Origin of the sequence: Frankia sp. Allo2, assembly GCF_000733325.1 — a bacterium.
GTDB lineage: Bacteria > Actinomycetota > Actinomycetes > Frankiales > Frankiaceae > Frankia > Frankia casuarinae.
Genome location: NZ_JPHT01000035.1, coordinates 1 through 44,233 on the forward strand (window position 1 = coordinate 1; position 44,233 = coordinate 44,233).

Below are 44,233 nucleotides of genomic sequence, written 5' to 3' on the forward strand. Positions count from 1 at the left end.
GTCGGACAGCCTTGCCGCTCAGAACCGAGCCGCCCTGGCGCGTAGCTATGCCACGTGGCGCCTGACCTGACCACGACCTGTATGGCCATGATGATCCCGTGATCTCGGGTTCGAGGTCAGTGCATCTGAGCCCCAGCCGGCGGGGTTGACTCCAAACCCTCCGTCGGCTGGCCCTTGGGACCCCGGCGAAGCCCCGAGCATGCGGGCCTCGCTGGGGTCCCCTGCCACATCTGGGGTCATCGCAACTTTTCTCTACCCCGTCAAGATCGTCGCCCGGGTGGCGCTCGGCGAGGCCACCCTGCCGGTGACGATCGATGCCGGGAACCTGCCCGGCTACATCGGCCGGCCGCGGCACACCCCGGAGTCGGCGGAGCGCACCGCCCTCCCGGGAGTGGCGACGGGCCTGGCGGTGACCGGCGCCGGCGGTGACGTCCTGTTCGTCGAGGCGTCGCTGGCCGACCCGGAGACCGGCGGGGNCGGGNTCACCCNGACCGGGNAGCTCGGCGNCGTGATGAAGGAGTCGGCGCAGATCGCGCTGTCCTACCTGCGCTCGCGCGGGGTGGAGCTGGAACTTCCCGTCGGCGATCTGGCCGACCGCGGTGTCCACGTGCACATCCCCGCGGGTGCGGTGCCGAAGGACGGGCCGAGCGCCGGGGTAACGATGACGACGGCCCTGGCGTCGCTGCTGTCCGGTCGGCCGGTCCGGGCGGATGTGGCGATGACCGGCGAGGTGTCGCTGACCGGGCGCGTGCTGCCGATCGGCGGGGTGAAGCAGAAGCTGCTCGCCGCGCACCGCGCCGGCATCACCACGGTGCTGCTGCCGGCGCGTAACGGCCCGGACCTGGACGACGTCCCGGCGCCGGTGCGCGACGCGCTCACCGTCCACCTGGTGACCGACGTCCGGGAGGTGCTGGACCTGGCCCTGGAGCCCGCCTTCGCCACCGGGCGCGCCGACCGGCCGGGCCACGGCGGGCGCTCCTCCACCCCGCTGGCCGCCTGAGGGTCACCCGCCGGCCCTGAGGGTCACCCGCCGGCCCTGAGGGTCACCCGCCGGCCCTGAGGGTCACCCGCCGGCCCTGAGGGTCACCGGCCGTCCGAAGGCCGACCAGGGGCGGCCCAGGGGCCGGGGAGGAGGGTGAGCGAGAGCCAGCGACACGCCGGGGACAAGGTAAACACCATGTGACGAGGGACGCGGAAGACGCAGATGGCGGCTACGGTCGGGGCGTGGATCGTGGTCGCTGTCTTCGGCAGGAGCGCATCGCACAGCAGCGCATCCTGGGGCTCAGTCGGCAAGGGGTGCGCCAGCGACCGCGGGACAATCGCGGGCCCGCCCATCCGCCGAACCGGCCACCCGGCCGGCGCAGGCGCACCCGCTAGATCGTTCTGCCCTCGGCAGCCGCATCGACAAGCGGCTGCGCCTCCCGCGCCGATCCGGACAACCCATGCCGATCCGGACAACCCATACCGATCCGACGCCGCGGCGGGCGGCGTGCCCGTCAACCCGCCGTCGGCCCACTTCCTCCCTCCCCCNGCCCGACTGCGCGCTTCGATCCCGGTCGGTCCCAGGCCGCGGGAGTCGATCACCTTCCCGCCCATTAAAGTGACCCGAACCCATGGGCGGCATGGCGGAGGGACGCAGTCAGCGTGGATGCCCTCAGGCGGGGTTGGGTCGGTCTTGCGCTGTTCTTCGCTGCCCTGGTCCTGATGCCGATCCTGGTGTTCGGCTATCACAGCCAGGAACCCCGGTCCGGTCCGACCCCGGCGGCATCCCCCGCACCCGACGGTCGTCCATCCCGGTCCGGCCCGGGCGCCATGCCCACGCCGTCGTCGACGATGTCCGTCGCACCGTTCACCTTCGCCGGCATCCACCAGGGCGAGACCATCTCCGGCTTCCGCATCATCCGGGTGGAAACGACGGGCTACGCCGGCCCCCTGACGTACGTGCTGAACGGACCGACCGGGCCGTACCGGCGGGATCTCCCNGGCCCGCCGTACCTGTTCACGCCGCATCCCGGCGGATGGCAGACCTCCGAGGTCCCGGACGGGCTGTACACCCTGACCGCGATCCTGGTCGGAGCCGGGAACACTCAGATCTCCATCAGCTTCACCGTCAGTAACGGAGCAGGGACTATAGGATGATCTCGACGGAGCGGGCACTCAGCCATACGACGAGAACCCGAGGGTGCACGTGACGACGGCGACCGCAGACCATAGTGTCAGCGGGATGGATCGACTAGTGTGGATCGACTGCGAGATGACCGGCCTGGACGCCGCGTCGGATCTACTCCTGGAAGTGGCCTGCTTGGTCACGGACAGTGAGCTCAACATCCTCGACGAGGGCATCGACCTGGTCATCTCGGCGCCGGAGGAGGCGCTGCAGACCATGGAGCCGGTCGTCCGCGAGATGCACGAGGCCTCGGGCCTGACCGCCGCCGTCCGGGCGTCCACCTTGTCCCTCGACGACGCGGAGCGCCAGCTCCTCGACTACGTCCGCACCCGGATTCCCGAGGTGCGCAAGGCCCCGTTGTGCGGCAACTCGATCGCCACGGACCGCACCTTCCTCGCACGCTATCTGCCGTCGCTGGACGCTCNCCTGCACTNCCGCATGATCGACGTTTCGTCGATCAAGGAGCTCGCCCGCCGCTGGTACGTGCGGGCCTACTACGCGGCTCCGGTCAAACGCGGCGGCCACCGGGCCCTGGCGGACATCCAGGAGAGCATCGAGGAGCTGCGCTACTACCGACGGGCCGTGTTCGTTCCCCAGCCGGGGCCGGGCACCGAGCAGGCCCGCGCGATCGCCGCCGAGATCCGCGACCAGGCCGATGCGTCGCTGGCCTCCCTGACCGCCGGAGGCTCCGAGCACCCGCAACCGGACGACCCGGCCGGTTCACCCGCGCGGCTGGACGGGAGACCTTCCACCGCCCGCCTGAACGGGCAGTGATCTCGCAGAGCGCGGCGGGCATGACCGGGGTAACCCCCTTGCCCATCCAGTGGCGCGGACCGGTACGATAGCTTCGCTTGGTCAGGCGGCGTGGGTGGAACGTCCCGGATTCGGAATATCCCGGATTCGCACCGGTCGGAGGATCTCCGGTCCGGCCGGGTCTCCTCCTTCGGCATGGCAGCCAGGTTCTGGTGGGTGTAGCTCAGCTGGTAGAGCACCGGGTTGTGGTCCCGGTGGCCGCGGGTTCAAGTCCCGTCACCCACCCCAGAGCAATATCCCGCCGACCAGGCCCCGCGGGTTGGCGGACAGAGGCCCACCGTGGCAACCGTGCGGCCCCGCCGGGCTCACTCGATGTCGAACAGCCCCTGACGAACCGCGTACATCACGGCCTCCATCCGCGAGTGCAGCTGCAGTTTGTCCAGGATGTTACGAACGTGGTTCTTGACCGTGTTCTCACTGATGAACAGCTTGCGGGCAATCTCGCGGTTCGCGCGCCCCTCAGCGACCAGCTTCAGTACCTCGAGTTCTCGCGCGGTCAGGTGCGGGGCGTGCGCCCGAGGACGGTCCTCGGTACCCCGGGCCATCGTGGCGAACTCGACCATCAACTTCGATGCCATCGAAGGACTGATCAGGCTCTGCCCATTGTGGACAGCCCGCNCCGCGTCGGCCNCCTCGTGCGGCGGAATCGACTTCAGCAGGTNCCCGNCCGCACCCGCCTTGATCGCCTCGAACAGGTCAGACTCCTCGTCCGAGACCGTGAGCATCACGATACGCGTGCGCGGAACAGCACGTTTGATGGCACCCGCCGCGGCGATCCCGTCCCGGCCCGGCATCCGGACATCCATCAGGACGATGTCCGGCGATGTCCCGGAGGCCAAGGTCAGAGCCTCTTGACCGTTACCGGCCCGGCCGACGACGCTGATGTCCTCCTCGATCTCCAGGACCGTCTGCAGGCCCTGAAGGAACAACTCATGATCATCTACTACGAGGACCCGGATCAGCGCGGAGCCCTCGACGGAGTCGGCTTCAGCGGCCGACGGCGGCACGACACTGGCCGTCATCACACATCCGGGAATCAGGATCGAATGGTCCGAGCGGCGGCAACCCGGACGCGAACGAAAGGCGGTTCGGACACCATCCCACTCTACGTGATGAAGTACACACCCGAGGTCGTGACGGCGCCGAAGTGGTGCCACCATCTTGCCCGATAAACGCATCCGACATGCCGGAAATAGTACGCGGTGGACGCTGCCACCCACCCGCATAGGACCATGTTCGCGTGGCGAGTCGCGCCCGGTTTCCTCCTGGCAACGACCCCGGCGACCAGAGCGGCAAGCCAGCACCAGCAGCACCANCAGCACCAGCAGCACCAGCAAGATCATTGGATATCGAGCGGGGGCGATGAGTGACCACATGACGATTTATGCAGGAAATTACCGAGAGTTATTAATCTGATACAGTCATCTAAGAATCCTCGAAATAGTGGGCCGCTTTGCCTGGCGTGATCGGCGGATGACCGTCAATATCACCGGTATGGCCGCAGCATCCAGCAGCTCCCAGCCACGACTCCACATTAAGCCGGGTACCACCTGGTCCGAGGCGTTCACCACCTGCCGCCAGGTTGCCCCCGAGGCGTTCGACGAGGACCGCCTCCGTAATCTCTGGGGCGGGCACTGGCATCGAACTGGAAATCCACTGCACAGCCTGTCCCCCGTCGACGGCACACCGATCGCCGGGCCCCCGATGATCGAGCAGGACGAGGCCCGGGATGCGATCCGGGCCGCTCTCGACGACCACAAGCACTGGCGCGACGTGGCGCTGCCCGAGCGCAAGGCCCGAGTACGCGCCGCCGTTGACGCCATGGACGCCCACCGCGACCTGCTGGCTCTCCTGCTCGTCTGGGAGATCGGCAAGCCCTGGCGACTGGCGCGCACCGACGTCGACCGTGCCCTCGACGGGGTGCGCTGGTACATCGACGAGATCGACGGCATGATCGCCGGGCGCACCCCGCTACCCGGTCCGGTGAGCAACATCGCCAGCTGGAACTACCCGATGAGCGTGCTCATGCATGCCGTGCTCGTCCAGATCCTCGCCGGCAACGGCACCATCGCCAAGACCCCGACCGACGGCGGCGCCGCCTGCCTGACCCTGGCGAGCGCACTGGCCCGCCGGGAGGGTCTGCCGGTCTCGCTGGTCTCCGGATCGGGTTCCCGGCTGAGCTCGGCGCTGGTCCGCGCCCCCGAGATCGGCTGCCTGGCCTTCGTGGGCGGCCGGTCGGCGGGTGGCCAGGTCGCCGCTGCCCTGGTCGACACCGGTAAGCGCCACTTCCTAGAGCAGGAGGGCCTCAACGCCTGGGGTATCTGGGATTTCTCCCAGTGGGACGTGCTCGCCGCCCATCTGAAGAAGGGCTTCGAGTACGGCAAGCAGCGCTGCACCGCCTACCCCCGCTACGTCGTCCAGCGCCAACTGTTCGACAGGTTCCTCCAGATGTACCTGCCGGTGGTCTCCGGCGTCCGGTTCGGCCATCCCCTCGCCGTCGCCGACGACACCGACCAGCTGCCCGAGCTGGACTACGGCCCGGTCATCACCGCGGACAAGGCGACCGAGCTGGCCGCGAAGATCGACGAGGCGATCACGAAGGGCGGCGTGCCGATCTACCGCGGAGACCTCGCGGACGGCCGGTTCATCCCCGGGCAGGACNCCTCCGCCTACGTGCCGCCGGTGGCGATCCTGAGCCCGCCGGCGTCGTCCGCGCTGCACCACGCGGAGCCGTTCGGCCCGGTCGACACCATCGTCGTCGTCGACTCGGAGGCTGAGCTGCTGGCGGCGATGAACGCCTCCAACGGCGCGCTGGTTGCCTCACTGGCCTGCGACGACGAGTCCCATGCCCGCCGGCTCGCCGGGGAGCTGCAGGCGTTCAAGGTCGGAGTCAACAAGCCGCGCTCCCGCGGCGACCGGGACGAGCCGTTCGGTGGCCGCGGCGCCTCCTGGAAGGGGGCCTTCGTCGGCGGTGTCCATCTGGCCAGGGCCGTCACCGTAGGCACGGACGCCGACGAGCGGCTCGTCGGCAACTTCCCGAGCTACTCCCTCTACCCGGCCGTCTGACCTGCCCGGCCGCTCCTGCCAGAAGGAGGATTCGACCAGGCCGGTAGGCCGTGCTCGGCGAGTGGTCCAAGGCGCAGGCCGGCGTCGTCGCAGCGCGCGGCGATCCCGGGCAGAGCCCCGAGCGCGCTGCGCCAGGCCCCGGGGGCCGATGTGCAGTCACAGTCGTGCAGCAGCACCGTGGCGCCCCCGCACAGGTCGGGGGCGAGGGTGCCCAGCACGCTGCCCGGCGTCGCCTCGGCCGTCCAGTCGCGTCCCCATGCCGACCACAGGACGGGGCTGAGGTCGAGGCGGCGGGCCGCGACGAGCAGCCCGGCCGAGAGGATGCCGTGCGGCGGCCGGACGAACCGCGGCGCGCGACCGGTGATCTCGACGACCAGGTCCCGGGTGCGGGCGAGATGGTCGTGCGTGGAGCGGGGACCGCGCAACAGCATCGGGCGATGATCCCAGCCGTGCACGGCCAGCTCGTGCCCGGCGGCGGCCATCTCCCGCGCCAACGTCGGTGCGCGTTCCAGCAGACCACCGAGGACGAAGAACGTCGCCCGCACGTCGAGTTCGGCGAGCACGTCGAGAAACTGTGGCGTGGACACGGGATCCGGACCATCGTCGAAGGTGAGCGCGACGTGATCGGGCGCGCCGAGCCCTGCGAGCGCCGGCGTCCACCGCAGCCGTAGTCGACGCAGTGTGGTGAGCGACGGAATGCCGTAGGTGAGCCCGGCCGCGCCGCCCAGGGTCAACGCCGTGGCGGCGGCACGGCGTGCCATGGCGGGCCTGCGCGTCGCAACGGACCGCGTCATGGCAAAAACTCTCCCACAGATCCGGTCTCGCCTTCCGACCGGCGCCCCCATNCCCACCGCCACGGGTACCGCCATGCCCCGCCCCCAGCCTCCGTCTCGGCCACGACCGCCCGCGCTAGCGGAGCTACTCGGGTCTCTGGATAGAACAGCTATGGGCGGTACGTTCAGTAATGTCCGCTCGTGGGGACGGCACACCCGTCACCAGAACAGCGCCGGGCAGGAAGCACGATGAGGTGGTGGGCAGCCGGGCAGGGTCGGACGTGATCGGGGATCCGGTGATACCGGCCGGCGCGGCGGGGCAGGAAGGGGCGGACCGTGCGGATCGGACGGCGGGGACCGATCGGCTGGCTGTTCGTCGTCGCGATCGTCCTGGTCGGGGGTGCCCTGGTGGTGAACAGGACCTCCGACGACAGGCCACGGGTGGCGTTGTGGGGCGACTCGCTCGCCTGGGAGGCGGGTGACGCCTTCGACGAGGCGGCCCGCGCGGACGGCGGGACCGCCGTGCTGGTGCGCACCTGGGGTGGCACGGCTCCCTGCGACTGGCTCATGGACATCCGCGACCAGGCGCGGCGTTGGCGGCCGACCACCGCGGTTCTGGTGTTCTCCGGCAACCAGGTGACGCCCTGTATGCAGGGTCGTGACCTGGTGACGGCCTACCGGGAGGACGTGACGAAGGCCGTCACGATGCTGACGAATCAGGGCATCGAAGTCGTCCTCGTGGATGCGCCGCCACGGCGTGACCAGACGGTCGACGAGGCCGGGATGACCCCGTTGGACCGCCTGTGGCGCCAGATCGCCGCGGAGCACGAACGTACCCGGGTGGTCCCCGCGGGTCGGGTCCTGACCATGGACGGCCGGTTCACCTCGACGATGCCCTGTGCCGCGGGCGAGACCTGCGAGCCCGGCGGGGTCGTCACGGTCCGCAGCCCCGACGGGGTCCACTTCTGTCCGTTGCCCCAGAAGCCGATGACAGCCTGCCCGGTCCCGNCCCCTGGCGCCGTCCGCTTCGGCACCGCGATCGCTCGGGAGACCCTCCAGCCGGCCGCGGGCTGACCGCCAGCCGACCGATCGGGGGCTGACCGAGGGCTGACCGGGCCGATCCACCATCTTCTAGGCTTCCCGGGCTTCCCGGGACCTCGTCGAGAATTCGCCGGAATGTTCAGGCGACCTTGCGGTGCATCCCGATCCGACGGCCGCTCAGCGAACGACGATGATCACCCAGCTCGTCGTGCCAGGAGAGGAACGTCTGATCGGGCGCGCCAACCTGGGAGAGCTTATAGGCGAGTTCGGCAGCGAGCGCCTCGACCTGGTGCGGCTGGTGGACCCGGACCCACAGACCGTGCTCGTCGAACGCGGCGACCCTGGCGCGGTCCCGCAGGTCGGCGTCCAGCCGGTCGGCGAGTTCACCTGGTGTGGCGATTCCGCTGGGCAGCCGTGGCCAGGCGATCTCCATCAACAGACCGTTCGCCTTCATGATCCCCTCCTCTGATCGCCGCCGGCCCCGGGTGACCGCTCGGTCGATCGGGGCGGCGGGCGGGCTCGCTCGTCGCCCCGTGAGGGCATCCCCTCAGACTTGAGGGCGAACCATGACATTACGGAATGAGGTCGCCCTCGCCGGTCAGCCAGCCGCTCGCCGGTCAGCACCGCTGTCCGCGGTCGGGCTGAGATCCACGGGCGTGACGGACTCCGCGGGCGTGACCGACTCCGCGGTGAAGGCGGCCCACAGGCGGGAATACGGGCCGCCGGCGTGCACCAGCTCGGCGTGCGGCCCCTGCTCGACCACCCGGCCGTCCGCCATCACGACCACCCGGTCGGCCCTGGCCGCCGTGGTGAGCCGATGGGCGACGATGATCGTGGTCCGCCGGGTGGCCACCGCCTCCGAGGCTGCCGTGACCGCAGCCTCCGTCGCGAGGTCGAGCGCCGCGGTCGCCTCGTCGAACAGCAGGATGTCCGGGTCGGCGAGCTCCGCGCGGGCGAGCGCCAGGAGCTGACGCTGGCCGGCGGACAGTCCCCGGCCGCGTTCGCCGACCAGATGATCGTAGCCGTCGGCCAGGCGGGTGATGAACGCGTGGGCGCCGACCGCCCGCGCCGCCGCCACGACCTCGGCGTCGGAGGCATCCGGCCGAGCGTAGGCGATGGCGTCCCGGACCGTGCCGGAGAACAAGAACGGCTCCTGCGGAACGACGCCGAGCCGTCGCCGGTAGGCGGGCAGGTCGAAGTCGCGCACGTCAACACCGTCCACCCGCACCGCGCCCTCGGTCACGTCGTAGAACCGGGCGATCAGCTTCACCACCGTGGACTTGCCCGCGCCGGTCTCCCCGACCAGGGCGACTGTCTCCCCCGGGGCGATGCGCAGGCTCNCCCCGTTCACGGCGTTTCCCGCCGGCCCCGCGTTTCCCGCCGGCCCCGCGTTCTCCGTCCGCGCGGCAGTGCCTCCCACGTAGGCGAACCGGACGCCGTCCAGGACCACCTCGCCGGCCAGCCGTCCGACCGGTCGCGGGTACTCGGCCGACGGCGTCGAGGTCGGAGTCCGCAGCAGCTCGGAAAGCCGGCGCAGACCGACCCGGGCCTGCTGATAACCGTCGAACACCTGGGACAGTTGCTGCACCGGCGCGAAGAAGAGGTCCACGTAGAGCAGGAACGCGAGTAGTGCTCCCGGCGACAGGGATCCGCCGACGGCCAGGTGGGCGCCGATTCCCAGCACGAGAGCACCCGCGATCCGGGAGAGGAACTCGACGAACGGGAAGTAGAGAGCGATCATCCGTTGTGCCCGCAGCCGCGAGCGGCGGTAGCTGTCCGCGAGCTCGCGGAACCTCGCCTGGTTGACCGCTTCCCGGCCGAACGCCTGGGCGATGCGCAGCCCGGTCAGGTTCTCCTGCAGCGATGCGTTGACGGCGCTGACCCGTTCCCGGGACTCGGTGTAGGCGGCGGAGGAGCGACGCCGGAACACCACCGTCACCACGATCAGGATCGGCAGTACGGCGACGACGNCCAGGGCGAGCTCGGCGTCCAGCACGATCAACGCCACCAGGACGCCGAAGAAGGACAGCAGGCTGACGATGGCGGTGGTCAGGCCGGTCTGCAGGAAGGTCGACAGGGCGTCGACGTCGGTCGTCATCCGGGTCATGATCCGGCCGGCGAGCTCGCGCTCGTAGTAGTCGAGCCCGAGGCGCTGCAGCTGCGCAAAGGTCTTCACCCGCAGGATGTAGAGCAGCCGCTCCCCCATCCGGCCCGTGACACGGGTCTGCCACACCTGCACCGCCCAGTTGACCAGCACCACCGCCAGCGCGACACCGGCGGTGGCGAACAGGACGTCACGTGCCCCGACGCTCACGCCGGCGTCGACGGCATGCCGCACCAACGCTGGCAGGGCGAGACCCGCGACGGCGTCTGCCGCCACCAGCAGCAGGCCCAGGATGAGCGGCCAGCGGACCACGGCCAGCAGCCGGTGCAGCGAGAATGCCGGGTCGGGGGCGGCCGCCGCAGCCTGGTCGACCCGCGGCTCGTCGAGCGCCGGGGGCAGGGCGTCGACCCGGGCGAGCAGGTCGGGGGTCGCCGGCATGTCACCGAAGGGGCCCCCGCCGCCGAGCCCCCGGCCGAGACCACCCCGGGTAGCACCACCCCGGAGAACATTTCCCTTTCTTTTCCCTTGCCTACTTCCTTTCCCTTGCCTACTTCCTTGCCTATCCAGAGCCTTTTGCGTCTGATTTATCCCTCTGGACAGGCAAGAAAGGCCGGGGTCGGGAGACGGGGACGGGGACGAGAGCTGGTCGGGAAGGCCCTCGCCGGGGCCGGCGAGCAGATGGCGGAACAGAGGACATCGGGCCGTCAGTTCGGCCTCGGTCCCGACGTCGACGATCCGGCCGGCGTCGAGCACGGCGATCCGGTCGGCAAGGCGCAGGGTGGAGCGCCGGTGCGCGATGAGCAGAGTGGTGCGGCCACGCATGATCGTCCGAAGCGTGTCATGGATCTCGGCCTCGATCCGGGCGTCCACGGCCGAGGTCGCGTCGTCGAGGAGCAGGACGCGGGGATCGGTGAGTAGCGCGCGGGCGAGCGCGACGCGCTGGCGCTGGCCGCCGGAGAGGGTCAGGCCCTGTTCTCCCACGACGGTGTCATAGCCGTCGGGCAGGCCGCGGATGAAGACGTCCGCCTGCGCCGCCCGCGCGGCCGCGATGATCTGGTCGTCCGTGGCACCCGGCCNGCCGTAGGCGATGTTCGCGCGCACCGTGTCGGAGAACAGGAAACTGTCCTCGAAGACGACCCCGATCTGCGCCCGCAGCGACGACAGTGTCACCGTGCGGATGTCCACACCGTCAAGGCGGACCGTCCCGGCCTGGGGGTCGTAGAACCGCGGCAGCAGCATCGCGACCGTCGACTTACCCGAACCGGACGTGCCGACGAGGGCGACCGTCTCCCCCGGTTCGATCCGCAGGCTCACGTCCCGCAGCACGGGGCGAGACGGAGCGTAGCCGAACGTGACACTGTCCAGGTCGACCAGCCCGCGGATCCGGCCAAGGCGCACGGCGTCCGGCCGGTCCGTGATCGCCGGCTGCGAATCGATGATCTCGAAGATGCGTATCGTGCTGGCCTTGGCCTGCTGGCCCACGGTGAGCAGACCGGCGAGGGTCCGCGTCGGCCCGATCAGGGCGCCGAGATAGGTGCTGAACGCGAGGAAGGTACCGAGGGTGATCCGGTCCGTCAGCGCCAGCCAGCCGCCGAGCGCCAGCACCGCGACCTGGCCGAGCGCGGGAACGGCCTGCATCGCCGCACCGAACCTGCTGGTGATGCGCACCGCACGCATCCGAAGCGCGAACAGCCACCGGGCGTCCACCGCCAGCCGGTCCAGCTCGCGGGCCTCCTGTCCGAACCCCTTCACCACCCGGACGCCGGCGACGGCCTCTTCGACCGCTCCGGCAACCTCGCCAGCCTGCTGCTGCGCCGCCCAGGTCGCCGGGAAGACCGTGCGTCGGGCGCTGTAGCCGACGATGAACAGCGCCGGCCCCAGCGCGAGCGCGATGACAGTGAGCAGCGGGGACAGCCAGGCCATCACCACAAGGGACACGACGAAGAGCACCAGGTTGCCGCTCATCATCGGCAGGTAGGACAGCAGACCCTGGACCACGGTGACGTCCGAGATCGCCCGGCTCACCACCTGCCCGGTCTGGAGCTGGTCCTGCCGGGCCCCGTCGAGGCGCTCGATGGCGCTGAAGACGGCGTCGCGCAGGTCGTACTGGACGTCGAGGGAGAGCCGACCACCGACGTAGCGTCGGACGAACGCGGCGGCGAAGACGACGACCCCGGCCCCGAGCAGAATGGCGACGTAGGGTGCGAGAGAGTGGCGGTGCGTGACTACGACGTTGTCGATGACCTGCCGCTCGACCAACGGGACGGCGGCCGTGACGAGCGTGCCGAGCAGCGCGGCGCCGAAGGCCAAGGCGGCGTTGCGGCGGTACACGAGGATCTCGCGGAGAATCCTGCGCAGCCAGCCGGCCGCCGGTTTCTCCGGCCCGGCCTCCTCGGCTTTCTCCGGCCCGGGCGCGGCAGGCTCCTCGGCTGGTTGGGGCCGTGGGCGTGGGCTGGGCAACTGCGATCGCTCGACGGGAGCCGGAGCCGGATGCGGACTGGGGTCCGGCCGATCCGGCGGTCCGTGCGAGGGACGGGCCGTGTCAGCGGACGATGCTTCGGAGCTCGCGGTGGGCCTCCAGGTCGTCAGGTCCGATTCGGTACCCGCGTGACGCCGGTCCGGATCGGACGCGAAGGCTGGGACGAGACGCCAAAGCCGCCGCGTCCCAGCCTCACCGCGGTGTCCCAGCCTGACCGTACGTCCGGCAGGCCCGCGGCGTCGGCCACGTCATGTCTATCAGCGAAACATTCCTGGAACCCCGCTGATGCCCGTCACGGCTCCGAGCCGAGACCACAGGAAGCCGCGGGTCCCGAGCAAGGTCCCGAGCGAGCAAGGTCCCGAGCAAGATCAGCCCCGGAGGACACACAGGGACCCCGGAGCCCCCGCCATCGGCGATCTCCAAGGTGGCCGCCGGTACCGAGCGCCGCGCCCGCACCCCCCGGCCACTCGTCTCCAGCGCCTGGTAGAGTTCTGCATGTCGCCGCGGGGACGCGGAGGCAACGCGCCGCTAGCTCAATTGGCAGAGCAGCGGACTCTTAATCCGCGGGTTCGGGGTTCAAGTCCCTGGCGGCGCACCCGGGTATTCATTGCGCGAACCGGTCCCTTCGGGGCTGTTGTGGCTGGTGGGTGGGCTGCGACGGCGGTCAGGGNGGGNGGCTGGTCGTCGTCGGGGTCGGGTTGTGGGATGCGGAAGACGGGTATGAGCCGGTCGGGTCCGCTGATCTTGACTTCGGCGATGAGTGCTTCGATGAGTGCTTTGCGTTGCTGGTTGGTGCCGGTCTTGATGACGATCGTGATGTTCGCGGCGATGGTGTCGAGGGCGGCGGGGGCGGGTGTGACGGGTTCGCGGGCGATCTGATCGGTCAGTTCGCTGTGGCGGTTGCGGNGNTGTTTNTGTTGGGNGNGGNGTTTCGCGAGGCGTTCCCCGATGGTTTCTTCGTCGATGGTGCCATGTTCGAATGCGGTGAGGTAGCGGTCGATCGCCCGGTTGGTCTGGGTGAGTTCGGTGTCGACGGTGGTGAGTTCGGTGCGTAGGTCACCGCGGGCGTTGCGGTGGGCCTGCTGGGCCCTTTTGACGGCGTCGGCGATGAGGGTGTGCTGCTCGCGGTAGAAGTCGGCGAGGGCTTCGAGGACGGCGTGGTCGATGGCGTCGGCGTCCAGTCGGGGGGCGTCGCAGCGGTCGGAGCCGTAGCGGTTGCGGGTGAAGCAGGTGTAGTAGCGGTATTTGCGGCCATGGCGGCCGGTGGCGCGGGTCCCGAGCATGGTTTTGCCGCAGCGGGGGCAGCGCATCCGGCCGGTGAGGTGGTAGTCGGAGGCGTTGGAGGCCCGGCGGGAGTGGGCTTCGCTGCGGGCGGTGAGCAGCCGCTGGGCGTCGTCGAAGATGGCCCGGTCGATGATCGGCTGGTGGGTGTCGACGACGACGATGTCCCGGAACGATGCTTCGCCGAGGTAGACGCGGTTGTCGAGGTAGCGCAGGACCTGGTGACCGGTCCACTGGTTACCGCTGCGGGTGCGGTGTCCGCGGTCGTTGAGGGTGGTCGCGATCGCGCGGGCGCCGAGCCGGCGGCGGGTGTAGAGCTCGAAGATCGCCCGGATGATCGCGGCTTCGGGTTCGTAGGGGATGAGGGTCCAGGTGGGCTTGTCGACGTGGTAGCCGTAGGGGGCTTGGGTGCTCATCCAGCGGCCTTCGCGGGCTTTACGTTCCATCCCGGCGACGACGCGGTCGATGATGGTGTCGCGTTCGAACTGGGCGAACATGGCCAGCATCTGCAGGAGCATGCGGCCCATCGGGGTGGAGGTGTCGAACGGCTCCGTGGCGGACCGGAACACGACGCCTGCCTCGTCGAGGTCTTCCAACAGTTGGACGGTGTCGCGCAGGTTGCGGGAGAGCCGGTCGACCCGGTAGACGAGCAGGACGTCGATGAGTCCGTTGCGGGCGGCGGCCAGTGCGCGGTGGAGATCTTTGCGGTCGGTGCTGGCGCCGGAGGCGTCGTCGGAGAACCGCAGCGTGATCTCCCAGCCGGGTTGGGAGTCGACGTAGGAGCGGAGCCGGTCTTCCTGGGCGTCGAGGGTGTAGCGCTGGTGGTCGTCGTCGGTGGAGCGGCGTAGGTAGATCCCGACGCGGACGGTGGCGGGCAGGGTGCTGGCGAAGGCGTCGCGGGTGCGGGGGCTGGTGACGCGGCGGGCGTTGGAACGGGGCATGGCCGGGCGGCTCCAGGGTTCAGACGGGGGTCAGACGTGTCGCCGGGGCGGGGTGTGGACGTCGTGCCGGTGGGGGCCGGTGGCGGGCTGGTCGGGGATGAGATCCCGCCCGAGGTGGGCGTCGAGGAACGCGCGGATCCGGTCGTGCTGGGCGTCGAGGGAACCCGGGCCGGCGGCGTCGGGCCGGTGCCGCTGGTAGACGGCGACCCGCAGCAAACCGGGTGGGCTGGCGGCGGGTCGGCGCCGCCAGGGCAGGCGTTGGCGGGTGATGGGCATGGCGTTACCCCCCCGGGGTATTAGGCGGCGTCGTCCTTGGCAGGTGGGGCGGGCCGCTGCTGCTGCCAGTAGGTGATGAGCGCGGCGAGCGCGCGGATGGCGGCACGTTCCTGGTCGTCGGTCATCGGTTCGGTCTCGATCCGTTCGATCTCCACGTGGCGGGTGTCCCGCAGCGGCACCACGCCGCTGTCGTCGTCGGAGTCGTGGGGGTGACCAGGGGTGGTGCCAGCCGTCATATCGCCTCCAGGCGTCGGGAAAACGAGGGGTGCGCAGGGCAGGGGTGAACAGCCGCTGCCGGCGGGGCACGGAGCGGTGTCCGGGGNGGTTCTGGAAAGAGTAACGCCATGCCGGGCCGGATGATGCCCAGGAAAGCAGGGAAAGAAACCCGATTCGGGATCGGATCGTGGACAGAGGAACACCGGAGCCGGGTGCGGATTCCCCTCGCCGGGAAAGCCGGGGGTCGGACCGGGAACGGGTCCGGGTCCGGACCCCGACTCACCCCGGGGTGTTCGTGGGGAATCCGACCGCGGCGGCGGGTCGACCGCTGCCGGCGGCGGCCCCGCAGGCGGCTCGGGCTGCGGCTGCGTGCCGCTGGCCTCCTGTGCTGCAGGTGATGCGGGCCGCAGGGCCCGCGGTGGGTGCGGGTCGGGTGGGCCGGTGCGGCCGGGATCGGGGTGGGCCGGGTCGGGCACGAGGCGGTCTCCTCCACGGGCCGAAAATTGCCGTCGTAGAGGAGACCGGTTTCTGGGCCTGTTTTTGCCATTCACCCTCCAACTTTATTGATAGATCTTTTTTATGGGTCGCGTGCACGGTCCCGCTGTGCATGCCCAGCGGGCCGCTGTGCATCGCCGATTTTCGCTGCTGATTAGTCAAGAATGGCGACCACCCACCGGACCACCAGAGGTAAAGATCGACATGTGCCGCGACGTGCATTCACAGCGATTTCTAGTCTGCATGAACTAGTTCACCCGAACCATGATCGCTGGGCACAGCGATCATGCCCGCGAAGATCGCTGTCATGTCCCAACAGCAGGCACGGACCGACTCCCTCCGCAAGCTGCAGACCGCACGCCACGCCCTGCCGTCGGGTGCCTTCCAGAGGCCATCACCCACGAGGAACCGGTGTCCGGCGCCCGCCGGCCTGCCACATGCTGGCGACCTCGACCGGCATGCCGGTCGAGGCCCTTACCCCAAGACGACCCGCGCACCGCCCCGACCGTCCGGGGGAGCACCAACCGGATCAGCACCACCCTCCGTCGTCCGCACGCCGACCCCGGGGTCCGGGTCCGGACCCGGACCCCGGGGTCGGTCGACAGACTGGGCCGTATCCCGACCGGCTAGGCCGACCACAGACCCACCCGCAGCCGTCAACCGCGGCCCCGCCCGACCGGACCCGAAGCGACACGGAACGCCCGGCCCGGCCAGAACGGCGTCGCCGACGCGACAGCAAGACCCGAAGGATCGACACCACCGGCGGCGGAGCCGGCCGAGACGACCGGCGGAACCAGGAACCAGGAACCAGCGCCACCGCCGGGATTGGACGGAACCAGCTCGCCCAGCACGACCGGCGGGGACCGGCCAGAACGGGGGCACCCGCGGGACCGTGCGTCGTCGAAGAAGCCGGCCTCTCGGTGACGGACCGCGGCGCGGCTGGCGGCTCGGCCTACGTGGCCCATCCGCTGGTCACGGCCCCGCAGCCCTCTCGCTGTGCGGACGCTGGCATGCCCGCGCCGGCCAACCGCCGTACCACCAGCCGCCTGCCGTCTTCCCTGCTCAGCGGGGCACTACCAGCCGGTCTATCTGGCCATGACGCGTACGACCGCGGGTCCGCACGCGCAATTCTCACCCAACAAAGACGAAACCGCTACGCACAGCGATACCGGTGTCCGTTATCCTTCCGGGATATGGCACGTGTGACGCCCGCTCTGGACCGTCTCACCGAGACCGCCAGAGCCGATTACCTGCGCAACATCACCCATCCGGAGATGGTGGGGACCGGCCTGCCCCAAGGGATGACCATGGGTGAGATGCTCGCGTCCAAAACGATCGCCTCAGCAGGCGCGAACAGCTACCTGCAACTCAGCTCCCTCGTCACCATGGCCGTACCACGGCTGTACAACCTCAGGCGTGGGCAAGCCCCTTTCGAATCCGACGAGAAAATCCTGGAGCAGGCAATAGGCGACCCCGCCCTACACGGCGTCGGCAAAGAGATCACCGCGAACGTCGGCGCACTGGTCTGGGACGTCGACGACTATCTGACCGGCCTGCTCTCGCAGACCGTCACCCAGCTTCCCGACCCGCAGGTGAGCGCGCTCCTGCTGGAGCTGTGGCACATCCGTGAGGAGGAGTTCGACCCCGACGCGCCCGGCAGTGAAGTCGACCTCAACGCCGACGATGCCATGTCCGCTACTTTCGATCATCCCCAGCACTACCTGCTGGACCTGATCGTGGACACGATCATCGCTCGGCTCATGAAACGCCACGGCCCCGAACTTCTCCTGGCCTGGGCAGACGCCGTCGGNAAAGCCAGCCGATAGCACCCGCCAGCCTGAGATGATCTGTGATCGCAGCTGGGCGAAAAGACAAGTATCCATCCGTTTTAAGCGAAAGCCGCAAATCATGAGATCACCGGTGCCGGCCTGTCCGAGGGGCACTCTCGCTGACGTCATGCCGTCGTTGCTGGCAGGGCTGGGGGTTCCGGGCATGACAAACGTTCTGGGGCTACCCGGAGCGTCCAGGGTGTGTCTGCTCTTGGTAGATGGCTTGGGATGGCGGCTGCTGCAATCGTACGACACCGAGGCGCCATTTCTATCCGCGCTGGCTACGGACCGCGAACCAATCATCTCAGGATTCCCGACGACGACGGCAACGAGCATCGCCGCGCTCGGCACCGGCGTTCCCTCCGGCGAGCACGGAATCGTGGGCTACACCTTCGCCGTCGGCGTCGGCGCCGACGCCGACGCCGACGAGCTGCTCAACGCGCTGCGATGGCAACGACACGGGCAAGGACCACCCATCGACCTGCGGGCGCGGATCGTTCCCGAGCAGGTGCAGCCACGTCGAACCGTCTTCGAGCGTGCCATCGACGCCGGTGTGGAGGTGCGTCTAGCTTGATCTTTAACCTTGGGCGTCGAACGAGCCGTCGTCTGTGATCACTCGGCTCGGAGGCCACTGTTCATGTAGGCAGCCTTCGGCTGATCATGTTTTCCGACCAAGGCGCACACGCTCGGCACGAAAGCTGTGAGGATGAGTCTGCTGCATGATGCTGCCCGGCAGGAGCCGTTCGCGGAACTGTCTCGTTTCCGGTACGAGTTCTACTCCTGCCTGACCCGGCGAGCCGATGCGTTGTTCGAGCTGGCTGACGCCGTCCTGTGCGCGGACGGCCCTGTGCGCTCGCTGGTGGAGCTGTCGCTGGTGGGCGAACACCGGCGCGGGCACGGTGGCCTCTACGATGCGGTGGCGGCCGGACGGGTGGACATCGCCCGGCTACAGCGGGCCGTGGCCGGGGTGTCGTTGCCACGGGCGGCCGACGGCCGGCTGGTCCTAGCCGCCGATGTCACCTGCTGGCTGCGGCCCGACGCGCACACGTCACCGCAGCGGATCCTGTGCCACACCTACGGACGTGGCAAGGACCAGCACATCCCCGTCCCCGGCTGGCCGTACTCGGTGATCTGCGCGCTGGAGACAGGCCGTAGCTCGTGGACCGCGCCGCTGGACGCCCTGCGGCTGGCACCCGGAGACGACGCCGCCGCGGTCACTGCCCGGCAGATACGCGAGCTGGTCGAGCGGCTGAGGGCAGCCGGGCAGTGGAAAGACCACGACCCGGACATGCTCATCGTGGTGGACGCCGGCTACGACGTGCCCCGCCTGGCCTTCCTGCTCCGCGATCTGCCGGTCCAGGTGCTGGGCCGGATGCGCTCCGACCGCGTCCTGCGCCGCGCGGCACAGCCCCGCNCCCCCGGCNCCTACGGCCGCCCGCCCCGCCACGGTGGCGAGTTCGTCTTCGGTGACCCCGACACCTGGACCACCCCCGACCAGGCGACCGTGACCGACACCCGTCTCTACGGCACGGCGAGTGCACGGGCCTGGGACCGGCTCCACCCGCGGCTGACCCACCGCTCGGCATGGGCCGCCGACCTGGGTGTGCTGCCGGTCATCGAGGGCACCGTGATCCTTCTGCAGGTCGAGCGCCTGCCCAGCGGGGCCAACCCCAAGCCTGTCTGGTTGTGGTGGTCAGGCACCGGCGCCACCGCCGCTCAGGTCGACCTGCTCTGGCAGGTCTTCCTGCGGCGTTTCGATATCGAGTACACCTTTCGACTGTTCAAGCAGACCCTCGGATGGACGGCACCGAAGGTCCGCACCCCCGAGGCGGCCGATCGCTGGACCTGGCTGATCCTCGCCGCCTACACACAGCTGCGTCTGGCCCGCCCGCTGGCCGCCGACCGACGCCGACCATGGGAGAGACCCAGCCCACCCGACCGTCTGACACCCGCACGCATCCGCCGCGATTTTCGGCACCTGCGCACGAAGACCACCTGCCCCGCGGCAGCACCGAAACCCTCCCGACCCGGCCCCGGCCGGCCACCCGGCCGCAAGAACACCCAGCCCACTCCACGCCATGACGTGCACATAGTCGGCAAAGCGGACCTCACCCAGCGGCGGACGAAGAAGTCCACGACCCCACGACCACGCCGCACAGGTTAAAGATCAAGCTAGTCGCACCGCATGCGCAGGACGGCAGCGGCTTCACCCGCGCCGTGCTGCGCGGTGGACGGTTCCGTGGAGTCCACGCTCTCGGCGACCTCGCCAGCCATGCCCTGGAAGCGCTGCACAGTCACGACCGGGTCTTCTGCTACGCCTACCACGGTGATCTCGACACACTCGGCCACATTTACGGGCCAGGCAGCGAGCCCTGGCGGCAGCAGCTGGCCCTCATCGACCACCTGGCGGCCCGGATCACCACGGGGCTCCCAACGGACAGCATGCTCGTGATCACAGCAGACCACGGCATGGTCTCCGTCACTGACGGCGACCAGATCGACCTCGACACCGAGCCGATGCTGCGAGACGGCGTACGGATGCTCGGTGGCGAGGCGCGCGTCCGACACGTCTACACCGAACGTGGCGCAACCGATGATGTCTGGTGCACCTGGCACGACGTTCTCGGCACGCGAGCCCTGGTGTCCCACCGAGATGAGGCCATCGATAGGGGATGGTTCGGTCCGCAGATCGCCGCCGACGTCCGCCCACGCATCGGCGATCTCGTCGTCGCCGCCCTGGACAACCTCGTCATGGTGCGATCGGAAGTCGAACCCACGTCGAGCCGATTCATCGGCCACCACGGCTCACTCACCTCTGACGAGCTACTCATCCCGCTCCTGCACGCCTCGAACACGAAGTAGCGCCTTGGCCCCCTGCGCCGCCCCCTTCGCGGACACGCAAGGAGGGGTCCTGGGCCGGGGGCCATACTGCGCGAGCGATTCGGCGTCCGTCCCCGGCGGACTGGCCGAACTGGGGCCCGCNGCTGTCACCGTTTCCGCAGCTCAGCCGTCCATGTGAGCGTGAGGGCAGATGTTCGCAGTGAAGGGAATGACTCGTACCCCGGAGCCGGAGCATCGTCCATGAAGCAAGGCTCCTCACCACGACATGATCCTGAATCCGGCGCAGGAAGGGATCTCTCCCGCTTCCTTGCCTGCCGGGAGCACCGAGACGAGGGACACCTTGATGACGGCAAGTGGCGAGTGCGCCCAGATCACCGCGCGGGCCAGCCCGGTCTTCACAGAGCTTCCGAAGTTCCAGATGACCGGTGCGACAGGATGACGAGGGTGCTTGCAATGGGCCCCAAGCTAGCGGCCTCCCCTGATCGAGCAACCGGCCCAACCCGACCCGGTACGCGAGAAGCCCACGTTAACGGGCCCGAGATTGGCCGGATCGCCTGCGGGCGACGGCCCGAAGGTGCTATACACAGATAGTCAGTGACCGAACGCGATCCGCAGTGGAGGTGGCGGCCGAGCCGAAAATGGTCGTCAGCAATGGAGCCCTGCGCGACGATGCGTAAGATCACGAATTTCAGTATTCAGAGTACGGCATAGCGGAACGTACTGCGGCATACGGAGGTTCAGCTTTGCGGCAGAGCAGCGATTATACTGCTGGTCTGGTTAAAGCGCTGGCTACCATGAATGATGCTCGACTGTCGGCGTGGGGGCGTGCGATTGCTGTGGACCTTCCGTCGGGTGGCCGGCTGCTGGTAGCGGGCAATGGTGGTTCGGCAGCGCATGCGCAGCACCTTGCTGCTGAACTTGTCGGCCGCTTCAAAGTCGACCGTATNCNTTTGTCCGCACTTGCCCTCACCGCCGATGCGTCGACACTGACTGCGATAGGAAATGACTTCGGCTTCGGAGAGGTCTTCGCGCGGCAGGTGCAAGCGCATGGCCGACCGGGCGATGTACTGATCACCATGTCGACGTCTGGGCGCAGTCCGAACCTCCTACGCGCAGTAGCAGTAGCACGAGACCTGGGCATGATGACATGGGCATTGACGGGGCCGGCGCCGAATTCGATCGCCGAGGCTTCTCATGAGTACGTCGATGTCTTCTCCGAATCCGCAGCACATGTGCAGGAGTGCCATCTTGTCGCGATCCATATGCTATGTGTCGCCGTTGACGGTGTACTCGACCAGACCCGGACAGTAGAGGAGAAAGGGGCGCCTTCATCGACTGTTGCAGAGATATCAATGGAAGAGCAGGTGGTGCCGCCGCGACGACCTTCAGTAGACAAGAAGGTCGATTTGGTTGTCCTGGGTGACGTCTTGCTCGACATAGACATCACGGGTGAAGTTAATAGAGTCTCTCCAGAAGCTCCCGTACCGGTAGTCAGTTCACCGAAAGACGAGGCCCGCCCGGGTGGCGCGGGGCTCGCAGCCCTCCTGGCAGCAATGGATGGACATCGGGTCACTTTGATTACGGCACTTGGTTCCGACAATGCGGCCGATGTGGTCACGGAAATGCTGACAAATGCGGGAGTGTCGATTGTCAATCTCGGGACGTCGTCCGCGACGGCAGTAAAGACACGGGTACGCGCTGGGCAACAGACTATCTTGATGCTCGACCGTGCGAATCCGCCCGGTTCTCTCGGGCCCCTCCCTGCGGATGGAAGTAGGGCGATTCACTCTGCTGCGGCCGTGCTGGTCTGCGACTACGGGCGCGGCGTGGCGGCGGCCGAGGACGTTCGTCAGGCCCTGTCAGAACTTGTCGGTCGGACTCCGGTGGTGTGGGATCCGCACCCGCTGGGACCGGCGCCGGTTGCCGGCATCGCTTTGGCGACGCCGAACAGCCGGGAAGCTGATCATTTCCATCCCGATGTATCACTGACCGGTATCGAAGGGGACATCGAGCGAGCGCGTCGCCTCCAGAGAACGTGGCGGGTCGGCCAGGTCGCGATCACTCGGGGTCGCGACGGCGTGGTGCTGATCAACGACGACGACGCGCCGCCGTTGGTCATCCCTGCTCCCTTCGTGTCCGGCGGGGACACTCGCGGAGCCGGCGACCGTTTCGCGGTCACCACCGCTGCACTGCTCGGAGCTGGCGTCCTGCCCTCGACGGCTGCGACACGAGCGGTTACCGTCGCAGCCGAATATGTCACGGGAGGGATCGACCTCGGTGCAGCCTCAAAGGGGCAGCCGACAGGGCTCGGCGTCGGTGATGCTCGGTCTCTTGCCGCCCGTGTACGAGCTGGTGGCGGGACCGTCGTGGCGACTGGTGGTTGTTTTGACTTACTGCATCGCGGCCACATCGCACTGCTCCAGCACGCCCGGCAGCTTGGGGACTGTCTTATTGTCTGCCTTAACAGCGATGCCTCCGTGACCCGGTTGAAAGGAAAAGGTCGCCCTCTGGTCTCAGAGGAGGACCGGGCTGGTGTTCTACAGGCGCTTTCGTGCGTAGATGCGGTCNTTNTTTTCGATCAGGACACGCCCGCCGATATACTCAGCCAGCTTCGGCCGCATTTCTTTGTCAAGGGTGGCGACTACGCGATCGCTGACATCGTTGAGCGTGCGGTAGTCGAGCAGGCCGGTGGACAGGTGGTGTTGGCGCCCTATCTGGACGGCCGTTCCACGACATCCCTGATCGAGCAGGCTGGTCGCCGACGCAACGACTCAGAGCGCGCTGTATGACAAGCGCGGTACTTGTGACCGGTGCGGCAGGCTTCATAGGAGGTCACCTCGCTGCGGCTTGTCATGCTGACGGTTGGGAGGTGACCGCGGTCGACCGTAGAGCAGCTGGGCCCCTCGCCGAAGGCGCGGTCCCGATCATTCAGGCCGACGCCGCAGATCCGGCTCTCCTGATCAGGATTAGGTCAGGAGAGTTCGCCGCCGTGCTCCATCAGGCAGCGGTAAGTAATACGCTCGCAGACCGGTGGGATCTCCTCCAAGACGTGAACGTGNACGTACCGTTACAGCTTGCTGGTGCGTGCGAAGTCAGTGCGACACGTTTCGTATACGCTTCATCGAGCAGCGTGTACGGATCTGTCTTTCGTCGAGTTCCCGTTCCCGAGCAGGCCGTCGACGATCGTGCACTGACTTCCGGGCCGCTGAATCTCTATGCCCGGTCCAAACTGCTGTTGGACCAGAGGATGCAGCGGTTCACCGGGCGGATGTCGTGGACCGGGCTTCGCTACACCAACGTGTTCGGCCCGAACGAGGATCACAAGGGCGCCATGGCGTCGATTCTGTGGCAGCTCCTGCATGCCACAGCGTGCGGTCGCCGGATCGATCTATTTAGCGACACCTTGCTTGCGGAGCGGGATTTTCTGCCGGTAGCCTCACTCGTTGACACCGTGCTGCACCTCCTACGCTCATCCATTCCCTCAGGCGTGTACAATCTCGGCGCCGGGCACGCGATCTCCTTTGCCACTATTCTCGGGTGGTGCGCCGGCCTACGGGACGGCGGCATGGTGGATCTGCGGCTGGTCCCCAACCCGATCCCGGATCGGTATCAGTACTGGACCTGCGCCGACATGACAGCGCTGCGCGGCGTTCTCCCACGCGCCGCCGAGGTCACCTCGGATCAGATTCGCGATGCTGCTGGTGAGTTGTACCGATCGTTCGTGCCTGGCTCCGCATCTGACGAAAACCCGAACCGTTCAGGCAAGCTGCCGCGCGGAACTGCCCCTCGACTCCCGGGAGATAATTGTCATGCACAGCCGCCATGCCCGAGACCGGGACCAGAATCAACTGCGCCGGTCGCTGTCGGCACTGTCGATGTCGCTGCGAAGGACGGCTGATGCGCCGCGGCCTGCCGAGCCGCGGTTCGTCTCCTACGACCAGCTGCGTCAACCCGACGGTGCGATCGTCGGCCGCAAGAAGGTCATCCTCATGTCTGGTGGCTGTTCAGTTCCGACGTGCACCATGTGCCCATTTACCAACGAGAACAACTATGGGCTCGGCAGTGAAACCCAGAGCCTCTTGCATCAGGTCTCCCACGTTCTCACCCGCTCCCCAGATGAACCGGCCTATGATGTCCTGGCCTTGTACAACGACGGGTCTTTCTTTGCACCGCGTGAGATCCCGCGAGACGCCCAGCTCGTCATCGCTGAATACGTGGCAAAGGCCGGCGTTCGCCGGCTCGTGGTCGAGTCGCTGCCGCAGTTCGTCACGCCTGCCGTGCTGGCTCCGTTCGTCGNTGCTCTTCGCGGGGTCGAACTGGAGGTGGGTATCGGCTTGCAGTCCTCCGACGATCTCGTCCGGGAGACTCTCGTCAACACACGGATCTCCCGGACGGCCTTCGAGCGTGCACTGTTGACCATGAGCGAACTTGGTGTCCATCCGAAGATCTACCTGATGGTCAAACCGCCGTTCCTGACCGACGCGGAAGCGATCACCGATGTTGTCTCCTCCGTGGAGTACGTTCGCGCCCTCGGAATCCAGGGTGTGACGCTGTGTCCGACGCGGGTATCCCCTAACACCGTCGCATGGCGGCTCTGGGAGTCCGGGGCCTATCAGCCTCCGAACCTGTGGACAATCGTCGACACGGTTCGGCGCATCCACGACGCAACGCAGGTACGGGTTGCCTGCATCAACCTGCGGGGCAGCGATTTTGAATCGGTCTTCCCCGACAGCTGCCCTGCGTGCGCTGATCACGTCGTCGACAGCCTGATCCGCTACAGCGAGACCGGAGACGTGGCTGATCTCCCCGACGACTGTGGCTGCCGACCGATGATCGAGGCCACCGCTCTGGACCATGCCGCGATCGTGGCACGCAGCCTGGAATTGCTGGCCCGCAGCAGCTCAGACGAGCGGGTCATCGCGTGAGGCCGCTGCGGACGGGTGGGTTGCCGGTGGTGGACTCGGCCCGCGGCTTCGCCGCCCAGCCGCTGGACTATCTGATCCGTCAGCACACCGAGCACGGCGACATGTTCGCCATGCGCATGGCGGGCGTGCCCACTGTGTTCTGCGGCGGCGCTGGCGGACCAGCCGCCCTGTTCCAGGCCGAGCCCGGACATTTGGAGATCTACAACACCGGTCTGGTCCACGATCTGTTTCGGAGGGCAGTGTTCAACCTTCGCGGTGAGGAACATCTCCAGGCCCGAAGGATGCTGCTGGCCGGTTTGGTCGGGCCGCCGCTGCGCCGCTATGCGACAAGGGCGCTGCGACTCGCGCAGAGTCACGCCGAGCGCTGGTCCGCGGCCCCTGGCTTCGACCTCTACCAGTCGGCCCGGGATCTGACCATGGACGTGTGTGCTCAGGTCATCCTCGGCGTGCGTCCGCACGAGCGTGACCATCAGGCGCTGAACCGTCTGTTCGATGTCTTCGTACGCGGCACGGACGCGCCGTCGGCCCGGCGGTACGCCTCGCCGGCCTACTGGCGAGGTCGCCGCGCCGCCGCCGAGCTGCGTGCGCTGTTCCAGCGGCGGCTCGGTGCCGGCCCTGACCCGTCGCGCGGCGACGTGCTGTCGCACCTGGCCGAGTACGTCGACCAGCACGGTATGGATCCTGCCAGTCTGCCGGACCACCTGTTGGCGCTCCTGATCGCAACCCGTGAGNCCACCGCGAGTCTGCTCACCTGGCTGCTGGTGGAACTCGCCCACGACAGCCCACTGGCTGAGGCGATCGGGGCGGAGGCCCGAACCCTGTGTGCCGAGCCGGACCTGCTCGTTGATCGCGAGGCCGCCCCCAGCCTGCGCGCGGCTGTCCTGGAAGCGGAGCGGCTGCACTCCCCGAACACGATCAGCCTGCGCATCGTCGTGGCCGACTGCTCCATCGGCGGATACGAGGTCCCGAAGGGCTGGCGGGNNGCCTACTCACCAGCGGCAAACCATCTCATGCCTCAGCTCTACGACAGTCCGGACCAATTCCGGTCCGACCGGTTTGCTGGCAAGCGGGGTCATTCGGTGAGCAGCCTACTGACCTTCGGGCGTGGCCTGCATGCCTGTCCCGGAAAGCAGTTCGCCGAACTTGTCGTGCTGGCCACGGTGACCGCGACGTACGCTCACCACCGGCTGGCGGTGCTTGGCGGTGTCCCCACCGTGCTGCGGCACCTGCCGGTCAAGGCGCCCACCACGCCGCTGCCCGCTCTCCTGACGACGGCGGGTAGATAGCGAGCATGAACGTCGCCGAAGTCCTGTCCTTGGTCACCCGCTACCACCAGGCCAGTGCTCGTCGCCTGCACCTGGTGCCCAGCGAGAACGCCATGAGCCTGGCGGCCCGGCTCCCGTTCCTCACCGACGTGATCCACCGCTACTGCTTCACCGCTGACGGGGAGAACTGGGCCTGGCCCGGCAACAACGATCTGGCTGCGATCGAGCAGGCGGCGGCGGAGGGGTTGCGCGAGCTGTTCGGCGCCGACTACGTCAACCTCAAGCCGATATCCGGGATCAACAGCATGGCGGTCGCGGTCTCCGCCCTGGCCGACCACGGCGGCACCGTGTTCAGCATCGGCGAGGCCGACGGCGGCCATGGCTCGACTCGCTTCCTCGCCCAACGACTCGGGCTGGCCGCCGTCGCGCTTCCCTACGACCGACGCCGCTACGAGGTCGACACCGACCAGCTGGCCACGCTCGCCGCGGCGACACCGGGCCCGAAACTGGTCTATCTCGACCAGTTCATGTGTCTGTTCCCCCACGACCTGCCAGCGCTGCGCGCAGCGGTCGGACCCGAAACCCTGATCCATTACGACGGCTCCCACGTCATGGGACTCATCGCCGGCGGGCAGTTCCAAGACCCACTGGCCGAAGGCGCCGACTGCCTTGGCGGGTCCACGCACAAGTCGTTCCCCGGCCCGCACAAGGGCGTCATCCTCACCAACTCGGACGATCTTGCCAAGAAGATCGACGAGCACGCCAGTCACTGGGTCTCGCACCATCACGTCGCCGACGTCGCCGCCCTTGCGGTCACCGTCGCAGATCTACGCGAGAGCGGCGGGGAGTACGCCGCACGCACGGNGCGTAATGCCCGGCACCTGGGTGGCGCGCTGGCCGACCGGGGGTTCGCGGTGTGCGCGGCCGAGCGGGGCTTCACCCGCTCGCACCAGTTGTGGATCGACATCGCCCCGCTCATGGACCCCTTCCAGGCCAGCCAGGCGCTGCTGGCGGCCGGGATCGTCGTCAACGCGATCGACGTGCCCTACCTGACCCCCGGTACCGGGCTCCGGCTCGGTGTCCAGGAGGTAACGAGGCTCGGCATGGACACCGATGCGATGTACGAGCTCGCGCACCTGTTCGCGAGACTTCTCATCAAGCGTGACGAGCCGAGCCTCGTCGCTGCCGGCGTCGACGACCTCCGCAGGCGCCACACCCGGGCACACGACGAGGCATTCGACCCGATGATGCGGGACCTCGTCCTGTCAATCCTCGCACGGGAGGACGGTTGATTCCGCGTGCTGAATCCGCCAGCTTCCTCGGACCGGAGTTCACCGAAGAAAGCTTCCTCTGGCACGCTGACTGCCGGCACTTCGTAGGCGGTCTGCCCTGCAAGTACTGGCGTCCCTGCCTGAACTGTGACCATCACGACCCGGTGGACACTCGGATACTGATCGTGATGCTGGGTTTGCTCGGTGACATGCTGATAGCGTCCCCGCTGCCCGCCCGCATCAAGCGGGACAAGCCCGCCGCTCATATCACCTGGCTGGTCGACGAAGCGTGCGCTCCGGTGCTGCGCATGAATCCATACATCGACCGCGTCTTGCCATTCGACTGGCAGGCCGCGGCCCAGCTTCCCTCGGAAACCTTCGACGCGGTCTACAGCTTTGAACGTGCGCCTTCGGCCGCAGGGCTCGTCGATCGCATCCATGCCACCCACAAGGCGGGGCTGGCTTACGGCGGACCGCACAACAGTCTTTATGCCATCGGCGCCGCGGCCCGGCATTTCTTTCTCATGAACACCTGGAACGACTACCGCACCCGCCGCAACACCAAGACCTGGACGGAACTCTACTTCGAGGTTGCCGGATACCGATACGACGGCGAGCCCTACGTCCTGCGAGTACCCCCGGCGGCCGACGGCCGTGTCCGCGCACTGCTCGCGGATGGGACCGACATGCCTCGGGTATGCCTCAACGTCGGAGGCTCCCTGCCCACCAAGATCTGGCCGGTCCGCCACTGGCTCAGCCTCGGTACCACCCTGCGGGAACAGGGATACCAGCTCGTGATCACCGGTGGTCCCACCGACCGGTCGGTGTGCGAGCGTCTTCATCAGGAACTCTCCGGCGACGGCGCCCATAGCCGCTCCGTCCGTTACGCGCAACTTTCCATCGAGGAATTCGCGGCGCTTCCCGCCCACTGCGACGTCATCGTCTCGGGAGACTCCTTCGGCTTCCATCTGGCCCTGGCCCACGAGCGCCCCTGCGTGCTCCTGCTCGGGCCGAGTAGCGGAGCCGAGGTCATCCCCAAACACGTCACCACGGTCACGGCGCTGCGCTCGTCGTCGGCCTGCTCGCCCTGCGCCCACCAGGTGGCCTGCGGTGGAGTTGGAGGCTGCATGGACACCATCGAGCCCGATGACGCTTTCACCGCGGTCGGAGGGCTCCTCGCCAGGCGAGGCGCCGTCCACCGCAGCCATCCGTAGGTAACTGACCGAGAAGGGCATGTCATGGGCTATGTGCTGGGGCTCGGCGGGCCCTACTATCACGACAGCTCGGCCTGCCTCGCCGACGACACCGGCACAATCGTCGCGTTCGTCGAGGAGGAACGCTTCACCCGCCGTAAGCACAACAAAGATTCCCGGTCCTGCTCCCGATCTGCCGCGTACTGCCTGGCAAAGGCCGGTATCCGGCTGGAAGACGTGGAGGAGATCGCCGTCGCATGGAACCCCGAGTGGCCCGAGCCGGCCGACCGCATCACCGACGGCGAGCTGATTCGCGAACTGCTCGCTCCCGGCTATTTCAACGGCTACACCCCTCGATCGCTGACGATTGTTGACCATCATCTGGCGCACGGCGCCTCAGCCTTCTACCTCTCCGGCTTCGCCGATTCGGTGGTGCTGGTCGCCGACGGGTCCGGCGACGGCATGTCCACGACCGTCTACCATGGGACCCCCGCCGGGCTGAATGTGCTTCGCCAATACCCGTTCACCCAGTCCCTCGGCTGGTTCTACGAGACCGTCGCCGAGCATCTCGGCCTCGGTGACTGGACCAGCTCCGGCAAGCTCATGGGCCTGGCCGCGTACGGGCAGCCTGTCCACGAGCTGGGCTTCCTCCGCACCAGCAAGGACAACGGCTACTTGCTGGACCTGTCCCGGTACGGCCTGCCTGCGGCCGACGAAACGGCGCACTACGCGAACCTTGCCTACTACCAACGGCTCAAGCGTGCCTACGCCGCCGCCTTCGCCGACCTCGGGGTCCCCGCTCATCGCCGACCGGTGAGCTACGACACCGCGGCCGGCAGGATGATCGCGGACAGCGGGTTCACGCCCGAGCAGGCGAACCTTGCCGCTTCCGCGCAACACGCACTCGAACGCTGCCTCGTCCAGCTGGCCAGTAGCGCGCTCATCGAGACGGGCAGCGCCCGTCTCTGCGTCGCCGGCGGCGTGGGACTCAACTGCTCAGCCAATGGTGTCCTGCGGCGGCACAGCGGCGCCGAGGAGCTGTTCGTGCCACCCACTCCGGGAGACGCCGGCTGCGCCATCGGAGCGGCGCTGGAATGCCTCCACCGCGCCGGGCGGCTCTCCGTCCCCCGCAGCCCGATGGTCACCACCGCGCTGGGCCCCAGCTTCACCGACGACCAGATTCGCGAGACTCTGGACCGCGTCCAGATTCCCTACAGCTACCACGGCGACGGCATCGTCGACCCCGTCGCCCATGCCCTGGTTGCCGGGTCGGTCGTCGGATGGTTCCAAGGCCCCGCCGAAGCCGGCCCCCGTGCGCTCGGGCACCGCAGCATCCTCGCCGATCCGCGTACGACCGTTACCCGTGACCGGATCAACCGCGACGTCAAACGCCGGGAGATGTGGCGTCCCCTGGCCCCGAGCATCCTGTCCGAGGCCGCCGAGAAGCTCGTCGCCGAGCCCGGACCAGCCGATTTTATGATCGTCTCCTACCAGGCCACCGACGATGCCCGCGCCACGATCCCCGCCACCGTCCACGTCGACGGCAGCATGCGACCACAGATCGTGCATGAGGCGACGAATCCCCGCTACGCCCGCCTGCTACGCGCCTTTGGTGCGGAAAGCGGCGTTCCGGCGCTCCTCAACACCTCGTTCAACCATGACGCCGAGCCCGTGGTCTGCACGCCCACCGACGCTCTGCGGACCTTCTTCTCCACCGAACTCGACGCCTTGGCGCTCGGCGGATTCCTCGTCACCAAGCGTGATGATCGCCACTAGCGGCCGTGACGCCGGAAGGTCAGTCATCCACCACCTCGGCTAGCCTTGGCCTCCAGATCACCTGACCGACTGTCCACCCGCGACGACGCGAGGCCACTGACCCATGACGGTTCTTGACACTCCACCGATCATCGAACAACTGCGATCGCGGTTCGGCTCCGCCCTCCGCGTCGGCCAGGGCTGTGACCTCGCGTCCGACCTCTGCGTCGAGATCGACGACGGCGGATTCCTCACTATCGGTGACCGCGTGTCCATTCGCCGAGGCGCCACCATCCAGGTCCACCGCGGCGGAACTGTCGCCATCGGCAACGACGTCGCCATCGGCGAGAACACGTTCCTGTCCGCCATGGTCGGCATCCGCATCGGTGACGGCGTGGGCATCTCCAACATGGTCGACATCCACGACCACAACCATCGCGAGCGGTCCCGTCCCCACGTGCCCGACGGCGAACCCACCCCATGGGCCAGCGGCTTCGCGGGTGCGCCCGTCATCGTCGAGACCGGAGCGGTGCTCTCCAACAAGGTCAGCGTCACCGCCGGCGTCCGCATCGGCCAGAACACCGTCGTCGGCGCCAACTCGACCGTCACCCGGTCCCTAGGTCCCAACACGGTCGCCGCGGGCGCGCCCGCGCGGCCGATCCGCACCTTCGACGGCCCGCTGGCCACCACCGAGGACCGTCAGACGCTCCGCATCGGCTGGTTCGGCACCAGCATCATGGAACACCTGGAGGGCTACAACGCCCAGATGGCAACCCAGGCGAACCTGCCCGCCGTCGGCTCGTCGGTCACCGTCGAAGCCTGGCGCAACCGTGGCTACGTCCAACGGCTGCATCTCGCCCTCCAGGTCGCCTGGCCCCACCTCGGGTTCGCCTTCGACAACCACGGCGAAGGCGGAGCGACCTCCCGCGACATCCTCGGCATCGTCAGAGGCACCCTCCCACCCGAGGGGCGCGTCTTCGACTTGGCGTTCCTCGGGTGCGGCATCAATGACGTCTGGCGCGGCTTCCAGGGCCGTGCCCACGAGGCTGTCGACGCCGACGAGTTCGACGCGAACTACCGGGAGATGCTTCGGCTTCTTACCGCAGGCGCACGCCGGGTGATCTGCATCAGCGAGACACCCTTCGGCTGGGACGACACCGGCCTGGACATCGACGCTATGAACAACGAACTCGCCCGCTACAACACCCTCGCGGCCCGCGCCGCGACCGACGCCGGAGCCCAGTTCCTCGACGTCTGGCCAGCCTTCACCACCACAGCGCACGCCCTCGCAGGCTGGTCGCCCGCAACCCGCCCCGACCAAACCCTCTGGTCTGACGGGGTCCACCTGTCCGAGCTAGGCGACGCCCTCCTGCTCCGCCTCGTCGACCAGCACCTACACGAGACCGATCTGATCACTGATCTGACCCGCTATGACCTGTATGAACGCGACGAGGCCCGGACCATCTACAACCACCTGGTCGCCGATCATTCGCGCACGGATGTCATAGCGCCACGCCGGTAGACGCCCACCCGACCACCTGCGAGCTTGTCTACTACCCGTCCATACGGAGCAAGGGTCAAAGGGCAGATCACCCGGAAGCGATAAGTATTCGAGCGGCTACAAGCAGGCTTGCCACGCTGCCAAGATAACGAGGCCATGAACCGGCCGGAGGGCTCCCCCGGCCGGATTGAACGTGCAGCGACCAGCAACCGGCCGCGCCGGCCGCAGCGATGTCCGACTCTTGATCGCCGATCAGGAGCGTTTGCTCCGCGCTCACACCGCCCATCNGCATGGCAGCATGAACGAGCCCGGGTTCGGGCTTGCGGCAAAAGCACCCGTCCTCGGGCGGGTGTGGACAGTACAGAACGTCCGCGAGCCCGACCTGAGCCGGCCGCAACTCGTCCACCATGCGCGCGTGGATAGCCGTAAGCTGTTCGGTAGTGATAATGCCACGCCCTATATTGGCCTGGTTTGTCGCCACCGCGAGACGTAGACCGTGATCGCATAATAAATTCACCGCCACCCTGGAGCCCGGCAGCCACGCCCAGTCGGCATTCCGCCGAACACCACGATCAAGATTACGATTGAGGACGCCGTCTCGGTCAAGCACGACGAGCTCTACGCGAAAATCCGCAGGCAACCGTACGCCGACGTTCATCCAGCCTCCATGGCTCCGCAGCTCTGAGGGATCCTATTTCCGTTCAGAATTGACCCTATACCCGAGCTTTTTCATCGGCCGAATCGATCCCGCCGGGATTCCAGAAGTAGGCGCCAGCATGTACTCGTCATATCGTCGACCCATATTCGGGCCAGTTGGGACTCATCGACTCTTTCGTCCAGCCCCAGTGAACGGCGGATCATCGCACCCAGTCTGGCGAGCACCTCGTCCGGCAGCCGGCTCACCGCCTCCAACGCAAACTCGGGCAACTGTCTGGCGTCCGTCGCGTCCGCTTGCGGATCATGGAGATGCTTGACCGCACCCGCATACCAGGTGCACATGTTCCACAACGCCACCCAGGTCGCACCGTCTGGCGAGCCAGATTCTGCTCCTTGCACCGATCCAATGAGCCGTGCCATCGGGGTCGCCTTCCACCACCATTCTTCCTCAGCGTCCGCAAACCTCAGCCCACATCCACCGCCGTCCGGACCCTCCTCCGTCCAGGCCACCAAGGAGATCAACCGTAGAAGCCTTCCGTGATCATCCATACGTGAACAGTAGCGCCGTGACTGATGGATCTCGACGCAACAGCAACATTGCTGGCGCTGTCCGCCAGAACGGTCGGACGGAAGTCAACGAAGGCGGGGAGCCGTGCGCCACGGCTCGCCGTGTTACAGGGGCCCCACACAATCTTCTAATCAGTCGCATGCATGCTGCCAGGGGTTCCGCAGCTCGGATGCCGGTAGGCGTAGCGCTGACTTCCTGAGGGTCCGCCGTAGGTCCTGCCCTGGAGCCGCGCGAGGCGCGTCGGCCTGGCGGCCCCAGATGCGCAAGTTGGGCGACAGGCAGCACAGTGGACAGCCTGCCGGCTCCGCTGCCATCGCGGGCCAGCGGCAAAGATCGCTGAGAAGTAGAGGATCGACGGCGGAACCTACACGTACATCAGGAGCCGAACTCGCCGTCGCGCACTCCCGCGACGAACGCGGTCCACTCGGCCGCGGTGAAGACAAGGATCGGGCCACTGCGGTCCTTGGAGTCCCGGACCGCGCGTCCGCCCTCGGGCAGGGAAGCGACCTCGACGCACGCGCCACTACCGTTGGTATAACTGGACAACTGCCAGGAGAGGCCGTCCCGGTCAAACTCGATCTTGCTGGTCATGACTGCTCCCTCGACAAGCTCGCGATCATCTCGGCGGATGCGCTGGGGTTGAGCGCAAGGGCTCGTAGATGGTCGAGCTTGTCTCTATATTGCCGCACCTCGTCGGGCTTCTCCACGTACAGGCTGCCCGTCAAGACCTCCACGTAGACGACTTCTGGATCATCAGGGTCCGGGAACCCCAGATGCGTGAAGGAGGTTCCGAGTGCGGCATGCCCGCCGACGTCGAACGGTAGCACCTGGATCGTGACGCTCGGTTGGGCTCCGGTGTCCACCAGGTGCCTGAGCTGGGCGTTCAGCACGTCGCGCCCGCCGATCGGCCGGCGGAGCGCGGCTTCGTCGAGCACGACCCACAGCCGCGGTGGCTGCGGCCCGTTGAGAAGGCGTTCCTGGCGGCTTGTTCGCAGAGTCACGCGGCGGTGTACCTCCTCGTCGGGCAGCTCCGGCCACGTCGAGCGGATCACGGCGGCGGCGTACTCCGGTGTCTGGAGCAGTCCTTCCACGAGTGAGGACTGGTAGGTGTTGATCGACGAGGCGTCGGCTTCCAAGCCGATGTAGACCTCCATCCAGCGCGGGACGACGTCACTGAAGCTGCGCCACCAGCCTTGCCGACGTGTCTCCTTGGCAAGCGTGAGGATCGCCTCCCGCTGCTCGGTGTCCTGTACGCCGTAGACGGCCAGGAGATCGGCCACATCGACGGCGCGGACGGCGACCCGCCCGTTCTCGATCCGACTGATCTTGGCATCAGACGCACGGATGGCCTGTCCCGCCTCCTCGGCGGTCAGGCCGGCCGCCTCCCGCAACCTGCGCAGCTCTACCCCGAGCCGACGGCTGCGCACCGTCGGCCCTGCTGATGACTTCGCCACGCTTCCTCCGCCACCGGACGCCCGACATCTGATCGCAGTCTGCCAGCGTCTGGGTCCGGTTCGCTGGCCTCTCACATCCACCATAAGCAAGGCTACAGATGCAGTTGCATTTAAAGGTACAGAGGTCCATCATCACGCTTCGAGGGCGCTCCGGTGCAGACGGGGCCGCTCGTCGGCCTGGGGTTTGTCGTGCCGGGGCGTCCTCCTCGCAGTCAGCTGTCCCCGCCGGATGACCACCGCAAGGCGAGGCCCGGCGGGGACAGCGCGAAGATCGAGACGACGGGCGGAGATGACCTCGTGTGCGCTGTGGTGACCTGCCAGCGGGCAAGCAAGATCACACTTCCGGCAGTGGCGGTAGCGGNTCCCCNGCTCCGATGGTTCGTCCGGTCCGTGCTGCGCGAGTGGGGGCTGTTGCCCCTGATCGAGGTCGTCGAGCTGGTGGCCAGTGAGATGGTCACCAATGCGGTGATGACTACCGATAGAGGCATCGCCGATGGGCAGGCAGTGGTGCAAGCGCGTCTGGTCTGCGCAGAGGGCCGCCTGTTTATCGATGTGTGGGATGCCGATAGCCGCCCGCCGGTCCGCCAGGCGCCGGAGGATGACGCGGAAAGCGGACGAGGTCTACTGATCGTGGAGTCGTTGAGCCAGCGGTGGGGATATCGGCCCGGCACCCACGGCGGGAAAGTTGTGTGGGCTGAAATCGAGGCGCGACTTCCAGTCACATCCGCCGGTCTACCACGACGTATTCCTGCCCCTCTCCACGCCCATTCCCTTCCCGGCCAGTCGCTGCCAGATGTCGAGGTACTGCGACGGGTCCGCGACCGCCTTCATGCACTGTGAGGCCCCGTCGGATCTGATGTTTCTGCGCGAGCGAAGCATGTCCCGGAACTCGACAGGAGGAAGCGGTGAGAAAGATGAGCATGAGGGTCGAGCAGAGTACCCTGCGCGACCGCATGCGTGGCTCCGGGATGACACATGCCGAGATTGCTGTCGAGTTCACCCGTCGCTATCGGCTTCGCCCTCGCTCCGCGTTTCGCCATGCCCACGGCTGGACACTGCAACGGGCTGCCGACCACATCAACGACCATGCTGCCCGTCTCGACATCGACCCGGAGGGCAAGGCTGGCATGACCGCTCCGCGCCTTTGTGAGCTGGAGCATTGGCCATTTCCCGAGCGGCGTCGCATTACCCCGCAAATCCTCGTGCTACTCGCGACTGTGTACGGTACGGATGTTCATAATCTACTTGATGTCTACGACCGCGAACGCCTCCGGCCGGCCGACCGGCTGCTTATCGACGCTATGGAATGCTTCGACGGAACGACAGCCTGCGTCTGTGGCCGCCGCAGGGGACGCGGAGACGCATTCCCGAGCGTCCCGGTACCATCACTTGAAGTGTCGACATCTACCCGATTTGCGCGATCTATTTAACCGCAGTACCCACAGCCGCGTTATCTCCCGCCGACGGTCTTCATGACGACACCGGTCCCACCAGCGATCTGCTGGGCAGCGATCCTGTCCCCAACGGGGCGGCGAGATCAGCGTTGCCGAGTTCCGGCTGGACTTCATTGAAGCACTGAATGGGCTGCGCTCCCTCTGATAGTCTGCTGGCCCACCGGAGCAGATAAACCCCTCATCACCCTGTGACCCACTCCGGGTGCTCAGCCACCTTGAGGCCAGAATCCTGTCGATTCTGTCGGTCGTCGCGGACGGTTGGGCTCTCTGGCCGCCGGTTTTGAAGGTGAGGGCGGACGCCGCTTCGTCGAGTCGGATCGGCGGAGCGCGCTGCCGTGCACGCAGCGCCCAGAAGCTGGTCGAGAAGGTGACGGTCCTGGGGCGGGCGATCCGGCGGGGGTGTGATGATCGTCGGCCTGCACAGTGGGCGGAACCTGTGCCTGGGCGGCTACGGCTTCCTGTGCCAGGTGCACCCAGAGGCGGGCTACTACGTGGTCGGGCGGGAGGGATTGCGGTCGCGCTGTGCCAGCGGCCACGTGCAGATCCCCAGCGCCCCGTTCTTGCCAGCGATCTTGTGGTTCTTTCGGGCCAGGTAGTGCTTCCGAATGACTAGCCGCTTTATGGCCTGAATGTGTCAAATTGTGCTGGCGTGTCGTTCCGACTTGGAAGTTGGAACGGGCCGGTGCGTGTCCGGCAAGGCAGGCTGAAGGGGACAGTCCGTCGCATTGGTGTGACGGACCGGCGCCGGATGTCTGCGAGGTGGGCATGGTGGCTCCTCGTTCGGACTCTCGCGGTCGCCGCTGGCCGGTCCGCGGGGTGGCCGTCGGGTTGCTGGCCGCGGGCGTGCTCGTGGTCTCCTGCAGCTCCGATGACAGCGCCGAACCGGCTCCTGGGCCGGCGACGTCGCTCGGTCGATCCTCGGGGCCGCAGGTGACGGTGTCGCCGTCGCCCACGTCACCAGCTGATGCTGCCGGGCAGCGGGCGGTGGCCGCCTATGTCGGTCTGTGGGAGGCGATGGCCGAGGCGAGTCATACCTCGGACTGGCAGTCACCCGAGCTGGCGCGGTACGCGTCGGGGGACGCGTTGCAGGCAGTCTCCGGCGGCCTGTACGCCGATCATTACAACGGGCTGGTGTCGCGTGGCGCCCCCGTGCTGCATCCGGAGGTCACCTCCGTGGAGCCGGCCGACGCGCCGACGACGGTGATGGTGTTCGACTGTTCCGACAGCACGAACTGGCTGCGCCACCGTGCGGACGGGGCGCCGTTCACCGACGAGCCGGGTGGGCGGCGGGCGGTGACGTCCGAGGTGCGGCTGCATCAGGACGGGTCGTGGAAGGTGACCCGGTTCGCTGTCGAGCCGGTGGGATCATGCAGTTGACACGTCTCGTCCTCACCGGCACCTGCCTGCTCGGGTTCCTCGCCGCAGGCGCGCCGGCGTTCGCTGACAGCTACGCGACTACGGACTGTGCGCAGAATCCGATCCCGGGCTGCGACCTGGTCGCGGGCGGTGATGGCCTCACACCCGCAGCCCCTGGCGGGCAGGCGCCGCCACCGCAGGACGGCGGGAGCGGTGGCTCGGGTCGCGGTGGGTCGTCCCGTCCGCCGGGCGACGTGGCGCTCGACCCGGCGGACGTCGCGCGCTGCTCCTACGTCCGCAGCGACTTCCAGCCCACCACAGAGGCGATCCGGCCGGTGCTGTTCCGCCCGGCCCCCGACGGCGGTCTGCGGGTGGTCGCGGCGGTCGACCGGCCCGGCCCGCTCCTCGCGCGGCCGGTCGCGACGGGGCCGGACGGTCGGCCGGGTGCCTGGTACGTCTACCAGTGCCAGACCGACGGCGTGCGGGACGCGTTGTACCGGCCGCCGGTATGGATACCCGACGGCCAGGGCGGGCCGGCGGCGGGCGGGCCGGATGTGGGTGGGCTGGCGGAGCAGGCCCGCAGCCAGCTGCGGCTGCAAGGCCCGGCGATCGCGTTGAGCCCGATCGGCCGGCAGTTGATCCGCTTGCCGACCTGGATGTGGCTGGACCCCGCCGGCTGGCGGCCGGTCTCCGCTACGGCCGCCGCCGGCGGCGTGTCGGTCACCGCCACGGCGACCCCGACGGGGGTTGACTGGGTGATGGGCGACGGCGCCCAGGTCCACTGCACCGGGCCCGGCACCCCCTACCCGGATGGCGGTGACCCGAAGGCGTCGTCGCCTGACTGCGGGCACACCTACCAGACGGTCTCCGAGGATCAGCCCGGCGGTGTGTTCACCGTGACCGCGACGGTCACCTGGAACGTCACCTGGGCCGGTGGTGGCCAGGCTGGGGTGTTCGACGGGCTCATAACCGTTTCCACCGTCCCGGTCGCCGTGATCTCCATTCCCGCGCTCAGCACTGGCGGCGGCTGCCCGCCCGCGGCCTCGATTCGTCGCACGGTGTCCGGCTCGACGAACGTGATGGTGGTCAGGGGTTCGTCGGCGCGAGCAGAGTGCCGAGAGCGGTGGCCGCGTCGAGGAGATCGAGAACCTGGCGGAGACCGACATGGACCCGCTGGCCAACGGNCTGGGTGGCGTGCGGGACACGCGTGAGGTACCGGGCGTCGACGAGGCCGGGCGTTGCGGGTCTGGACGTGTCGGACAGTCATGCCCTCGGTCAGGGCCGTCCAACCGTCCCCGAGAGCGGCAGGCAGGTCACGGTTGAGGTGGTCCCGGTAGGGCGGCGGCGTCATCGAGGCATTGGAAGACGCTCCCGGTCTGCTTGGCAGTCTTCCCGACCGCCTCTGGGGTCGGGACATTGCGGTGGAAGACGTCGCGGAGCAGCGTCTCCAGCGTGGCGCACACGTCTTTGATCGCCGATTCGTAGATGCTGGTGAGACCGCCCGCGGCCTCCAGCCTGGCGCGCTGGCCATCGGGGAGACTCCGCCAAGGTCGCGATGACGGCTGTGAGCAGGGAACTTACAGCCGTTGGCGCCAGCGATGATCGCTGTTTAGCGTGCGAGGAGCTGGTCGGTGAGCTCGATCGTCGCGAGGTACCACCAGAAGATCCAGTCGAGAAAGTCGACGCCGTAGTCGGTTTTCTGTTGTTCGTTCTGGTGCCGGATCGCGAACTTGTTCGCGATCGTGAAGAGGTCGCCTTCGTCCTTACTGAGCAGCTCATCTTTGATCAGCTGTCGACGTTCTTCGAGAACGCCGCTGAGGACGACGACCGCGGATCTCTTGGTGTGTTCGTCGGCGTGCCGTGCCCGGTACAGGCTGATGGCGTGGCGGAGCCGGTCAGCGGCCGGGCTTTCTTGCTGGGCCATGCTGCGCAGGAGGTCCGAGCGGGCGGGATCGGTGCTGGTGACCAGGCGACCGACATCCTCGCCTTCGTCCGCGAGGTGGATGCCGAGGTCGCTTCGTTCGAGCAGACCGTTGACGCGCCACCGGTAGACGACGCGGCCTGTGGCGGGAGAGAAANCGCGGNAGTGCCAGCCGCATCCGTCGTAGTCGTGTAGTCCGCGAGATCGGGGGCGCGCTACCAGGTCGTGGAGCACTTCGACCACGTCGCAGAACACGTCTATGTTCTGTGCGAGGCGGTCCGGCGTCAGCGGCCACAGGTCCGCGGCGCCGATGGCGCGCTCGATGACGGCCGAGGGGTCGATCTCGCTGGGGTCGTCGACGCAGTCCTTACCGAACGCCTGCTCGAAGTATCCGTGGTTGTTGAGATGGCTGACGATGTCGATGAACTGGCGGGCTGTGGCACGCAGACCGGCACGGTCAGGGGAGGTACCCGCCCGGCGTTCGGACCAGTACGGGCGGTACTGCGGTGTTGTGGTCTCGCGGAGCTGTTCGGAGCTGGACATCAGGTCGCGGAGGAAGGCCTGCCCGTTACTCAGGCCACGTGGAGGCGGGGACTGCGCGGCTGCCTGACGGAAGTCGTCCTGGGGAGTNGGGCCTGCGAACGCGTGATCGAGAAGTAGTAGGCAGCGGTCATCCCAGTCACGGTGGATCCTGCGGTGGTTGAGCAGGTTGCTCGCTTCGTGGACGAACAGGTGCCGTGGCCAGACGAGTTCGTAGTCGCCTCCGTCGTACATGAGTCGTGTTCCAATCCGGGTCAGCGGCCGGCGAGAGTCGAGGACGAGAAAGATCCACGCAGCGGCACTGGTGATCTTTGATGGGAGCGAGCAACCCTGGACCAGCCTCGCGGCTGGCTACCCCCTTCCGTGCGTCATGGTCCAGTTCGACGCGGGTGGAAAGTGCCGGGGTGAGACCCAGGATGAAGCTGGTCGACGAGCATCTGCGCGAAAGCATCGAGCACCAGCTCATGCGAGGAGCGGCTCTCTGCGGGGTCGCGGCCGGGGACCAGCTGCGCCCAGTAGACCTCGCGGTCGGCGAGGCGGACAGAGACCCTCCCGCCGCGTTCGACGACGGTCGTCACGTCGAGGTTGGTCGTGGTGCGCCAGATCTCCTGGCCGCTCATGCCGAGCTCCCTGTGGTGGCGGGCCGCTTGTCGACGCTGGCCTTGTCGAGGTGACCGCTGACGCCGGAGGCCAGGTCGATGTGGATGTTGCGGCGGGCGACGCTGGCGCGTTCCAGGGCGTCGATCTGGTGGTCGGGGTTCTGGTCGGCGGTGGCGACCTGCACGTATCCGATCAACACGGCCCCAAAATACTCGACACGGACGTCTCCTACCTTTGACCGTCGACGGGGGCTGCCGACGTCGTGATGCGGGTCGAGGGGTGCGGCTGGCGGGCGTCGACTGACGACCGTTTGCCGACTCTGTGTTCGCCGGGGTGGTTTCGAAGGCCCTGCGGCACAGGAGGATTCTGTACGCACCAGGATCTCGCGCCGGCTTCCAGTCGATGCGGGTGTTGTGCACTCATGGTGGGAGCTGTCGATGTTGATGAACCCTCATCCGCAGGTGCTCGTCCCTGACGGGACCACCGCGGACGGTCTGCAGTGGCAGCTGCGCTGTCCCTCCTGCGGAGCCGATACTGTGGACCGGGCGGATTTCGCCGAAGATCACAGGGCCGTGACGGTGTTCCCCGACCGCGACGACTACGACAGCCCGATCGGTACACGGGGCGGATACGTCCAGGTCGATCTTCAATGCCCGGTCGGGCATCGTTTCGCGCTGATCGTGGCCAACCACAAGGGGGCCGAGTTCGTGGCTGTGGTTCCCTCCAGCGCCGGCTGATCCGCGCCCGCCTGCTCTCCGTCAGGGCGGGAACATCTCCACGATGATCTGAGTCTGGTGTTCGCGGGCGGCGGTGAACAGCGTCTGCAGCGCGGCCCAGCCCGGCTCGGTTGTGCTCAGCGACAGCCACCAGAGTCGGCTCTGGGCATCGTAGATCGCCCCGCTCGCGCGGATGAGGTCGAGCTGCGCCTGCCATCTGGGGCCGGAGGCGGGCATGGGGATGATGCGAAGCCGTGGTGCCCTGCCGGTCGGGGCTGCGATGCCGGTGGCCGGATCGTCCCGGGTGGCAATGATCGGGTCCGGTTCGTCGCAGGCCAGCGCCTCCAGCCAGGCGTGGGCGAAGGCGATGCCTTCCTGGATTGCCTGAGGGTCGGCTTCTCGGCGCCGCGCTACGCCCATCGCTTTGTTGACCCGGGCGTGAACGGTGGCGTAGGTCAGGTTGCCGGTGTGCACGATGCGGCCGATGAGCCGGTTGAGGTCGTCGCGCGGGTCGGATGGCGGTTCCCAGTCGGCGTCAGCCGCAAGTGCGGCCGCTTCCACCTCACCGCACCGGTCGCAGATCATCAGCGTCCCCGGGACCGGTGCGTGACCGCAGGAACAGCACACATAGCCATAGCAGGTGGCGCAGGACATCATCGCGCCGTCGCTGTGGTCGTGGAACTGTCCCGGATGAGCCCTGTCCCAGGCGGCGGCTTCGGAGATGCAGTCCCCGGTACACACCGGTGGGTCGCGTTCCACCATGGTGACCGGTTGTGGAGGGGGGATGCCGGCGGCTTCCCGGGCGGCGGCCTCGCGGGCGCGGTGTTCTCGGCTGGCCTCGTCGCGTCGTGCGCGGGCTTGCAGACACATCTCCCGTTCGGGGTCGGTCAGATGTGTCCAGCAGGCCACCGACCGGGGTAGGTCCGGCCAGTCGAGATCCGGTTGTCCGAGGCCTTGGCGTTGTCCGGGCCATTCCGCGGCGTCTCGCTGGCAGCGTTGGCCGTCGCGCCGAGGACGTGTGCACTTCACAGTCACGTCTGTGATCTGGAGCGTCCTGGCTGGCCCCGCCGCCTCGGCGAGGCGGGCGGTGGCGAGGGGATGACGGCCCGGGTCGCGGCTGCCTCCAGGGCGTCGAGGAGTTCGGCGAGTCGGTCTGTACCGGTGAGGTCTGCTGCGACGGCGGGGAGCTGGTCTGTCAGGAGCAGGACCGGGTTGTCGGTGCGGCCCACCAGGCTCCATCCGTCCGCGCTGGCGCGCAGAAGCCGCGCCGGGCCGGGCGTGGCACGGCGGGACCGCACGCTTCCTGGAGCGGGGGCCGAGTCGGCGGCGAGCCGCCAAGCGGCGTCGAGGGCCTGTGTGACGGCGGGATGGTCCAGGTCGGCGAGCCTGGGCAGGATGTCGTGCAGGCGCAGGCGGGGCTCGTCGAAGCCGGTGTCGTCGTCGACGATCAGATCTTCCAGACCGCCGGCGAGACGGTCGGCGGCGCGGCGGCGTTCCGCACCGGGCCAGGCGGTCCTCTGCGGTGGTCGCAGCGGTGTCTCCACCCCGGTCGGATCATGCGGGTCCGTCCGATCCGCGAGGGCCAGGTGGCATTCGATGGGCCAGCCCGGCCGGTAGGCGAGCAGACGCTTGGGGTTGGTGGAGATCCCGGTCTGCAAGCCGGTGTCCCACAGGGCCAAGGCGCTGCGGGCGGCGCCGGTGTCCGTGCCGACCTGGGTCCATCGGGCCCCGGTGGTGTCCTGACCGAGAAGCAGTGCGTACCCGTCATATGTGACGGGCAGATCGAGGGCCGCGCAGGCAGCCGGATAGTCATCGGCGAGCTCGCCAGGAAACTCCTCGACCGTCAGCAGAACCACGGTCACCGCGGCGAACCCGGACGGCTCCTCCTGCTGGCTCATAGCGGTCTCCTCATCAGGATCGTCCTCGGGGCTACGCAGAGCCCACAGGCCAAAGCCTTGGGGCGGGGGAAAAGGAGTAGCAGCCCAGAAAGTTAAGATGGGCATTCCCGGACAGGGAGAGCCGGGCGACGTCGGTGTCGGGTCTGGCGTAGGACAGCGAGGTAGCGGGTGTTCCACAGCACGGCGGCGTTGAGGTCAGGTCGAGGGCGCCGGGCTGGTCCTCCTGCCCTTCCCGGTAGATCTGCCCGCAGCGGCCGTGGAAGATCACGCGGGCGAGTTTGTGGCGGGNTTNCTGCACGGNGGTCTGGGTGTTCACCTCACCACCCGGCGATGGGTGTCGTCGAGAGGTTCCATTATCGCCAGCAGAGCCAGAGTCTTCGCGATGCGGCCGTACTCGGCGAAGGCCTGCCCCAGCGGGGTCNGGTGGCCATCGCGGCCGAGCATCCGCAGGAATTCTAGCGGCACACCTCAGAACGTAACCGTCGGACGCGCAGGCAGAGAGCAAATCGGCGAACCCAGCCACCCCGTGGTCTAGATCTGCCCCCCCGGTACGGGATAACGACCGCGTGCGGCCCCGCGCGCGACCCAGTAGCCGAGGTGAGCCACCGCCGCGGCGACCCAGCGGAGCGCCAGCAACGGTGTCCCCGCCGGCCACAAGCCCCACGCCGCCCACGGGGAACCGGACCGGCCAGCAGCGGCGCTGGCACCGCCACGGCAACGCACAGCGAGAGGCCACAGGGCCGTGAACAGCGGATGTGTTACCCAGGCCGAGCCGCCAGCCACGTCTTCAACGGTGAGGGCAGTTCGCCGCCTGGACGCCGGCCGCGACATCGGCAT

General features: G+C 68.0%; 35 protein-coding genes, 2 tRNA genes and 4 pseudogenes. 21 read left to right on the forward strand and 20 right to left on the reverse strand.

Going from position 1 to position 44,233, the window contains the following annotated elements; genetic code table 11:
- Positions 1-262 precede the first annotated feature (262 nt).
- The 4 genes and pseudogenes from ALLO2_RS18605 to ALLO2_RS18625 form a co-directional block, all read left to right on the forward strand.
- Positions 263-1,000, forward strand: a pseudogene (locus ALLO2_RS18605) (S16 family serine protease); the annotation flags it as partial.
- Between the two features lie 644 nt (positions 1,001-1,644).
- Entirely contained in the window at positions 1,645-2,139 is a 495-nt protein-coding gene (locus tag ALLO2_RS18615; protein ID WP_011435491.1) for a hypothetical protein, read from the forward strand.
- Between the two features lie 85 nt (positions 2,140-2,224).
- The gene (gene orn / locus ALLO2_RS18620; protein WP_232235196.1) at positions 2,225-2,941 is read left to right on the forward strand and encodes an oligoribonuclease; all 717 of its coding nucleotides are present in this window, start codon (positions 2,225-2,227) and stop codon (positions 2,939-2,941) included.
- 191 nt (positions 2,942-3,132) lie between these two features.
- A tRNA-His gene (locus ALLO2_RS18625) sits at positions 3,133-3,208 on the forward strand.
- A 77-nt stretch (positions 3,209-3,285) separates the two neighbouring features.
- Here ALLO2_RS18625 and ALLO2_RS18630 read toward each other — a convergent pair.
- Positions 3,286-4,002, reverse strand: coding sequence for a response regulator transcription factor (locus tag ALLO2_RS18630; RefSeq protein ID WP_035733826.1), 717 nt, complete (start codon positions 4,000-4,002; stop codon positions 3,286-3,288).
- Positions 4,003-4,474: 472 nt separating this feature from the next.
- Here ALLO2_RS18630 and ALLO2_RS18635 point away from each other — a divergent pair, with 472 nt between their 5' ends.
- Positions 4,475-6,046 carry an aldehyde dehydrogenase family protein gene (locus ALLO2_RS18635; protein ID WP_035733852.1) on the forward strand — a complete coding sequence of 524 codons (1,572 nt, stop codon included), beginning with the start codon at positions 4,475-4,477 and terminating at the stop codon, positions 6,044-6,046.
- Here ALLO2_RS18635 and ALLO2_RS18640 read toward each other — a convergent pair.
- A complete protein-coding gene (locus ALLO2_RS18640) occupies positions 6,031-6,840 on the reverse strand; it encodes a polysaccharide deacetylase family protein (protein ID WP_011435487.1) in 810 nt (269 codons plus the stop codon). The genes ALLO2_RS18635 and ALLO2_RS18640 overlap by 16 nt on opposite strands.
- A 315-nt stretch (positions 6,841-7,155) precedes the next feature.
- Here ALLO2_RS18640 and ALLO2_RS18645 point away from each other — a divergent pair, with 315 nt between their 5' ends.
- Positions 7,156-7,893 (forward strand): SGNH hydrolase domain-containing protein, encoded by a 738-nt coding sequence (locus ALLO2_RS18645; RefSeq protein ID WP_051875398.1) that lies wholly within the window; start codon positions 7,156-7,158, stop codon positions 7,891-7,893.
- Positions 7,894-7,999: 106 nt separating this feature from the next.
- Here ALLO2_RS18645 and ALLO2_RS18650 read toward each other — a convergent pair whose 3' ends face one another.
- Together ALLO2_RS18650 and ALLO2_RS18655 are read right to left on the reverse strand one after the other, a co-directional pair.
- Positions 8,000-8,314, reverse strand: coding sequence for a hypothetical protein (locus ALLO2_RS18650; RefSeq protein ID WP_011435485.1), 315 nt, complete (start codon positions 8,312-8,314; stop codon positions 8,000-8,002).
- Positions 8,315-8,458: 144 nt separating this feature from the next.
- On the reverse strand, positions 8,459-12,424 hold the full coding sequence (locus tag ALLO2_RS18655; RefSeq protein WP_035733829.1) for an ABC transporter ATP-binding protein: 3,966 nt from the start codon (positions 12,422-12,424) through the stop codon (positions 8,459-8,461).
- Positions 12,425-12,965: 541 nt separating this feature from the next.
- On the opposite strand from ALLO2_RS18655, the gene ALLO2_RS18660 reads away from it, so the two are divergent.
- Positions 12,966-13,038: transfer RNA gene (locus ALLO2_RS18660), tRNA-Lys, on the forward strand.
- Between the two features lie 604 nt (positions 13,039-13,642).
- Here the strand turns inward: ALLO2_RS18660 and ALLO2_RS27460 are convergent.
- The 3 genes and pseudogenes from ALLO2_RS27460 to ALLO2_RS18680 all read right to left on the reverse strand — a co-directional run.
- Positions 13,643-14,665 (reverse strand): annotated as a pseudogene (locus ALLO2_RS27460) (recombinase family protein); the annotation flags it as partial.
- A gap of 30 nt (positions 14,666-14,695) precedes the next feature.
- Positions 14,696-14,941, reverse strand: coding sequence for a hypothetical protein (locus tag ALLO2_RS18675; RefSeq protein WP_023841658.1), 246 nt, complete (start codon positions 14,939-14,941; stop codon positions 14,696-14,698).
- A gap of 20 nt (positions 14,942-14,961) precedes the next feature.
- Positions 14,962-15,177, reverse strand: a complete 216-nt coding sequence (locus ALLO2_RS18680; RefSeq protein ID WP_023841657.1) for a hypothetical protein — start codon at positions 15,175-15,177, stop codon at positions 14,962-14,964.
- 2,467 nt (positions 15,178-17,644) lie between these two features.
- On the opposite strand from ALLO2_RS18680, the gene ALLO2_RS18695 reads away from it, so the two are divergent.
- From ALLO2_RS18695 to ALLO2_RS18705, 3 genes are all read left to right on the forward strand, one after another.
- Complete coding sequence (locus tag ALLO2_RS18695) at positions 17,645-18,055, forward strand: alkaline phosphatase family protein (RefSeq protein WP_232235197.1); 411 nt, start codon at positions 17,645-17,647, stop codon at positions 18,053-18,055.
- A gap of 132 nt (positions 18,056-18,187) precedes the next feature.
- Positions 18,188-19,645, forward strand: a complete 1,458-nt coding sequence (locus ALLO2_RS18700) for an NF041680 family putative transposase (RefSeq protein WP_035733836.1) — start codon at positions 18,188-18,190, stop codon at positions 19,643-19,645.
- 53 nt (positions 19,646-19,698) lie between these two features.
- Positions 19,699-20,343, forward strand: coding sequence for an alkaline phosphatase family protein (locus ALLO2_RS18705; RefSeq protein ID WP_023841652.1), 645 nt, complete (start codon positions 19,699-19,701; stop codon positions 20,341-20,343).
- 234 nt (positions 20,344-20,577) lie between these two features.
- On the opposite strand, the gene ALLO2_RS25890 is transcribed toward ALLO2_RS18705, so the two are convergent.
- Entirely contained in the window at positions 20,578-20,721 is a 144-nt protein-coding gene (locus tag ALLO2_RS25890; protein ID WP_157493462.1) for a hypothetical protein, read from the reverse strand.
- Positions 20,722-21,065: 344 nt separating this feature from the next.
- Between ALLO2_RS25890 and rfaE2 the strand changes: the two genes are divergently transcribed.
- The 7 genes from rfaE2 to ALLO2_RS23555 all read left to right on the forward strand — a co-directional run bounded on the left by rfaE2 (position 21,066) and on the right by ALLO2_RS23555 (position 32,253).
- Complete coding sequence (rfaE2, locus tag ALLO2_RS18710) at positions 21,066-23,111, forward strand: D-glycero-beta-D-manno-heptose 1-phosphate adenylyltransferase (protein ID WP_232235198.1); 2,046 nt, start codon at positions 21,066-21,068, stop codon at positions 23,109-23,111.
- Positions 23,108-24,220, forward strand: a complete 1,113-nt coding sequence (locus ALLO2_RS24890; RefSeq protein ID WP_084588494.1) for an NAD-dependent epimerase/dehydratase family protein — start codon at positions 23,108-23,110, stop codon at positions 24,218-24,220. Before rfaE2 ends, ALLO2_RS24890 begins: the two co-directional genes overlap by 4 nt.
- A 1,023-nt stretch (positions 24,221-25,243) precedes the next feature.
- Positions 25,244-26,533 carry a cytochrome P450 gene (locus ALLO2_RS18720; RefSeq protein ID WP_198031039.1) on the forward strand — a complete coding sequence of 430 codons (1,290 nt, stop codon included), beginning with the start codon at positions 25,244-25,246 and terminating at the stop codon, positions 26,531-26,533.
- A gap of 5 nt (positions 26,534-26,538) precedes the next feature.
- The gene (locus tag ALLO2_RS18725; RefSeq protein WP_051875404.1) at positions 26,539-27,804 is read left to right on the forward strand and encodes a hypothetical protein; all 1,266 of its coding nucleotides are present in this window, start codon (positions 26,539-26,541) and stop codon (positions 27,802-27,804) included.
- A complete protein-coding gene (locus ALLO2_RS18730; RefSeq protein WP_023841646.1) occupies positions 27,801-28,997 on the forward strand; it encodes a glycosyltransferase family 9 protein in 1,197 nt (398 codons plus the stop codon). The genes ALLO2_RS18725 and ALLO2_RS18730 overlap by 4 nt, the downstream gene beginning before the upstream one ends.
- A gap of 24 nt (positions 28,998-29,021) precedes the next feature.
- Complete coding sequence (locus ALLO2_RS18735) at positions 29,022-30,752, forward strand: carbamoyltransferase C-terminal domain-containing protein (RefSeq protein WP_023841645.1); 1,731 nt, start codon at positions 29,022-29,024, stop codon at positions 30,750-30,752.
- A gap of 103 nt (positions 30,753-30,855) precedes the next feature.
- Positions 30,856-32,253: a GDSL-type esterase/lipase family protein gene (locus ALLO2_RS23555; RefSeq protein WP_023841644.1), complete on the forward strand. Its 1,398-nt coding sequence runs from the start codon at positions 30,856-30,858 to the stop codon at positions 32,251-32,253.
- A gap of 67 nt (positions 32,254-32,320) precedes the next feature.
- On the opposite strand, the gene ALLO2_RS24895 is transcribed toward ALLO2_RS23555, so the two are convergent.
- The 5 genes from ALLO2_RS24895 to ALLO2_RS27845 all read right to left on the reverse strand — a co-directional run bounded on the left by ALLO2_RS24895 (position 32,321) and on the right by ALLO2_RS27845 (position 35,249).
- Complete coding sequence (locus ALLO2_RS24895) at positions 32,321-32,890, reverse strand: HAD-IIIA family hydrolase (protein WP_084588497.1); 570 nt, start codon at positions 32,888-32,890, stop codon at positions 32,321-32,323.
- A gap of 71 nt (positions 32,891-32,961) precedes the next feature.
- Positions 32,962-33,309 (reverse strand): hypothetical protein, encoded by a 348-nt coding sequence (locus tag ALLO2_RS26585; RefSeq protein ID WP_152986908.1) that lies wholly within the window; start codon positions 33,307-33,309, stop codon positions 32,962-32,964.
- A 523-nt stretch (positions 33,310-33,832) separates the two neighbouring features.
- The gene (locus ALLO2_RS18750; protein WP_023841641.1) at positions 33,833-34,048 is read right to left on the reverse strand and encodes a DUF397 domain-containing protein; all 216 of its coding nucleotides are present in this window, start codon (positions 34,046-34,048) and stop codon (positions 33,833-33,835) included.
- On the reverse strand, positions 34,045-34,911 hold the full coding sequence (locus tag ALLO2_RS18755; protein ID WP_023841640.1) for a helix-turn-helix transcriptional regulator: 867 nt from the start codon (positions 34,909-34,911) through the stop codon (positions 34,045-34,047). The genes ALLO2_RS18750 and ALLO2_RS18755 overlap by 4 nt, the downstream gene beginning before the upstream one ends.
- A gap of 212 nt (positions 34,912-35,123) precedes the next feature.
- A complete protein-coding gene (locus ALLO2_RS27845) occupies positions 35,124-35,249 on the reverse strand; it encodes a hypothetical protein (RefSeq protein WP_255361218.1) in 126 nt (41 codons plus the stop codon).
- Between the two features lie 10 nt (positions 35,250-35,259).
- Between ALLO2_RS27845 and ALLO2_RS18760 the strand changes: the two genes are divergently transcribed.
- From ALLO2_RS18760 to ALLO2_RS18770, 3 genes are all read left to right on the forward strand, one after another.
- Entirely contained in the window at positions 35,260-35,751 is a 492-nt protein-coding gene (locus ALLO2_RS18760; RefSeq protein ID WP_255361219.1) for an ATP-binding protein, read from the forward strand.
- A 74-nt stretch (positions 35,752-35,825) separates the two neighbouring features.
- Entirely contained in the window at positions 35,826-36,341 is a 516-nt protein-coding gene (locus ALLO2_RS25895) for a hypothetical protein (protein WP_232235201.1), read from the forward strand.
- An 840-nt stretch (positions 36,342-37,181) separates the two neighbouring features.
- Entirely contained in the window at positions 37,182-37,742 is a 561-nt protein-coding gene (locus ALLO2_RS18770) for a hypothetical protein (protein WP_018639434.1), read from the forward strand.
- A 1,588-nt stretch (positions 37,743-39,330) separates the two neighbouring features.
- Here the strand turns inward: ALLO2_RS18770 and ALLO2_RS18780 are convergent.
- The 3 genes from ALLO2_RS18780 to ALLO2_RS26590 all read right to left on the reverse strand — a co-directional run bounded on the left by ALLO2_RS18780 (position 39,331) and on the right by ALLO2_RS26590 (position 40,981).
- Positions 39,331-40,416, reverse strand: coding sequence for a hypothetical protein (locus tag ALLO2_RS18780; RefSeq protein ID WP_035733848.1), 1,086 nt, complete (start codon positions 40,414-40,416; stop codon positions 39,331-39,333).
- 134 nt (positions 40,417-40,550) lie between these two features.
- Entirely contained in the window at positions 40,551-40,802 is a 252-nt protein-coding gene (locus ALLO2_RS18785; protein ID WP_023841633.1) for a hypothetical protein, read from the reverse strand.
- Entirely contained in the window at positions 40,799-40,981 is a 183-nt protein-coding gene (locus tag ALLO2_RS26590; RefSeq protein ID WP_023841632.1) for a hypothetical protein, read from the reverse strand. Before ALLO2_RS26590 ends, ALLO2_RS18785 begins: the two co-directional genes overlap by 4 nt.
- 238 nt (positions 40,982-41,219) lie before the next feature.
- On the opposite strand from ALLO2_RS26590, the gene ALLO2_RS18790 reads away from it, so the two are divergent.
- Positions 41,220-41,519 carry a hypothetical protein gene (locus ALLO2_RS18790; RefSeq protein WP_023841631.1) on the forward strand — a complete coding sequence of 100 codons (300 nt, stop codon included), beginning with the start codon at positions 41,220-41,222 and terminating at the stop codon, positions 41,517-41,519.
- A 21-nt stretch (positions 41,520-41,540) separates the two neighbouring features.
- Here ALLO2_RS18790 and ALLO2_RS18795 read toward each other — a convergent pair whose 3' ends face one another.
- The 4 genes and pseudogenes from ALLO2_RS18795 to ALLO2_RS27470 form a co-directional block, all read right to left on the reverse strand.
- Positions 41,541-42,368, reverse strand: coding sequence for a hypothetical protein (locus ALLO2_RS18795; protein WP_139168556.1), 828 nt, complete (start codon positions 42,366-42,368; stop codon positions 41,541-41,543).
- Positions 42,369-42,529: 161 nt separating this feature from the next.
- On the reverse strand, positions 42,530-43,396 hold the full coding sequence (locus tag ALLO2_RS25900; RefSeq protein WP_023841629.1) for a hypothetical protein: 867 nt from the start codon (positions 43,394-43,396) through the stop codon (positions 42,530-42,532).
- A 31-nt stretch (positions 43,397-43,427) separates the two neighbouring features.
- Positions 43,428-43,852: pseudogene (locus ALLO2_RS27465) on the reverse strand (Tn3 family transposase); the annotation flags it as partial.
- A 75-nt stretch (positions 43,853-43,927) separates the two neighbouring features.
- A pseudogene (locus ALLO2_RS27470) lies at positions 43,928-44,233 on the reverse strand (hypothetical protein); the annotation flags it as partial.

Excerpts from the sequence above, each read along its gene's own strand:
- ALLO2_RS25895 (WP_232235201.1), top strand. The coding sequence starts at position 35,826 with ATGAGCATGAGGGTCGAGCAGAGTACCCTGCGCGACCGCATGCGTGGC.
- ALLO2_RS18695 (WP_232235197.1), top strand. The coding sequence starts at position 17,645 with ATGACAAACGTTCTGGGGCTACCCGGAGCGTCCAGGGTGTGTCTGCTC.
- ALLO2_RS18680 (WP_023841657.1), bottom strand. The coding sequence starts at position 15,177 with ATGACGGCTGGCACCACCCCTGGTCACCCCCACGACTCCGACGACGAC.
- ALLO2_RS25900 (WP_023841629.1), bottom strand. The coding sequence starts at position 43,396 with ATGAGCCAGCAGGAGGAGCCGTCCGGGTTCGCCGCGGTGACCGTGGTT.
- ALLO2_RS18735 (WP_023841645.1), top strand. The coding sequence starts at position 29,022 with ATGGGCTATGTGCTGGGGCTCGGCGGGCCCTACTATCACGACAGCTCG.
- ALLO2_RS18675 (WP_023841658.1), bottom strand. The coding sequence starts at position 14,941 with ATGCCCATCACCCGCCAACGCCTGCCCTGGCGGCGCCGACCCGCCGCC.
- ALLO2_RS18795 (WP_139168556.1), bottom strand. The coding sequence starts at position 42,368 with ATGTGTCTGCAAGCCCGCGCACGACGCGACGAGGCCAGCCGAGAACAC.
- ALLO2_RS26585 (WP_152986908.1), bottom strand. The coding sequence starts at position 33,309 with ATGGCACGGCTCATTGGATCGGTGCAAGGAGCAGAATCTGGCTCGCCA.
- ALLO2_RS18790 (WP_023841631.1), top strand. The coding sequence starts at position 41,220 with ATGTTGATGAACCCTCATCCGCAGGTGCTCGTCCCTGACGGGACCACC.
- ALLO2_RS18640 (WP_011435487.1), bottom strand. The coding sequence starts at position 6,840 with ATGACGCGGTCCGTTGCGACGCGCAGGCCCGCCATGGCACGCCGTGCC.
- ALLO2_RS23555 (WP_023841644.1), top strand. The coding sequence starts at position 30,856 with ATGACGGTTCTTGACACTCCACCGATCATCGAACAACTGCGATCGCGG.
- ALLO2_RS18750 (WP_023841641.1), bottom strand. The coding sequence starts at position 34,048 with ATGACCAGCAAGATCGAGTTTGACCGGGACGGCCTCTCCTGGCAGTTG.
- ALLO2_RS18785 (WP_023841633.1), bottom strand. The coding sequence starts at position 40,802 with ATGAGCGGCCAGGAGATCTGGCGCACCACGACCAACCTCGACGTGACG.
- ALLO2_RS18650 (WP_011435485.1), bottom strand. The coding sequence starts at position 8,314 with ATGAAGGCGAACGGTCTGTTGATGGAGATCGCCTGGCCACGGCTGCCC.